This is a genomic window from Cognatilysobacter bugurensis (genome assembly GCF_014652095.1).
In the GTDB taxonomy this organism is placed as follows: Bacteria; Pseudomonadota; Gammaproteobacteria; order Xanthomonadales; family Xanthomonadaceae; genus Cognatilysobacter; species Cognatilysobacter bugurensis.
In genome coordinates, this window is sequence record NZ_BMYD01000006.1 from 1 (window position 1) to 57,671 (window position 57,671).

The window sequence follows — 57,671 nt, forward strand, 5'->3', positions numbered from 1 at the left end:
CCCGTTCCCGCCCGGGCCAGCGGCCCGGGCATTCGCCGGCGCACGCGGCAGCGCCGCGTCAGCGCGCCGGCCCGTTCCCGCCCGGGCCAGCGGCCCGGGCATTCGCCGGCGCACGCGGCAGCGCCGCGTCAGCGCGCCGGCTCATCCTCGTGGATCGCGGTGCCGCGACTGCCGTCCGGGCGAACCCAGCCACGGAACATGCTGCCGCTGTTGAACGGCATCGCGATGTTGCCTTCGCGGTCCAGCGCGATCGCGCCGCCGTCGCCGCCCATGGCCGGGATCACCTTGTTGATGACTTCCTCGGCCGCGGCCTGCAGCGAATCGCCGCGGTAGGCGACGCGCGCGCAGATGTCGTGCGCGGCCGCGGAGCGGATGTAGTACTCGCCCCAGCCGGTGCCCGACACGCCGCAGCGCTCATCGGCCCAGGTGCCCGCACCGATGATCGGCGCATCGCCGACGCGGCCCCACTTCTTGTTCGTCATGCCGCCCGTACTCGTCGCGGCCGCGATATGGCCCTGCTTGTCGAGCGCGACGGCACCCACCGTGCCGAAATACTTCGGGGCGTCGTCTTCGAGCGGGCGGGCGCCCGACTTGCTCGCCTCTTCACGCTGGGCTTTCTCCAGCGCGCGGCGGCGGTGATCGGTATCGAACCACATGTTCGGCACGCGCTCGAGTTTGGGCCGGGTGTCCGCGAAAGCTTCCGCGCCATCCCCGGCGAGCATCACGTGCGGGCTGTACTCCATGACGGCGCGCGCAAGCCGGATCGGGTTGCGCACCGTCGTCACTCCCGCCACGGCGCCTGCGCGACGGGTATGTCCCTCCATGATCGATGCGTCGAGCTCGTGCCCGCCCTTGGCGTTGAACACTGCGCCCTTGCCGGCGTTGAAGCGCGGCGATTCCTCGAGCACTAGGACGGCCGCCTCCACGGCATCCAGCGCGCTGCCGCCGTCCTGCAGGATGCGGTTGCCCGCATCGAGCGCGCGGTTGAGCGTGGCATGGACGTCGCGCCGATCGGCATCGGACAGCGCGTCCTTCGGAACGAAGCCTGCGCCTCCGTGGATTACCAGCGCGGTCTTCGGTTCGGCGGCAGTGGCGGTCATCGCGGCGAGCATGCTCGCGAGAAGGACTGGAAATCGCATGGGCGGTCGGGCTCCGCAGGTGGGTCGACCGAGCATAGCGTGGCCCTCGTACCGCCTGTTATTGCCGGATCTGCGCGGAAATACGGTGCGATGCAACATAACTCGCGGCGATCGCCTTCACGGTCGTGGTTATTTTTTGACCAGTACGTAACGGCTTTCTCAGAAATGAAACACTTCTGTAACAACGCGTTATCAATTACGTGCGCCCGCGCACCACCCATTCATCTTTGTGATGATCATGACAATCGGCACTCGCGTGATTGACACGTTTTCGCCCCGCAGCGAACTCTCGACTCGCCACGCAGCGTCCCCGGATGTGGTCGGCGTGGCACGCACTGCTCCGGAATGAGCAGGCCCTAGTCGTTAATCAATCCTTTGGAGTGTTCACAATGACCAAGCGCGTCCTCGCGTTGGCCGTCACCCTGGCCCTGGGCTCTTCAGCTGCCGCTGCAGCCGATCTCGTTCGTGCGGAGCGGAACCGCATCGAAGGCCAGTACATCGTTGTGCTTGACCCTGCCCGTCTGCAGACCCCGCCCGGCCTCGCCCGCGCCCCGGGCCTGGCCGTCGCCGCCGAGAACGCCGCAGTTGACCTGGCCTCGCGCCACGGCGGCAATGTCGAGCGCGTCTACGGACATGCACTCCAAGGCTTCTCCATCAAGGCGCCGGAACACGCGATCGCCCGCATGCTGAAGGACCCGCGCGTTGCGTTCATCGAGGAAGACGCGATGTCCTACCCGTCCGCCACGCAGAGCGGCGCGACCTGGGGTCTTGATCGTTCCGACCAGCGTGCGCTCCCGCTCAACGGCAGCTACGTGTACGACTACACCGCCTCGACCGTGCGTGCGTACGTGATCGACAGCGGCATCCTGGCCAGCCATCAGGACTTCGGCGGCCGCGTTCTTGCCGGCGCTACCGCGATCAGCGACGGCCGTGGGACCAGCGACTGCAATGGCCATGGCACGCACGTGGCGGGCACGATCGGCGGCGCGACCTGGGGCGTAGCCAAGTCCGTGCGCCTGGTGCCGGTGCGCGTGTTTGGATGCACCGGTGGCAGCAGCAACTCCACCATCATCTCGGGCATCGACTGGGTCCGCGCGAACCACGTCAAGCCCGCGGTCGCGAACATGAGCCTCGGCGGTGGCGCCTCGTCCGCGATCGATACCGCAACCAACAACCTGATCAACGCCGGCGTCACCGTCGTCGTCGCGGCGGGCAATGACAACCAGAACGCCTGCAACTATTCGCCGGCCCGCGTCTCCAATGCGGTGACGGTCGGCTCGACGCAGTCGAACGACTACCGCTCGTCGTTCTCGAACTACGGCAGCTGCGTAAACATCTTCGCGCCGGGCACTTCGATCAAATCCGCGTGGTACACGAGCAATACCGCGACGAACACGATCAGCGGTACCTCGATGGCCTCTCCGCACGTGGCCGGCGCAGCAGCGCTCTACCTGTCGCGCTACCCGTCCTCGTCGCCGTCGACGGTGCGCAGCTGGCTGTACAACAACGCTACGACCGGCCGCCTGTACTCGATCAACTCGGGCTCGCCGAACCGCCTGCTGTACACGCGTTGATGCGAACACGCTGAGCGCCACGGATGACGCAGACAAAGGCGGCCCCTGGGCCGCCTTTGTCGTTACTGGTCGCGGCTATCGGCGTTGCCACGCCATCGGTCGCGGTCCCGATGCCTCGCCTGTCGGCGCGATCGCATCCCTCGGTGCGTCGCTTTCAGGTCTGCGGGGCGCTTGATCGGGAGACGATCTCTTCACGATGCGCAGTCCGGGCGCCACGTCTACGAACTCGAAGGGACGGCGGCGGACGCGGTTGGGTGATGTGTAACTCCACCGCCGCACCCCGCAGCCGCATGCCGGCGTGGGCGCACGGCCGCCATGTCATGCGATGCCGCGCGACGGGGCCACGGATGTGGACGCCGCGCCAATGGTGGCCCGCTACAACTCGTGACGCGATCGCGTCACGAGTGCGCTATCTGCACGTCACCCCTGCGCAGTGCCGCGCCGGGCTTCCTGCGTGGAGCAATCAAGTGCGGCGCTCAGGCGATCCCGACTCCCGATCAGCGAGGACAAGGCTGCGCACGCAAGCGATCAGCGAAGTCCGTGTCGAAGCCGTGAGCACAGGTATCGTCGATGCCGCACGGGCACGCATCATCGCCACCGACGCGTCGATGCAGCAGAGAGCCTATCGGCGCTCCGAGTTCAGTTGATTCCCACGCGACCGTGCGGCTGGTCCTGCGGGTAGCGAAGGAACCCTCGCGACGCATGCGCTGCACCGCGAATGGCGGACGCTACGGACCGCTTGGGTTCGGGCTCTCGCCATCCGACAGCCGCGCTGCAGGGTTCGCGCACCACCGCCGACGCGCGTCATCGCGCCGCGGAAAGACGGCTCAGACTTGCGCAGCGGCCTCGGGGAAGTGGATCGCCGCGGCCGTGCCTTCGCCGGGGGCGCTGGTCAGCGTCACCGGCCAGCCGAAGCGATCGCCGAGCCGGCGCACGATCGACAAGCCGACACCCTTCCCCTCGAGCCGATCCGGGTCGACCCGGAAGAACGGATCGAAGACCTTGCCGAGCACCTCGGACGTCATGCCGATTCCGGTGTCCCGCACCTCGATGCACTCGGGATTCATGCGCACGACGATCTGGCCACTTTCCGTGTAACGAGCCGCGTTGACGAGCAGATTGCCAAGCATCACGTGCAGCACATGCCGCGGCGCATGCAGCTCGGGGGCGCCGTCGTCCTCCAGGCGCAGTTCGACCGGCTTGTCACGCAGCAGCGGCCGCACGCGTTCGAGTTCGGACTCGACGATCTCACGCACGGCCAGCCGTTCGCGCTGGGGCTCGATTTCCGACTCGCGCGCAAGGATCAGGAACGCCTCGATGACGCCCTCCATGTCGTGCGCAGCGCGGCGGACCCGGCCCAGCGATCGACGCTGGCGCTCGCCGAGCTCCGGGTCGCCTGCAAGGAGGTCGGTCGCGACGCGGATCACCGTGAGCGGGGTGCGCAGTTCGTGGCTTGCGTCGCGCGTGAAGTCGCGTTCGCGCTGTACGAAGTCCGCGACCCGGCGCGCGAGCCCGCGCAGCGCATGCGCGAGGCGCCGCACCTCGATCGCGGAGTCCGGGGGCAGATGGTCCGGCGCGAGCGCCGCCGGATCGGGCTGGCGGGGATCCCAGCGCGAAACCACGTTCGCGAGCCAGCTCACCGGCGCTACAAGGCGCTTAGACGTCCGGTAGGTGAGCCACGCGGTCAGGTAGGTCGCCAGCAACGCGAGCACGATCGCGACCGCGGCCGTCCAGGTGACGGCGCGGTCGATCAGGAACGGGTCGTAGACGAGGTAGAGCGTGCCGCGCGGGTCGGGGTCGACGAATACGACGCGGTCGTCGCCTGCAAAGGCATGCAGGCCGGGGGAAACGTCCCGCAGTACCGCGGGCAGTCGCGCGCCGTCGCTGCGCCCGCGCACCAGATAGCCGGTCAGCGCTGCCGAATCGGGCAGCGGGTGCGCCGGGTTGCGCTGCTGCAATTCACGAAACGTCTCCGCCTCGTGGCGTAAAAGCGAATGCAGCAACGTCTGACGCACGCCGATCCCGCCCAGCAGTACGCCGAGCGAGATCACGAGCGTGGCGACCAACGCCTGACCGATGATGGCCAGCTTGATCTTGCGCGGCAGCCCCTGCGCCATGGATGCGGGTCGCGGTTGGCCCGGTGTGGTCGATCAGTCCGGCGGCTGCGAGATGTCGGCGATGCGATAGCCGGCGCTCTGCACGGTGTGCAGCAGCTGCTTGTCGAACGGCTTGTCGATCGTCTTGCGCAGGTTGTACAGATGGCTGCGGAGCGTGTCCGAGTCCGGCAGGCCGTTGCCCCAGATCTCGCGCTCGATTTCCTGACGGCTGACCACACGCGGCGACTCGCGCATGAGGATCGTCAGCAGGCGCAGGCCGATCGGCGAGAGCTGCAGTTCCACCCCGCCACGCGTGACGCGCAGGCTGGCCGGGTCGAGCACGAGGTCGGCGACCTTGAGCACTTCACCGCCCACCTGACGACGCTCGCGGCGGATCAGGGCACGCAGGCGCGCCTCGAGTTCCTGAATCGCAAACGGCTTGGTCAGGTAGTCGTCGGCGCCAGCCGAGAGACCCGTGAGCTTCTCGTCGAGCGTGTCGCGCGAAGTCAGCATGAGCACCGGCGTCGACTTGCGCGCGTCTTCACGCAGGCGCTTGCAGACCTCGATGCCGTCCAGACGCGGCAGCATGAGATCGAGTACGACCACGTCGTAGCTGTTCTCCGAAGCGAGCCGGTAGCCGTCGAGGCCATCGGCCGCATAGTCGACTTCGAAACCCCGGCCTTCGAGGTATTCGCCGACCATTTCCGAGATGTTGCGGTTGTCCTCGACGATGAGGACCAGACCGCCGTCGCGCGAGCCTTGCATGGAGATCTCCTACCCTTCAGTTTTGTGAAAGGTGCCTCGGCCGCAGTCTAGACCGCGTGAAGGCATCTCGACCGTAACTCAGCCGGCAATCCGGTTCAGCTTCGCTCCGCCGCTTTTGCCCGGTTCCAGTACCCATCCTGGGCGGCGAGCGGCAGCGCATCGAGCGACGTGCCGTCGGCCTGTGCGAGCGCCTCCATCGCACGGAAGCGTCGCTCGAACTTGAGGTTCGCGCGGCGCAGCGCGCTGCCGACGTCGACGCCGGCGTGGCGCGCAAGGTTCGTGCACACGAACAGCACGTCGCCGATTTCGTCCTCAAGCCGCTCACGTGCGGCGGGGTCCTGCGGGTCGGCAGCGAGCGCGGCGAATTCCACACGCACCTCGTCGATTTCCTCGTGCAGCTTGTCCAGCACCGGCTCCACCGCCGGCCAGTCGAAGCCTACGCGCGCGGCGCGTTTTTGCAGCTTCGTGGCGCGCTGCCACTCGGGCAGCCCACGCGCGATGCCGGCCAGCGCGGACGTGTCGCGCTCGCCCGCAGCCTCTCGCTCCTGGCGTTTGAGCGCCTCCCACGCGAGCGTCTGCGTCTGTGAGTCCTCGACCTTTCCGTCGCCGAACACATGCGGGTGGCGGCGCAGCATCTTGTCGGCGATCGCATCGACGACATCATCGAATGCGAACGCGCCCTGCTCTTCGGCCATGCGCGCATGGAACACGACCTGCAGCAGCAGGTCGCCGAGTTCGTCCATCAGTGCGGGCAGATCGCGACGGTCGATCGCGTCGGCGACCTCGTAGGCTTCCTCAATCGTGTACGGCGCGATCGTCTCGAACGTCTGCTCAATGTCCCAAGGACAACCGCCCTGCGGATCACGCAGGCGCGCCATGATGTCGAGCAGGCGACCGATGCCGGCGCGCGCCGCGGGCTCGCTCATTCGTCAAGCCACTCGCGCCACGGCAGTGACGCGTCCGCAAGCGCGATGAACCCGCCGTTGAGCACCGTTTCGCGCTGGTTGTAGCGGAACGGCCGGCCTTGCAGGTCGAGCACCGCACCGCCTGCGCCTTCGAGTACGGCCTGCCCCGCCGCGGTGTCCCACTCGCTGGTGGGACCGAAACGCGGGTACAGATCGAGCTCGCCTTCGGCCAGCGCGCAAAACTTCAGTGACGATCCGAGGCTCACCGACGCGATGTCGCCGAGGCGTGCAATGAACGCGTCGCTGCGCTCGTCGCGGTGAGAGCGGCTCGTCGCAACCTTCATCCGCGAACGCGCCGCCTGCACGCGTAGCTCATGCTCGTGCGCGCCGTCGCAGCGCCAGGCACCCAGCCCCGGACCTCCGTGCCAGAGCACCCCCGTCACCGGCGCCTGCACGACGCCGTATACCGCAACGCCGTGCTCGATGAGCGCGATGTTCACCGTGAACTCGCCGTTGCGTTTGACGAATTCGCGCGTGCCGTCGAGCGGATCGACCACCCACAGCCGCGTCCAGTCGCGGCGCTGGGCAAACGACACCTCGTGCGCGGATTCCTCCGACAGCACCGGGATGTCCGGCGTGAGCCGCGCGAGCCCGCTGACGATGCTGCGGTGCGCCGCCAGGTCGGCGGCGGTAAGCGGCGAATCATCGTTCTTGTGTTCGACGGCGAACTCGCTGTCGTACACACCGAGGATCGCGGCCGCCGCGTCGCGTGCGATGGAAATCACGCCTGCGCGCAGTTCGGGGTTAATCACGATTGCGTCCTCAACCATTCGCGCGCGATGAACAGGGCCGCGATCGTGCGACCTTCGGAAAAGTCTTCGCGCAGGATCAGCTCGTGCAGCGCATCGAGCCGCCACGGCACCACGTCGAGCGGCTCGGGCTCATCGCCCTGCAGGCTCTGCGGGTACAGGTCGCGCGCAATCACGAGCTGGGTCTGGTGGCTCATGTACGTCGGCGCCAGCGTCAGCGCTCGCAGTTGCTCGAGCGAGCGCGCCGCGTAGCCGGCCTCTTCCTGCAGTTCGCGGTTCGCGGCTTCCAGCGCGGTTTCGCCTTCGTCGATACGGCCTTTCACGAGCCCGAGCTCGTACCGGTGCACGCCGGCCGCGTATTCGCGCACGAGCAGCACGGTCTCGGCATCGATCATCGGCACGACGACGACCGCACCGTGCCCGCGCCCGTGCAGGCGCTGGTAGCGGCGGCGCTCGCCGTTCGAGAACTCCAGGTCGATCTGTTCGAAGCGGTACGGGCCGGCGTCGTGTTCGGTCACGCCGTGGATCACGGGCAGCCGACGACTCATCCGCAGGCTCCGCGGGGGCGAACAGGCGCGATAATGGGCGTATGGATGAACTTGTTCACGATGCGGCGATGCTAGCAGAGCACGGTGATGCCGCCGCCGACGCCTGGCGCCGCCGCGATCTCGACGTGCTGTGGCACCCGTGCACGCAGATGCGCGAGCACCCCGACACCATGCCGCTGCTGCCGATCGAGCGCGGCGACGGTGCCTGGCTCATCGGGCGCGACGGACGACGCTACCTCGATGCGATCAGCAGCTGGTGGACGAACCTGTTCGGCCACGCGAACCCGCGCATTGCGGACGCGATCGCCGCGCAGGCGCGCACGCTCGAGCATGTGATCCTCGCGGGCTGCTCGCACGCGCCCGCGGTCGAGCTCGCCGAGCGTCTGCTTGCGCTTGCGCCGCGCGAGACAGGACGCGCGCCGCTCGCCAAGGTGTTCTACGCCGACAACGGCTCGGCCGGCGTCGAAGTCGCGCTCAAGATGGCGTTCCACTGGTTCCGCAACCGGGGCGAGACGCGACGCACGAAGTTCATCGCGCTCGAGAACGGCTACCACGGCGAGACCCTCGGCGCGCTCGCGGTCGGCGACATTCCGCTCTACCGCCGCGTCTACGCTCCGTTGCTCGCCGAAGCCCTGTTCGCACCCTCGCCCGACGCATACGCATGCGCCCCCGACGAAACACCAGCCGACCGCGCACGCCGCGCGGCGGACGGGCTGCGCGAGGTGCTCGAGCGCCACGCGGGCGAAGTCTGCGCGCTGATCCTCGAGCCGCTTGTGCAATGCGCGGGCGGCATGCGCATGCACGATCCGCTGTACCTGCGCCTTGCACGCGACCTGTGCGACGCGCACGGCGTGTTCCTTATCGCCGACGAGATCGCTGTCGGCTTCGGGCGCACCGGCACGTTGTTCGCGTGCGAACAGGCGCCCGGGCGCGACGGCGGCGCACCCGGCGTCCAGCCCGACCTGATGTGCCTGTCGAAGGGGCTCACCGGGGGTGCGATGCCGCTCGCGGCTGTGCTCGCGACGCAGGCGATTTATGACGGCTTCCTCGACGAATCGCGGGAGCGCGCGTTCCTGCACTCGCACAGCTACACCGGCAATCCGCTCGCATGCGCAGCGGCGCTCGCCACGCTCGACATCTTCCAAAACGACGACGTCATTGCACGCAACCGGCCCACGGCAGCGCGGATGCGCGAACTCGCGCGCGAAGTCGGCGTGCTCCCCCCCGTCGCCGAGGTGCGGCAGACCGGGATGATCGTTGCATTTGAACTCGCCCGCGACGGACGCACCGATACCCCGTTCGACCCGGCCGAACGCATCGGGCTGCGCGCGTACCGGGCGGCGTTGTCACGCGGGGTGCTCCTGCGCCCGCTCGGCGACGTCCTGTACTGGATACCGCCGTACTGCATCGATAGCGAGGCGCTCCAGCACCTCGCGGACGTGACGCGCGGAGCGATCCTCGAGGCCACATCGTGAGCGGCCCCAACCACGTTTCGAGGTGCTGCCCATGCGCATGACGCGCGCGTATGTCGACCTGCCGCTGCACGTCGGCGCGGACGTCGTATTGCCTGAAGCGCCCGCCGCCCATCTGACGCGCGTGCTGAGGTTGCAGGCCGGCGATGCCTGCGTGCTGTTCAACGGCGACGGCCGCGATTACACAGCGCGCCTGGTCGCGGTCGGCAAGCGCGAGGTGCGCGCCGCGATCGACGGCGCAGCCGCGGTCGAACGCGAATCGCCGCTGCGCACCGGATTGCTGCAGGGCGTGGCGCGCGGCGAGAAGATGGACCTGATCCTGCAGAAGGCCACCGAACTCGGCGTGTCCGAGGTGCGGCCACTGTGGTCGCAGCGCAGCGAGGTCAAGCTCGATGAGGCGCGCGCGGTGAAGCGTCACGCCCACTGGCGCGGCGTGGTGATCGCTGCCTGCGAGCAGAGCGGTCGCGCGCGTGTTCCCGATGTCGCAGCGCCCGTCTCGCTTGCGGCGGCGCTCGCTGCGCTGCCGACGGGGGGCACGCGCGTGCTGCTCGACCCCGAGGGCGACACCGCGATCCGCACACTCGATCCCGTCCCCGGCACCCTGTGGCTTGCCGTCGGGCCGGAGGGAGGCTGGTCGCCGGCCGACCGCGACCAGCTCATCGCTGCGGGCTTCATCGGCGTGCGGCTCGGGCCGCGCATCCTGCGCACCGAGACGGCCGGGCTTGCGGCACTCGCAGCACTCCAGGCGACGCACGGCGATCTCGGCTAGTCGCGCGCAGGTTTAAGCGACGGCCCGCTCCCAAAACGAAACGACCCCGGCATCGCGATGCGATGACGGGGTCGGAAGACCGCGAACCGATTGCGGCGGGTCAATCAGGCCGCTTGCGCGACCGCGTCCGCGACGATCGCTTCGATCGCCTCGAGATCCGGGAGCAGTGCCGGGTCCTCGTTGAGCCGGACGCGCGCCTGGACGCCGCGCGGCATCATGCTAGCATCGTCGTCCTCGACCGACAGCGTTTGGCGCGACACGGTCACCAGGCGCGGGAAGCCCTGCGTCAGCATCGCGAAGTACGGCGTGCGCGACGTGCCCGCGAGCGCCTTGAGCACCACGACCTTGCTGCCCAGCACGGCGCGCTCCTGCGCGACGCCCGCGAGCGTGCCGAATGCGATCAGCGGCACCTGCCAGCCGCGCCAGCGCAGGCGGCCGAGCAGCCATTCCGGCGCATCCTCGCCGACGGGCTCCGGGTCCGCGTACGAGAGCACTTCGGCGATCGTCGCGTTCGGCATGAGCAAGCGCGCACCGGCGACCTGGATTAGCACGCCGCGGATGTCGCCTTGAGACGCCATCGGCGCGGGCGTCGGCACCGTGAACGGCTGCGGCGTCGGGGCCTCGGCCTTGGCGACCGGCTGGGGCGAAGCCTCGGGCGCATCGAGCGCCTCGGCGTCGGCATGCGCCCCGACCGCGAGGAAGTCTTCTTGCGGCGCGGCGTCATCGCCCCCAGCGCTGGCAACCGTCTCGGCCGACTCGTGCTGGGTCGCAGTGGGCGAGCCGACAGCGTGGTCGGTGACGCCAGCGGCTGCCGAAGTCTCGGCCGCCGCTTCAACGTCCGACGAGGCCTGTTCGTTGTCCGCAGACGCGGCAGATGCGTGATGCGGAGCGGCCGCGGCGGGCGCCGGCGCGGAGACCGACGGTCGCTGCGCGGCACGAGATTTCTGGCGGTTCTTTTTCGACATGATGGAATCCTCGGATCGTGCGCCGGTCAGGCGCTCCAGCGCTCGACGAGCTGCCGGGCGAGTTCGGCCGGAGTCGCGGTCGGACGACCGCGCTCGGCTAGAGCGTTCGAAGCAGTGGCGTCGTAGCAGCCCTCGGCGGACTGCCCGGCGACGAACGCCGACGACCAGCGGCGGTCTGCGAGACGCGTTGCGAGTGCGGCGTCGGCGCCGCTGAGCAGCAGCACCGCGCTGTCCGCTGGCGGCAGTGCATCCAGCGGGTCGGCGGCGACGAAGCGAAGCCCGTCGGGACCGGCCTGGAGGCCGATGCCGTCGGGCAGCACATAGACCACACCCGGGCGCGCGCCGGCATCCATGTCCGCGAGATCCACGGGCAGCGCGGTCGCACGTTGCAGCTGGGTCACGAGGCGGTCGTAGCGCCCGCCGTCGAGCCGCTGCTGCACGAGCACCGGCCGCGGAAACCCCTCGGGCAGCGCGCCCAGCACCTGGCGCACGGCGTCGGGCCCGCCGAGTCCGGCGACGAGCAGCACGGCGCCCGGCCCACTGAGCTCAGCGTCGGGCGACATGGAGAGCTGCGTCGGCGGCACATCGTCCACGAGCGACAGCGACGCGATGCGCTGCTCGAGATCCGCAAGATTGACCGCAGCCGATTGCGGCGCAGCTGCAACCGCGGGCGCGTCGTCGGTCACGAGCGCGAGTACGTGGCCATCCGACAGCCCGGCGAACGGCGAACCCGTCACCGCACCGGGGTCGACCGGCTCGGCGGACAGCACGTCGAACGTCGGCTCCGGCAACTCCACCGAAGGCAACGTGGGCTCGGTGCGCAGGTCGTCGAGCGAAAACTCGTGGAACTGCGACACCTCGGCCGATGCAGCCGGCGCTTCGACACCGGGCAGCATCAAGTCGCTCTCGAATGCGAGGTCGAAACCGGACGAGACCGGCGCGGCGAACGGCTCGGACTGGCCGAAATCCTCACGCAGGCTCGAATCGAACGTGATCACCTGATCCGCGTTGAACTCGTACTCGGTCATCTCGGCGCTCACCGGGTCGAAGCCGGCGAACTCGCCCGGCTCGACGCCGGGCGAAAACTCGTCTGACAGCGGGTGCGGCGGTGCCGTATCGAGCAGCGGCGCGAAGCCCCCGAACTGCGACATGTCCACGCTGACGGAGCCACCGCCCTCGCCCGAGGGCAGTTCGATGGACTCGAGCGACAGCGCGTGCTCGCCAGCCCCAGCCGATGTGGCCTCGGCAGACGGAGCCGGGTCAAAATCGCCCGGGGGTGCACTTGCAGCCGCCGCCGGCACCGCCGGTTTCGCAGCGGCAACCGCAGGGAGACTCGGGCCTGCGTCGGGCTGCGAATGGCCGGGCGGCAGCACGTTGCCATGCCCGTGCAACTTCGCCGCAAGATGCCGCGTCCAGCGCGCCGCATCCCAACCGCTGCGGCTCGCCGCGAGGTCGGCCTCTTCGTACATCACGTCGATCGCGGGATCGAGCAGCACCGCGTCAAAGCGTTCGAGCGCGGCTTCGGTGGCACTGTCCAGCACGACCATGACGACCTGCGCGCGTGCGGACGCGACTTCGTCGACGTCCGCCTGCGTGGGGTCGGCTTCGAGCGCGAGCTCGGCGCCGGCCTCGGACAGCGCCGCGCGCACGCGGTCGCGCGCCGTGCCCGGCCGCGCGAGCAGCACCACGCGGCAGCCGGACTCAGGCATCGACGGTCGCCAGGCCAAGCAGCTCGTTGACGTTGCGCATCAGCTCCAGCTCCTGATACGGCTTGCCGAGGTAGCGATTCACACCGATATCGAGCGCGCGCTGGCGGTGTTTGTCGCCGGTGCGCGAGGTGATCATCATGATCGGCACGCCGCGCAGACGCTGTTCGGTCTTCATCGCGGTGGCAAGCTCGTAGCCGTCCATGCGCGGCATTTCGACATCGAGCAGCACGAGGTCGGGCACGGTCTCGGCCATGCGCTCGAGCGCGTCGATGCCGTCCTTCGCCGTGACCACTTCGAAGCCGTTCCGCTCGAGCACGCGGCCGGTGACCTTGCGCATCGTGACCGAGTCGTCGACGACCATGACAAGCGGGACGTGGCGCGTCTCGACCACCGGCACCGCAAGTGACGCGAAGTGATCGCGCGGCAGTGCGGCCTGGCGGCGCACGAGCGGTGCGACGTCGAGGATCACGACGACGCGGCCGTCGCCCATGACCGTCGCCCCGAAGATGCCCGGGATCGACGCGACCTGCGGGCCCACCGGCTTGACCACGATTTCGCGGTTGCCCATGACCTGGTCGACGCTGACCGCCGCGCGCAGTTCACCAGCGCGGATCAGCACCAGCGGCATCTGCAGGTGGCCTTCGGCCTTCGACGCAGCTTGGCCGATGAGCAGGCCGAGGTCGTGGACGGTGTAGTCCTCGTCGCCGTAGCGGTAGACCGCGTCGCGTCCCTCGCTGCTGGCCTTGGCCAGCTCGTCGCGCGAGATGCGGCCCACACCGCGCACCGAGGCAATCGGCACCGCGAACGTCGTCTCGCCGGCCTTGACGAACACGGCCTGCGTGACCGCCAGCGTCTGCGGCAGGCGCAGAGTGAAGCGCACGCCCCTGCCGGGCGACGACTGGATGTCGAGCGTGCCGCCGAGCTGGCGGACTTCGCTCGCCACCACGTCCATGCCGACGCCACGGCCCGCGAGGCGGCTGACCTCGTCGGCCGTCGAGAAGCCCGGCTCGAGGATCAGTGCATCGAGGTCGCTGTCGGCGAGCACGGCGTCCTGCCGCAGCAGCCCGCGTTCGAGGGCACGACGGCGGATCGCCTCGCGGTCGAGACCCGCGCCGTCGTCGCCGACTTCGAGCACGACTTCCGAGCCTTCGCGCCGGATCGCGATCGAGATCGCACCTTCGGCCGTCTTGCCGGCCTTCTCGCGCTTGGCGGGCAGTTCGATGCCGTGCGCGACCGAGTTGCGGAGCATGTGCTCCAGCGGCGCGGTCATGCGCTCGAGCACGTTGCGATCGAGTTCGCCCTGCGCGCCGTCGAGCTTGAGCTGCACGTTCTTGCCGAGCTCGGCCGATGCCTGGCGCACGACACGGCGCAGGCGCGGCAACAGACCGTCGAACGGCACCATGCGCGTGCGCATGAGGCCTTCCTGCAGGTCTGACGAAACGCGCGACTGCTGGAGCAGCAGCGTTTCGTACTGGCGCGTGAGGTCGTCGAGCGTGCCCTGCAGCGACACCTGGTCGGCGGCGGACTCGGCGAGTGCGCGGGTCAGCTGCTGTAGGTTCGAGAAGCGGTCGAGTTCGAGCGGATCGAACGCGGCGTCCGCGCGGTCGCCCTCACGCTGGTAGCGCGAGAGGATCTGCGCTTCAGTTTCGATCTCGAGACGGCGAAGCTGGTCGCGAATACGCGTGTTCGTCGCTTCCATCTCGCCAATCGCGCCGCGGAACGCGCCGAGCTGCTGCTCGAGGCGTGCGCGGTAAATCGCGACCTCACCGGCGTAGGTGACGAGCCGGTCGAGCAGGTCGGCGCGAATACGCACCTGTTCCTGCGGAGCACGCACGCCGATCTCGTCGTCGTCGTCGAGCGGGGTGTCCGACAGCGGCGCCGACAGCGGCTTGAGTTCGACAGCCGGCGTCGCAGGCGTGGTCGCGGTGGTCGGCGTGCTTGCCGTGGCTGCGCGCGACAGCGTCACGCCGCGCGAGCGGGCGTCGAAGTCGGCGATGAGCTCGTCGGGCATCGCGACCGCACGGCGCTCACCGACGCGGGTGACCATCGCGTGCAGGCGATCGAAGCCGCGCTCGAGCAGCGGGATGCCGTCGCGGCCGAGCTCGACGCGGTTTGCGACGACGGCCTCGAGCAGCGACTCCATGACGTGGCCGAGTTCGCCCACGGCCATGATGCCGGCCATGCGCGCGCCGCCCTTGAGCGTGTGCAGATCGCGCTGCAGGCCCACCAACGGCTCGCGCTCGCTCGGTGCAACGCGCAACTGCGCGAGCAAACCGTCGGAGTGGTCGAGCAGGTCGCCGCCCTCCTCGACGAAGATGTCGACGAGTTCGGGGTCAAGCCCGGTGAGATCCAGCGCTTCGTCCGGATCGACGATCGCGGCGTGCGCGACCGCGGATTCGAAGCCCGCGTGCGTGTCCGTCGCGGTTTCCCGTGCGGCAAGCGCGGCGGCAATCGCCGCAGCCTGCTGTTCGGCGGCGAACCGCTCGGCGGCAACGCGCTCGGCCTCCAGACGCTCCGCTTCTGCCCGTTCGGTCGCAAGGCGTTCGGCTTCCGCACGCTCGGCTTCGATGCGCTCGGCTTCCGCCTGCTCCGCCGCGACGCGCGCGGCTTCGAGACGTTCGGCTTCCGCTTGTTCTGCTGCGATGCGCTCGGCTTCTAGACGCTCGGCTTCCGCCTGCTCCGCCGCGACGCGCTCGGCCTCGAGACGCTCGGCCTCTGCCTGCTCCGCCGCGACGCGCTCGGCCTCGAGACGCTCGGCCTCTGCCTGCGCCGCCGCGGTGCGCTCGGCTTCGAGACGCTCGGCTTCCGCCTGCTCCGCCGCGACGCGCTCGGCCTCGAGGCGCTCGGCTTCCGCTTGTTCTGCTGCGATGCGCTCGGCTTCGAGGCGCTCCGCTTCGGCCTGCTCGGCGGCAATGCGCTCGGCTTCCGCACGCTCTGCTGCAAGACGCTGGGCCTCGGCCTGCTCCGCGGCGACGCGCTCGGCTTCGAGGCGCTCGGCCTCTGCCCGTTCGGCCGCGACGCGCTGGGCCTCGAGTCGTTCGGCATCGGTCTGTGCAGCAGCAATGCGCTCCGCCTCGATGCGCACGGCTTCGGCGCGCTCGGCTGCGAGACGTTCGAGTTCGGCGGCTTCCGCCGCAGCGCGCTCCGCCTCAATCCGCTCAGCCTCAGCCCGTTCGGCCGCAAGACGTTCGGCCTCTGCCTGCTCGGCGGCCAGACGGTCGGCTTCGAGACGCTCGACTTCCAGGCGTGCCGCCTCGGCCTCTTCCGCAGCGATGCGCTCAGCTTCGAGGCGCTCCGCTTCGATGCGTGCAGCCTCGGCCTGCTCCGCGGCAACCCGCTCGGCCTCGACACGCGCGGCTTCTGCTTCTTCGGCGGCGACGCGCTCGGCTTCGAGACGCTCGGCTTCAAGCCGTGCAGCCTCGGCCTGCTCGGCCGCAATACGTTCGGCTTCGAGTCGCGCTGCTTCCGCTTCTTCAGCGGCAATGCGCTCGCCCTCGAGACGTTCGGCCTCAATTCGTGCCGCCTCGGCTTGCTCCGCGGCAACCCGCTCAGCTTCGAGACGTGCGGCTTCCGCGGCGATACGCTCGGCCTCGACGCACTCTGCCTCGACTCGCGCCGCCTCGGCCTGCTCCGCCGCAATCCGCTCGGCCTCGATACGCGCAGCCTCTGCCTTCTCAGCAGCAAGCCGCTCGGCTTCAAGACGCTCGGCTTCGATCCGTGCGGCCTCGGCCCGCTCGGCTGCGATGCGCTCGGCCTCGAGACGCTCCGCACTGCGGGAATCGAACGCAGGCGCGATCGGCTGGTCGTCGACCGGCATCGGCATGCGTGCGTCGGGCAGGCTGTCGCGAAGTGCGAGCACGCGAGCGGCGAGTCCGGTGAACAGCGGTACGTGCGGGCGCGGGGATTCGAGCGCGGCAAGCGTGCGGCGGATCGCGTCGGCGACGGCCGTCAGCGTTGCGCGGCCCTCGGGATCGGCGACGCCGCCCGCTGCGAGCAGCCGCTTCACATAAGCCTCCGACGGCCCGGTGACTTCCGTGATCACCGGCACTTCGGTCATCGCGAACGCGCCGTTGAGCGTGTGGATCGCGCGCTGCAGGCGGTCGTCGGCCGGCTGGCCCGAGGCGAGCCAGCCGTCGATCGTCGCCAGATGGCCGTTGACTTCGACAGTGAGGATTTCCAGCAGCACGGGGTCGACACCGGCGGGGACGCCCGGCTCCGCGTCGACCTCCGCCGCCTGCACGGGCGCCAGGGCGACGGGCTCCACTGCGGGCGCGGCAGTGCTCGCAGCCGCCACGGGCGTCGCGGAGGCGGCAGCGTCGAAGAAGACCTCTTCGCCCTCGCCAACGCGGTCCGCAACGGCTTCAAGCGCGCGCAGATCGACGGTCAGTCCGCCGGTTCCCGCAAGCGCGGCGTGGAACTGGGGCAGGATCGCGTGCGCCTGCTCGATGACCCCCACGACCGCAGGCGATGCCGGACGCGTGCCATCGAGCACGCGGTTGAGCATGTTCTCGATCTTCCAGCTGAACTCGCCGAGCGTCTTGGCACCGACGAGGCGGCCGCTGCCCTTGAGCGTGTGGAAGACACGACGCACGGGGCGCAGCAGCTCTGCATCGTCGGGCTTGGCGCGCCATGCCGGCAGCATGCCAGCGAGGTTCGCCATTTCTTCGTCGAGTTCCTCGATGAAGACTTCGCGGATGTCGTCGTCAATGTCGGCGCTGGCTTCGAAGCCGGCATCGATCGTGCTGACGTGTGCCGCCGGGGCCTCGACTGCCGGCACCGGCGTGTCGATCGCGCTTGATTCGGCAGCGACCGGCGTGGAGGCGACAGCGCTGGGTTCGGCGGGCGCGGCTTCGGCAGCCGGGGCCGTGAGGTCGGCATCGATGGGCGACGGCGGCGCATCGACAGCGGCGCCTTCGAGCGCGGCGTCCGGCATCGGCCAGTAACGCAGCGCTTCGAGGCTTTGGCGCGCGATCTCGAGGATATCGTCGCGGTTCGGGCGGTGATCGCGCAGGGCTTCGAGGTAGTACTCAATGCTCGCAAGCGCGTCGGCGAGCGTGTCGAGCTGCTGGCTGCCCGGCACGCGCTGGCGCGCGATCAGTTCGGATTCGGTGTAACGGCAGATTGCGGTGAGGTACGCGGCGGCCGTCGCCATCTCGAGGATGCGGAGCGCGCCACTGACTTCGGCGAGCAGGCGCGGGACTTCCGCGAGCTGGGCGTGGTCCCAGCCGGTTTCCACGAATGCGACAAACGCCTGGCGCGCATCGCCGAAGTTCGCGATCGCCTCGCGCACGACGAGGTCGAGCACCTTGCGCGACTCGCCCGTGAAGCGCTGCTCTCCTGCCTCTTCGGGCAGGCCCAGGCGTGCCACTTGATCATCGAGCGAGGCGTCGACGTAGAGCAGCGCGCCGGCGATGTCGAGCAGCGCACCTTCGTCCGCGGCGCGCTGGCCGGTGACGATCTGCCGCATCGAATCGCGCTGCTGCATCACGACGGTGCGCGCAGTGTCGACGCCCATCATGCCGAGCGTCTCGCCGACGCGGGTCAGCGCATCGACCTGTGGCACAAGCTCGGAGACGTCGGTCTGGCCGGTGCGCAAATGAAGATCGAGCGCGTCCTTGACGCGCATGAGGTCTTCCTTGATGGCTGCCGACACCGTGTCGAGCAGCGCGCGGTTGCGGCCGGTCAGGCTGCCGCGTGCGTGTGCGAGCTCCGACTCGGTCGGCGCCTGCGCGCTGAGTTCGAAGACGCTGCGCAGCTGATCGAGCGCCGGGTGGGGCGCATCGCTCTGAGCCACGTGGAACAGCAACTGACGAGTGGCTTCGGCGCCGGCGTCGCCGCGCGCGGCCGCATCGCCCAAACGCGAGAGGTCGGCTTCGACCCGCTCGAACGCCGTGCGCAGCGCGGCGGTCGGCGTGAGCGCACCATCGCGCAGTGCGCTGGCGACGGATAGTGCGACCCAAACCGCCCGCCGCATCGACTCGGATGCGGCGTGTGCGAACAGCGCTTCGAGCGCGCCGGCAAGCGCGGCCGCGTCGACCGAATCGCTCCAGCCCGCGAGCACGCGCGCAACGGTCGCGCGCGCGGCCGCCACGTCGGTGCCCGACGCGTCGCCCGCTGTGGGAACGAGCCGGTCGATGTCGGTGACGAACAACGCCGACTCGTGCAAGGCGCGCTCACCGCGCGCGGCGCGCAGCTCGTTGAGCAGCGGCAGCAGCACGATCGGGATCTCGCGATGACCGCCCTGGAGGCGCTCGAGATAGTCCGGCAACTGGACGACGCCGCGCATCAACACGCCGCAGGCTTCATCGCGCTCGTCGACACGGCCGTGCTGCAGCGCGACCGCAAGCTGCTCCATCTCGTCGGCGACCATCGCCGGCGCACGCAGCTCGATCATGCGCAACGTGCCACCCACCTGGTGCAGGTGAGCGGCGCAGCTGCGCATCGCCGACACGTCGGCGGGGTTCTCGGCGAACGCTTCGATGTCCTGGCGCGCGTGGCGCAGGGTTTCGTCGAGTTCCGGCTTGATCCAGCCGAGCGTGGTGGTATCGATCGCTTCGCGCATCATGTTCATCACGCACTCCATTGGTCGGCGGAGCCGCGGCCGCCCCTGCCGCATGCGCAAGCGCAGCGGTTGATGCAGGGGCAGTCGGGAGCGAGCCTGGTCATGCGTCTAGGTCGAGTTCGGACGGATCGGAGGGCGCTGGGCGGCGCCGGCGTTACGCCGGCAGCTTGAAGTCGGCGACCGAGCGGCGCAGGTCGGCAGCGAGCTGCGCCAGGTTGCCGATCGACTCGGCCGTCTGGTTCGCGCCCTGCGTGGTCTGCGAGGTGATCTGCTGAATCGTGTTCATCGTCTGGGTGATGTTCGCGGCGGCGCCGGACTGCTGCTGCGCGGCCGTCGAGATGCCCTGAATGAGGCCCGAGAGGTCGGACGACACCTTTTCGATCTCGCCCAGTGCAGTACCCGCGTCCTCGGCCAGGCGTGCACCCGCGACCACTTCGGAGGTCGTCTGCTCCATCGAGCTGACGGCTTCGTTGGTGTCGGACTGAATCGTCTGGACCAGCGTTTCGATTCGCTTCGTCGCGTTGGACGCGCGCTCTGCAAGTCGCTGCACTTCGTCGGCCACGACCGCGAACCCGCGGCCCGCTTCACCGGCCGAGGCCGCCTGAATTGCGGCGTTCAGCGCGAGGATGTTCGTCTGTTCCGAGATGTCGTTGATCAGTTCAACGATCGAGCCGATTTCCTGCGACGACTCACCGAGGCGCTTGATTCGCTTCGAGGTTTCCTGAATCTGGTCACGAATGTTGTCCATGCCCTGAATCGTCTGGCGCACGACGCCGGCACCCTTCGTCGCGATCTGCACGGAGCGCTGCGCCACGTCCGCGGACTCGGCGGAGTTCTTCGACACCTGGTCGATGCTGGCCGCGATTTCGCTGATTCGGCTCGAGGCCGAGGAGATTTCCTGCGCCTGGTGTTCCGCGGCTTCGGCGAGGTGCATGGCGGTGGCCTGCGTTTCCTGTGCGCTCGCGGCGACCTGCACCGAGGTGTCGGTAATCGTCTGCACGAGGCTGCGCAGCTGCTCGACGGCGAAGTTGATGGAGTCCGCGATCGCGCCGGTCATGTCTTCCGTGACCGTCGCCTTCACCGTGAGGTCGCCTTCTGCGAGCGAACCCATTTCGTCCAGCAGGCGCATGATGGCCTCCTGGTTACGGTCGTTGAGTTCCTTCGTGGTCTGGTAACGCGCCTGCTGCTGGCGGTTCAGCGACCAGAGCAGGCCGGCGAACGAGAGCAGCGCGATCAGGCCCGAGATGATCGAGATCCAGATGTTGCCGAGGATGCTCGTGTCCTGCAGCGAGCCCGGTGCGTTGACTGCGTTGAAGAGCGACTCGGACGTGTTGAGCAGTTCATCGGAGCCGGCGGTGATCGAGTTTGCTGCCGCCTGGGCGCGGAACAGGTTCTGCGAGCTGCCGAGGATCGCGTCGAGGTCGGTCTTCATTTCGCCCCAGACCGACTCGGCCTGGCCCAGTGCCGCGATCGCGCTGGAGTTGCCAAGCGCGGTCACGTCGGGGCTGCCCTTGCGCAGGCCTTCGAGCACGTTGCCGAACACCGCGGCGTCGCGCGCAAGCGCATCACCGGCGTTCACGGCGCCGGGACCACCGGCGCGGATTTCCGCGATGCGGCGGGCCATCGTTCCCGACAGCACGACCTGGCGCAGCGCGAGGTAGACCTGCGACGACGGCGAGCCACTCGCCGACATCGCACGCACGAGCTCGTCGAGGCGCGCCTGCAGCTGCGGCAGGCGGTTCGAGAAGCTCTCGGCGTTGCCGGCGAGCGCGAGCACTGCCTTTTCGCTTTCGAGCACCTGATCGGCGTTGGTGCCGAGCGGCTGCCACGTGGTGGCGACCGTTTCGATCGGGCCGGACACGCCAACCGTGCTGCCGTAGTTGGCGTTGAGCTCCTTCACGTCTTCTTCGATCGCCGTCTTCGTCGCGCGGAGCGACTCGAACGCGCGGGCGTCGCCGCCGACCGCTTCCTGGCTCTGCACCGCCAGCTGCTGCGAGAGCACCTGCAGGTCCGACGCGGCCTCGCTGGCGCCGCTGGCCTTGCCGGCCTTCCACGACGCGTAACCGAAGTTAGCCGCCAGCACCACCAGTGAGGTGGCCAGCACGGTCAGCCAGGTGTTGACGCCCAGGCTGCGGGCCTTGCCGGCGACGGAATTGATGTCAGTGCTCATGGTGGAACCTCAGAATTAAACGCTGCAGTCGTGGTCGGTGACGACGTGGATGAAAGGACTCAGGCCGCGGCCTGGCGGAACTCGGGCGTGCGGGTCAGCCGGTCGAGACTGAAAACCCCCCACGGCTGGTCGCCCAGGCGGTAGGCCCGGTCGACGAAATGGGCATAGCGGCCATCGGCGAGGTGCTCGGCCGCGATCTGCTCCTCGGGCAGCTCCTGCTGCTCGTTGAAGCTGCGCTGGCCGTAGAGCTCGTCGATCAGCACGGCAACGTCGCCGCCGGGCTGGCGCACTAGCAGCACGCGCAACTTCTCGTGCACGACGGTGCGCTCGCCTTCGAGGAACTGCTTGAGATCAACGATCGGCAGCAAGCTGCCGCGCACGTTCGCGACGCCAAGCATCCACGGCTGCGAACCGGGAACCGGCGTGACCGGCGGCATGGACAGGATCTCTCGCACGTCGCCGAACTCCGACGCGAGCCGGCGCTGGCCGATCCGGTAGCCGACGCCGCGCCACAGGCCGGGGGCATCGAGCTGCTCGGGCAAGCCGGCCACGTGCGCCAGCGAGCGGCGCTCGTAATCGGCCAGGACCTCGAACGGGGACATCTTCATGGCGGCGACAGGGCTCATTCGGACGGACGAGGCCGGGGCGTCAAGCCCCGGCACGGAATCAGGCGGCGGTCAGCAATTCGTTGATGCGCGCAATGAGTTCGTCCTCGCGCGGCGGCTTCACGATGTAGTCCTTCGCCCCCTGGCGAAGTCCCCATGCCTTGTCGGTTTCCATCGCCTTGGTGCTGACGATGAGGACCGGGATCGACTTGGTGTCGTTGTCACGCGACAGCGCGCGCGTGGCCTGGAAGCCGTTCATGCCCGGAAGCACCACGTCCATGAGGACGAGGTCGGGACGCTCGCGGCGTGCGGTCTCGATGCCATCTTCAGCGCTGGCCGAGGTAAAGACCTGATGGCCATTACGCTCGAGCAACTGCGTCATCACCGCCGTTTCGGTCGGCGAATCTTCGATCAACAAAATACGTGCCATGAGCCCTTTCCCCCCGGTCAGGCGTGTCGTGCGTTGGGTACGTGCGTGCGGATCGCGTCGAGGAGTTCCTCGCGCGTGAATGGCTTGGTGAGGTACTGCTCGGAGCCCACGATGCGGCCGCGCGCCTTGTCGAACAGGCCGTCTTTCGAAGACAGCATGATCACCGGCGTGTGCTTGAACATCTGGTTGTTCTTGATGAGCGCGCAGGTCTGATAGCCGTCGAGCCGCGGCATCATGATGTCGACGAAGATGATCTGCGGCTGCTGGTCGGCGATCTTCGCAAGCGCTTCGAAGCCGTCCGTCGCAGTCACGACGTCACAGCCCTCGCGCTTGAGCAAAGTCTCCGCAGTGCGGCGGATCGTCTTCGAATCGTCGATCACCATCACCCGCAAACTGTCGAGGTTGTCGTTGCGACCCTCGTCCATCTCGAATCCTCCGATGCGTACGCCCGAATCCCCCGGCGCAACGCGTCATCTCTTTATTCCAAGGCCACTGCAGGCTGTCAAGCCGGCGTAAATTGTCACTTTGACGCCTTACGACTGCACATTTGCGTCAGTAGGCCGACGCCCGCCTGTTACGATCCCGCTTCCCCACCTGACACTCGACCATGCCGCTCGACATCGTCGTCGTGATGGATCCGATCGGATCGATCAAACCCGCCAAGGACTCCACGTTCGCGATGCTGCTGGAAGCGCAGCGGCGCAGCCATCGGCTGCTTTACGTGCAGCCCGGAGGCCTGTCTGTACGAGATGGTGCCGCACGCGCGCAGGTCTCGGCGCTGCGCGTACGCGACGATGCCTCCGGATGGTTCGAAACAGAACCCGCGTCACACATCACTCTCGGCCGCGGTCACGTCGTGCTGATGCGCAAGGATCCGCCCGTCGACGCGGAGTACATCCACGACACGCAGATCCTCGGCATTGCGCAGCAAGCCGGTGCGCTGGTGGTCAATGACCCGCAAGGGCTGCGCGATTACAACGAAAAGCTGGCCGCGCTCCTGTTCCCGCAGTGCTGCCCGCCGACGCTCGTCAGCCGCGATCCGGTCGAGCTCAAGGCGTTCGTCGCCGAGCATGGCGCCGCTGTGCTCAAGCCGCTCGACGGCATGGGCGGACGCTCGATCTTCCGCGCCTCGCACGGCGACGCGAACCTCAACGTCATCCTCGAGACGCTCACGCTCGGCGGCCTGCACCTGGCGATGGCGCAGCGCTACCTGCCGGAGATCACGGGCGGCGACAAGCGCATCCTGCTCGTGGACGGCGAGCCGATCGACTACTGCCTAGCCCGCATTCCGCAGGGCGACGAGTTCCGCGGCAACCTCGCCGTCGGCGGCCGCGGCGAAGGCCGTCCGCTCACCGAGCGCGACCGCTGGATCGCGGCGCAGGTCGGCCCGGAGATGAAGCGGCGCGGCATGGTATTCGTCGGGCTGGACGTCATCGGCGACAGCCTTACCGAGGTCAACGTGACGAGCCCGACCTGCATTCGCGAACTCGACGCACAGTTCGGCCTGAACATCGCGGGCACACTGTTCGATGCGATCGAGGCGCGCGTCGGCTGACCCGCGCCGTCGCCCGGGCCGCGTATCACAGGCCCCCGTCGACCCAGATGCCATGACCGCGACCGCGCCCGCCGCCCCCAGCGGCGCCCTCGCCGAAGACCAGCGACTCGGTGCGACGCTCGCGCTGTCGTTGCTCGTGCACGCGCTCGTGCTGCTCGGCATCGGGTTCACGCTCGAGGACGCCGCGCCGCTGCGGCCGACGCTCGACGTGATCCTGACCGAGACGACCACGCCGCTCACGCCGAAGCAGGCCGACTTCCTCGCGCAGGCCGCGAACCAGGGCGGCGGCGAACACGAGCGCAGCCTGCGTCCACGCGACACCCAGACCGGGCCGATCGAGCGTGAGGCACCGGGCGTCGCACCGCGAACGATGCAGGCGCAGTCGCCCCGAGCCGAAGCGGTGCCGCAGACACGCGTGGTAACCGCGATTCGCAGTGAGACGGCTGTTGCGGAGGATAAGCGCCTGCCGGCTCCGGCCGATGTGCCCAAGCCCGCGGGTCCCGAGCGCATCGAGCACGACATGGAGATGGCGAGGCTCGCGGCCGAGATCCATCTGCGCTCGGAGCGCTACGCGAAGCGGCCGAAGCGCAAGTTCGTGTCGGCGAGCACCCAGGAATACGCCTGGGCGAGCTACCTGCGGGAGTGGGTCGACCGCGTGGAGCGCGTCGGCAACCTCAACTATCCCGACGCGGCGCGCCGGCGCCGGCTCGAAGGCCAAGTCGTGATCAGCGTGGCGATCCGCCGCGACGGCTCGGTGGAGCGCGCGGACGTCGTGCAGTCCAGCGGCGTGCCGCTCCTCGATGCCTCGGCACTCCGGATCGCAAAGCTGGCCGAGCCGTACGCGCCGCTGCCCAAGACCCCGGATGATCCCGACGTGCTGCACGTGACCCGCACCTGGCAGTTTCTGCCCGGTGGCGAACTGGTCGACCGCTGATCGCGACGCGCCGGCTCAGCGCCGCGCGCGGGCTGCCGTTTGCTCCGCCAGCGTAAGCGCGACCCGGTTGCGCAGGTACGCGGGCTCGGCCGCTTCGGGCGCGACGGCATGGCCCTGCAGGTACGCAGGCGCGGCGAGCCGGGCGATATCGGCGGCATGCGGCAATGCGGCGGCGTCCATCGCATCGAAGCGCGGCGCAAGTGCCGCCTCGAGGACACCGCCCAGTGCTGCGAACCCGGTGCCCGCACCGCGCCACCGGCCAGCATGCTCCGGCAGCGCGAACGCACCAGGCGCACCGAGCCATTCCTCGCCCAGCGCACGCACGCCCTCGCCTTCCCGCATGAATGCGCCCACGTACACCTCGTCCATGCGCGCATCGATCGCCGCGAGCAGCGGCGTGCCCGCGGTTGCATCGCGACCTGCCTGCAGCGCGAGCGCGGCGAGCGTCGACACCGGCACGATCGGCCGGTCGAGTGCGAGCGCGATGCCCTGCGCGATCGCAATCGCCAGCCGCACGCCGGTGAACGCGCCGGGCCCACGGCCGACCGCAATCGCGTCGATCTGCGCGCGCGCAACGCCGCTGTCGGCGAGCAGTTCGTCGGCCCACGGCAGCGCGAGTTCCGCGTGGCGACGGGGTGCAAGCTCGAAGCGCTCGCGCACCTCACCGTCGCGCCACAGGGCGACCGAGCAGGCCTCGGTCGAGGTTTCGAAAGCGAGCAGCGTCGTCGGCATCGGGACTCTCTGGAGCGTGGATCTCAGAACAGGGTTTCGACCGTCATCTCGACGGGCACGGCCGGGAAGAACCGGCGCACGTCGTCGATCGTGCGCGTGCGCGGCATCGGCGGCAGCGAGTTGAGGAACGTCGCGCCGTAGCTCTTCGTGATCAGGCGCGAATCGCAGAGCACGAGCACGCCGCGGTCACTCTCGGAACGAATCAGCCGGCCCACGCCCTGCTTGAGCGCGATGACCGCCTGCGGGAGTTGTTCGTCGCGGAACGGATTGCCACCGCGCCGGCGCACGGCCTCGAGCCGCGCCTCGAAGACAGGATCGTCGGGCGCCGCGAACGGCAGCTTGTCGATGACGACGACACTGAGCGCCTCGCCGGCGACGTCGACGCCTTCGCGGAAACTCGCTGCGCCGAGCAGCACCCCGTTGCCGGACGCGCGGAAGCGCTCGAGCAGCACGGGCCGCGGCGCCTCGCCCTGGACAAACAATGGCCACGGCCCGCCGCGCAACCGCTCGGCCGCCTCGCGCAGCGCACGGTGCGAGGCGAACAGCACGAACGCGCGACCCTGCGACGCCTCGAGCACCGGCCAGATCGCATCGACCATGCGCGCGGTGAAATCCGGCGACGTCGGCTCCGGCAGCCCGCGCGGCTGGTAGCACAGCGCCTGCTGCGGCCAGTCGAACGGGCTCGGCGCGAGCAGTGTGGCCGGCGGGTTATCGCCCTTGAGCGAGAGGCCGAGTTTGATCGCGAAGTGTTCGAACCGACCGCCGATTGCGAGCGTTGCCGAGGTGAACACCCACGCGGCCTGCGAGCGCGCGCGGTGGCGCGCGAGCGGCCCGGCGACGTCGATCGGCGTGCGACTCAGCCGGAAGCCGCGCGCGGTGAGTTCGTACCAGCGCACGCTGTCGTCCGGCGTGTCGTCTTCGGGCTTGGCTTCGTCGGGCGCTACGTCGCGCGTGGCGAACAGCATGGCCTCGCACGGCGCGGCGTTCATGATGTCGAGCAGGGCGTCGGGCGTGGTACCGGGCGGCGCGGCCTCTGTGTCGCACTCCGGCGCGTCGATGGAATCCGCGTCGTCGGGGCCGTCGAGGCCCTCGAGAAGCGGCGCGCCTTCATCTAGCGGCCCGCGCCAACGCCGCAGTCGCAACTCGAACTCCTTCGCGCGCGCCGTACAACTGTCGAACCCGGGCGCCACGCTCCGCAGCGGGAGCAATGCGGCGTGCAGGCTGCGCAGCGCGTGCTGGAGCGCGTCGAATGCGTGTTCGACCGCTTCGACCTCCAACGCACGCGACCGCGTGCCCCGCACCGGCAGGTTGTCCATCGCCCGGCGCACTTCGCGAACCATGTATTCGAGTTCGCGGGCCGGCTCCTGCAGCACGGCGAGCGCACCGGGCTTGTCCTTGCACTCGGCGGTTGCATCGCGTGCGAGTTCGACGAGCGGCCGCGCGCTCAGTGCCTCACCGAAGAACTGCGCGGCGAGATCCGGCAGCTGGTGCGCCTCGTCGACGACGAACGCCTGCGCGCCCGGCAGGATCTCGCCGAAGCCTTCCTGCTTGAGCGCGAGGTCGGCGAGCAGCAAGTGGTGATTGACGACGACGATGTCCGCGGCCTGCGCGCGCTGGCGCGCCGCGACGACGAAGCATTCGGAGAAAAACGGGCACTCGCTGCCGAGGCAGTTTTCAGCGGTGCTCGTGACCACGGGCAGCAGCGGCGAGTCCTCGGGCAGCGCGTCGAGCTCGGCGAGATCGCCCATGCGCGTGCGGCCCGACCACGCGACGATGCGCTGGAACTGCGACGCAAGCTCACGCGAGGCGAAACGCGGCTCGCCCGCGGCCTGGTCCATGCGGTAGCGGCACAGGTAGTTCGCGCGCCCCTTGAGCAGCGCCGAGCTCAGGCCGACGCCGAGCGCATCGCGCACGCGCGGCAGGTCGCGGTGGTAGAGCTGGTCCTGCAGCGCGCGCGTGCCGGTCGAGATGATCGTCTTCTTGCCCGACAGCAACGCGGGCACGAGGTAGGCGAACGTCTTGCCGGTGCCGGTGCCGGCCTCCGCGAGCAGCGTGCCCTGCGTGTCGAACGCATCTCCGATCGCGCCGGCGAGGTCCTGCTGTGACGGACGCGGCGCGAATGCGGCGATGTTGCGCGCCAGATCGCCGCCTTCGACGAGCGCATCGCGGCTGGCCTGCGCGAGGCGTCCGCTCACGTCAGTAGCGCGCGGGCGGCGCGACGGTGCAGGCTTCGCGCGCCTGGCGCGCGGTGTCGGCCTCGGCCTGGAACGCGGCCTGTTCGGTGGCGAGCGCAGCAGCGGCGCGCGCGAGCGCGACCTGTTCGATCAATGACCAGTGGCGCCGGCACAGCGGGCCCACTTGGGCCCCGGCGTCGATCGCTTCGCGCGTGAAGCGCTGCGCAGCGTCGAAGTCACCGATGTACACGGCGGCCTCCGCGCGCTCCTGCAGCACGGCCGGGTCGTCGCCGTGGCGCGCGATCGCCTCATCGAGCACGGCGGCGGCCTGTTCGTGCTGCCCCTGTGCCTGCAATGCGGCCGCGCGTTCGCGCAGATCCTCCACTGCGCCCTCGCGCAGCGGTTGCACGTCGAGCTCATCCGCGGTGGCCACGCCGGCCGCGCGGATCGTCTCGACCATCTCCGCGCGCGTGTTCGTGTCCACCGCGGTGGCCGCCGCCGGCTCGGTCGGCCGCGTCGCGCAGGCGGCAAGCACCAGCAATGAGACGGCCGCAGTGATGCGAAGTGCGCTCATTCGACGTTCTCCTGTTGGGGCTGGGGCGCGGGCTCGCGGTCGAAACCGAACCACTCGCGCCAGCCGCCGCCCTCGTCCTCTTCGACCGGGGCGGGCGCCGGGCACGGCGCGTAGGGGGGCGCGAAGCCGGCGACGAACGGCAAGCGGCGAGCGCCTGCGCAGCCCGGATCAGTGGTGTTGGACGCAAGCGTCCACTGCCAGTCCAGCCCGTCGTCGCCCACTTCGAGAGGTGCGGTCGGCAGGCGGGAGAACAGCGACGACCACACCCGCATGCCGCCCGTCGCGCCGTACAGGCCCGTCGTTTCGTTCTGGTCGTTGCCGACCCAGACCACAGCGAGGTGACCGCCGGTCCAACCCGCGAACCAGCTGTCGCGACCGTCGTTGCTCGTGCCGGTCTTGCCGGCCGGCGCAAGGCGGCCGAGGCCGTCGCCCACGAGCTGTCGCCCGGTGCCGTTGGTGACGGCCTGCTGCAGCCCGATCGTGATCAGGCGCGCGGCGATCGCATCGCCCTCCTGCGCCGGGGCCGGCGGCTTGTCGTAGCGGTTGAGCGCGCGGCCGTCCGAATCGAGCACGCCGCGCACCGCGTGCAGCGGCTGGATTTCGCCGCCGGACGCGAGGAACTGATACAGCTGCGCCATCACATAGGGGCTCTGGTCGGTGCCGCCGAGGATCAGCGACGGATGCGGCCTTGCCTCGATGCCGGCCAGCGTGCGCAGCAATTCGGCGATGCGCGCCGGCCCGACCTCCATCCCCACGCGCACCATCGACTGGTTGTACGACTGCGACAGCGCATCGACGAGCCGGACGCTGCCGTGGCTGCGCCCGTCCGAGTTGCGCGGCGACCAGGTCTTTCCGTCGCCCAGCTTGACCTGCACGGGCGAGTCATCGAGCCAGGTGGCCAGCGAGTGCTTCTCGGGCTCGGCGAGCGCGAGCAGGTACACGAACGGCTTGAGCAGCGAACCGACCGGACGCTGCGCTTCGATCGCGCGATTGAACCCATGCGTATCGAAGTCCTTGCCGCCGACCACCGCGCGCACGCCACCATCGTCGACGTCCGTGACCACGACCGCGGCCTGCAACGGGGCTTTGCGCTTGCCCAGCCCCTTCAGCGTGCGGGTGACCGCGCCTTCGGCATAGGCCTGCGCGGACGGCGCCATGCTGCTCATCACGCGCAGCCCCGCGCCCGCGATCTCCTCGGCCGAGTAATCGCGCGCGAGCTGGCGGCGCACGAGGTCGACGAACGCCGGGAAGCGGTTCGCCGCGAGGTTGCCGGGCGATTTCGTCACGCCGAGCGGCGCCGCGAGCGCGCGCTTGTATTCGGCGTCGTCGATCAGGCCGGTTTCGTGCATCTCGCCGAGCACAAAGTCCCGACGCTCGCGTGCGCGCTCGGGTTCGCGTCGCGGGTCATAGGCGGACGGACCCTTGACGAGACCGACGAGAATCGCGATCTGCTCGGTCGACAGGTCCTTGAGGTCGCGGCCGAACCAGAACTCCGCGCCAGCCGCGACGCCGTGGATCGCCTGCGCGCCGCGCTGGCCCAGATAGACCTGATTGAGGTACGCCTCGAGGATCGTGCGCTTATCGAAACGTGCCTCCATCAGCAGCGCGTAGAGAATCTCGTTGCCCTTGCGCGCGAACGTCTGCTCGCGCCCGATGCCGAGCAGGCCGCTGCGAGCGAGCTGCTGGGTGAGCGTGCTCGCGCCCTGCTTCTTTTCACCCGACCGCAGATTGACGAACGCGGCGCGGAGCATGCCGCCGAAGTCGACGCCGATGTGGCTGCTGAAGTCGCGATCCTCGACCGCCTGCAGGCCGGTTACGAGCAGCTCGGGCACTTCGTCGATGCGCACGAGGCGTCGTTCTTCCTGCTTCTGCCCGTACAGGGTCGCGATGCGTGCCGGATCAAGCCGCGCGGCCTTGAGCGCACTGCGCTTGGCGGCGTCGCGCACCGACGCCACGCGACCGTCGGACAGCACGACTTCGATGCGACGCGGCGCGACGGCTCCATCGACATCGTGGAAACCGCGGCTCGAGATACGCCAGCGGGCGCCGTTGCGGTCGTACGTGCCCTCACGCTTGCCGTCGCCCTCCCGGTATCCGGCTGCCTCGAGCTCGGCCTTGAGGGTCGTTGCGTCCATCGGCTCGCCGGGCGCGAGCATCAGCGGCCGGGCGTACACCCGCGTCGGCACCTGCCAGCGCAGCTGGCCGAACCGCTCGGTGACCTCGTGATTGAGGTAGAGCGTGTACGGGATCAGGAATCCCAGGCCGAGGCCGATCGCGGCCAGCAGCCAGATCGCTATGCGCCGTGCCCATCGGGCCGCAGGGCCGGCCTCGGCGGACGCATCGGCGTCTTCGTCGTAATCGATTCGAGCCACGGACTCAGAAAACGAGCAGGACCGGCCTGCGGAACAAGCAGTCTAGCTTGCCGCCGCCGGCACGGTCGCGGCGCGCGCCGCATGACCCGCTGGACTCATCGCGCGTTCACAGAATGCGGGTGCAAGGGCCGCTTCGGCCCCGCAGGCCGTCCAACAGCCCGCTGACCATCGCCCGAAAGTTGCGACGACGCGGCTGCACGAACAGCGACAGCCTCGCCAGCTTCAGCGCGAGACGCGGCAGATCCTGCGCGATCCACACGCGCGGCGTCTGCGGGCGTCCGTACAGCAGCACGCGGTTGCGCATCATGTAGTAGAGGCGCACGGGCGCGTGCACGACGACGTCGCCAAGCCCCAACGGCAACCGGCGCACGGTGTGCCCGATGCGGTGAGTCATGCGCGCGTCCCCCACCCCGAACAGCCGGTACCCGGACGCACGCGCCCGGAACGACCACTCGAGATCGACGTTATCGATGAACAAGGCTTCGTCCATGCCGCCGACCGCGTCCAGCACATCGAGTTCGATCAGCGAGCCCGAACTGATGAGGAAATCGCACTCGACGCAGCCGCGCTCCGGTGCGGGAATCTTGCGGTTGAGCGGGAAGCCGATGCGCACGAACGGCGCGGGGTGGCCGGTGTGCGCATCGATGAACGCCGCGCCGACCGCGCCCACGCGGGCGTCTGCTTTCAGCTGGGCATGTGCGTCCACGAGGCGCGCCACGAGATCGGGCGCGACCACGCTGTCCTGGTCCATCAGCAACACGAACCGGCAGCCCGCTTGGCGTGCAAGCTGCGCCCCGCGGTTGTACGCCCGGCCGAGTCCATCGTTCGTCGCGCTGCGGATCACATCGACGCCATCTGGCAGCGGCGCGGGCAACGCCTGCTGCAAGTGAGCTGGCGGCGACGCGTTGTCGATGATGAAGACACGGTGCGCCTGCGGCGCGATGCGCGCGATCACCTCGGGCAGCTCGGCGGGGTCAGGGTGATAGGTGACGATGACCGCGCAGGTAGCGCGCTTCGGATCGGCTTCGACAAACGCCCCCATCAGCCTAGACCCGCAAGGTCGGCGACGGCCGATCGCAGACCAAACGAGTGCCGGCCATACCCCCCACGCGCCCACTCCTTTGCGACTCGACCGATGCGTGCGAATGTCCTAACGGGGAGATGGGCACGCACCCGTGCATGGCACAACCGATCGCGCAGCGCGTCCCTCTGTGCGTCGCTCGCAATGAACTGGCCGACGTCGAGACGTTCAAGCAGGACTTCCAGCCGCGCCTCGATCCGCTGCATCAGTGCACGACGTGAAGCGCCGCTCGCGAAACGCTCGCGACCGCTGCGCTTCGCGGCCCCCAGCTGGTTCCCGCCGTGTTGCCTGTAGTCGATCCACGCCTCTTCGAGGCAATCGATCCGCCCGCTCAGCGCGCAGGTGATTGCGAGCCATTCGTCGTGCACCCAATGGGCGGGGAAAGGCGCGGCGCGCCGCGCCGCGTCCCGTCGAACCGCCGCAGTTGCGCCGGTTACGACGCTGTGGCGCAACACCACGTCGAAGCCGCGACCGGCATGCAGCGCCGCGCGGTCAGACTCGGACAGTTCGAGCGCCGAGAACAGTCCGTACCCCAACGGCTCCCCGGCTGCGTCGACCAGGCGCGCATCGGTGTGCAAGAGGTCCAGGTCGGGCCGACAGGCGAACTCGCGGACCATGCGCTCGACCTTCCCTGCGTGCCAGATATCGTCCTGGTCGCATAGGAACAGAATGTCTTCATCGGCCAGGCTGAGTGCGTGATCGAAGTTCGCGACATAGCCGAGGTTGCGCGCGTTGCATTCGAGCGTCAGGCGCATCCCCGGCGGGCGCTGGGTGCACAGCTGTTCGACGAGCGCGTACGTGTCGTCGGTCGATGCGTCGTCGACGATGACGAGATGGTCCGGCTGCCGCGTCTGCGCGAACAGGCTCTCAAGCTGCTCGGCGACGAACTGCGCTCCGTTGTAGGTGCACATCACGACGGCCACCGACAGCCCGCTCTCGTTCGATGCGCCGCTCATGGCGTGTCCAACCCCCATGCGGAGGCAGTCGGTCGGAACGGACGCGGGTGCACGTCGAGCCGCTGCCGCAGTTCGGTGTTGTCGGCGACAAGATCGGCCGTGAGGCGCGACACGGGGCCGCGTAACGCGCCGTGCAGCTGCGAAAGCGGCTTCAACGGCGCCACCGGCAACGGGATCGGCAGCGCAGCCACCGGCAAGCTCGCCCGAACCCGTCGGAACATCTCGCCCGCCGTGATGCGTTCGCCCCCGCCGAGTGGGAAGGTGACGCCGACGGCAGCGTCGCGCTCGAGCGCGCGCAGCGCAGCCTGGGCGACGTCCTGCGCGTGGACGGGCTGGCGGAGCCCGGGCGCATCCGGGTAGGCGAACAGGCGCGTGCGCATCGCGCGGCGTGCGATGGGCGTGAGGCTGCGGTCGAGGCCGACGCCGTAGATCAACGTGGGCCGCAGGATCGTCCACGCGATTCCACGGCGATTGCAGACGTCGATGAGGCGTTGTTCGCCGTCGCGCAGCCGCTGCGAAATCGCGCGCTCGGACGCCACGATCGACTCGCGTTTGCTCTCGGCGCTCATCGAGCTCGTAGCCACCACCCGCGGCGACGGCCCGAGCGGAGCGGTGTCCAGCCACGCGGCGAATGCATCGATCGGGCCGAAACTGACTGCCGCCCGCAGCGGCGACTCAATCGCAGGGGCCGCGGGCAGCGCGCCCTGCAGCCAGCACACATGCCCGCGCGCGACGCCGGGCCGTCGGCGGCTGAGTGCCAGGACGGGCGTGCGCTCGCCGTTGCGCGGGTCATTCGCCAACGTGTGCCCATCGAGCATCGGCAGCAGGAAATGGCCGATCTGACTCGTCGCGCCGGTCACCAAGAAAGTCATGCACGCACAGCGCAGGAAAGCCGGCGCGGATTATAGGCGCGGCCAGACACCGCCCGACTTAGCGGGTGGCCTCGAGTGCGCCGAGTCGCGCCTGCAACTCCTGCGCTCCGTCCGGCTGGGGGTCCAATTCGCGCGCCGCATGCAGCGCGCGCTCTGCGCGTTGCGGCTCCCCGGCGCCGAGGCGCTCGTGGCCGTATGCGACCCATCGCGCCGCGAGCCGCCTTTGCGCGCTGTCGACACTCGCGCTGTCGCCTTCGAGCGCCCGCCAAGCGTCGAGGCACTGCCGCGCGCGCGCGAGTCGGTTCTCGCGCAGCTCGTTTTCGAAACAGGTTCGCGCCGACGGCACCAACCGCGCGGTCGCGTCGTGCACGCGTGGATCATTGGGTGCGATTTCGCGCGCGGCGCGCAGGCGGTCGTAAGCGCTGTCGCCAGGCGGGCTGATCAAATCGCCCGCGGCCTCGGCCTGCGCCGCCGCCCGCAACAGCGCGCCGACGCGCTCGCGCTCCTGCGGGCCGGGCGCGCGCTCACGCAATCGCTTGCGACTTTCGCGAGCGCCTTGCAGACGCGCAGTCGCCGCGGCCACCGCGTCCGCGTCGGGTGCGATCTCCGCCGCACGCTGCAGTGCGGCCTCGGCAGGCTTGAACTGGAAGTCGGCCGCGAGCCGCTCGCTGCGCCGGGCGTACGCGGTTGCGACCTCCGTGCGGCCCGCAAGCGCAGCTGGATCGTGAGGCCGCACGGCGAGCACGGCGTCGAACTCACGCAGCGCGCGCTCGAGACGTTGTCGCCCGAGCGCAGTCCGCGCGCGTGCCCGATGGCGATCAAGCCGGCCTTCGAGATCGGCAATCGCCGGAGGCAGATCCGCATGGCCGTCATCGACACCGCGCACCCGCTCGATCAGCCGCGCGGCGTCGCCGAGCCGCTGCTCGTCGAGCGCCATACGAGCGTGCTGCATGAGGTCGGCAAGCGTGTCCTCCCGCCCCTCGAGCGCGATGGTGTTCCCAGGCTCGAGCCCGAGCACGCGTCGATACAGCTCGAGCGCGCTGTCGTCGCCGCCGTCGAGGCGGCCGTCGGCACGCGCTTGGGCAGCCTCGCGCAGCATCTCGTCGATACCAGCGACCGCAGCCTCGCGCACGCGCAGCTCGTCGGCCACCTGCTGAACCCTGGCACGCGGAACACCAAGCTCACGCGCGAGCGCCAGCGATCGATGCGCATCGGCGAACCGGTGCGCCTCCAATGCGCGGCGCGCTTGCATGAGTGCCGCGTCGCCCACGCGGGCGAGGTCGCGGCGTAGCTCCACGCGGTCCGGGTCGAGGGCGAGTGCGGCTTCGTAAAGCTCACGCGCGCCGCGTCCGTCGGTCGCGGTCAGCCGACCCTTGGCGAGCGCGGCCCGCCCTGCGTCACGCAGCTGCTGGATGCGGGTGTCAGGCCACAACCACTCGGCGATCGGCTCGCGGAACGCCAGCAGCGCAGCAATGAATGTCGCAACCAAGATAATGAGCGCGCCCCGCGCGGCCGGCCCAAGCGTCCGCAGGCGCTCCCAAGGCCGCACTCGGGCACCCGCGCGCCCGCCTTCATCAGGCGCGCGCGCTAGATCCTCCTGCGGTTCAGGCGTGTGCTGCATCACGGCTGCAGGATACCCCTCGCGTCGGCGCCGCGGCCTCAACTGCGCTGAACACGCTCCACACCGGCCAGCGCGCCGAGCTTGCCTAGTGCAGTTGAGAGCTGGCCAAAGTCACGCACGCGGAGGCGGATCATCAGCTTTACCCGTGCGCCGTGGCGCTCGTGCGCGGTCTGCAGGCTCGACACATGCGCGTCGCATTGCGCGATCGCATTCGTCACGTCCTTGAGCAGCCACTTCCGGTCGATCGCCAGGAGTTCGACATCAACCTCGTGCTCACGCCCCCGCCGGCCCCACTCGACCGGCAGGATGCGCTGCGGCTGGGCGCTCGCCAGCCTCGAGAGCGCCCCGCAGTCGGGCCGGTGCACGGTTACACCTCGGCCACGCGTGAGGTAACCAACGATCGGTTCGCCGGGCAGCGGTTGGCAGCAACGCGCAAGCTGCACTAGAAGATTGCCGACGCCTTCGACCGTGAAGTCTTCAGCGCGCGCAGGCATCCGCGCCGGAAGAGGCGTTGGCGCCTCGTCGACCACATCCTGTCCCGCACGCTCGTGCTCGAGCAACACTCGCGCGATCTGGTGCGGCCCGAGATCGCCCAGCGCGACGTGGACGTGCAGCTCCGCGTCGCTCGCGAGATGGAACCGCTCGCGCGCCGGCGCGAGATCCGCGCCGAGCAGACCCAGCCGACGCAGTTCCTTGTCGAGCATCTCGCGTCCGGCCCGCTCGTTGCGGGCGCGGTCGAGTTTGTGGAAGTACGTGCGCACCTTCTCGCGCGAGCGACTGCTCGCGAGGAAACCGTTCGCCGCGACGAGCCAGTCGCGGCGCGGCGTGCCGGTCTTCGCGGTCATGATCTCGACGCGGTCGCCGCTGCGCAGCTTGTGGTCGAGCGGCACGATCCGCCCGTCCACTTTCGCGCCGCGGCAGCGATGTCCCACTTCGGTGTGCACGTGGTACGCGAAATCGAGCGGCGTCGCACCGCGTGGCAGGTCGACGACCTCGCCCTTCGGTGTCAGCACGTACACCCGGTCCTCGGCGAGCTCGGTATCGAACTCGCCCGCGAGCGCACCGTCGCCGTCGCGCTCGCCTTGGGCTTCGAGCAGGCGGCGCATCCACGCGATCTTGCGATCGAACGCGGCGTCGGCCGCGTGGCTGCCGCCTTCCTTGTATTTCCAGTGCGCGGCGACGCCGAGTTCGGCCTGCCGATGCATCTCCTTCGTGCGGATCTGCACCTCGAGCGTCTTGCCCTCCGGGCCGATCACCGCCGTGTGCAGCGAGCGATAGTCGTTGCGCTTGGGGCGCGCGATGTAGTCGTCGAACTCGCTCGGGATCGGCGTCCAGGTCGCGTGCACGACGCCGAGCGCCGCGTAACAGGCGCCGAGATCATCGACCAGCACGCGCACGGCGCGAAGGTCGTAGAGCTCGCTGATCGGCGCGCCCTTGCGCTGCATCTTCTTCCAGATGCTGTAGATGTGCTTGGGCCGACCGACCACATCGGCCTCGATCTCCTGCCCGCGCAGTGCCTCGCGCAACGTGGCCGTGACCTGCTCGATGTACCGCTCGCGCGCGACACGCTTCTCGTCGAGCAGCCGTGCGATCTGCTGGTACGTCGCCGGCTCGGTGAACCGGAACGCGAGGTCCTCGAGTTCCCACTTGAGCTGCCAGATGCCGAGCCGGTTCGCGAGCGGCGCGTGGATGTCGCGCGTGAGGGCGGCCAGCGCGCGGCGGTCCCCGTCGGGCAGCGAAGCCGCCCGGCGCAATCGCGCGAGCTGCTCCGCGAGCAGGATCGGCACGACGCGCAGGTCGCGCACGATCGCAAGCAACAGCCGTCGCAAGCCTTCACCCCGCGAGGCGCCGCCCTGCTCGCGATGCAGCGACCACACCTGAGACGCCGCGCTCAAACCGTCCATGAGCGTGGCGACGCCCGGCGCCTCCTGATCGAACCCGGGCCCGATGCCCTCATGCAGCCCCGGCCAGGCGTGCAGGATCGCCGCCATGATCGAATCAGTGTCGGCATCGAGCCGACCCAGCGCATCGAGCGTGTCGCCGAGGCGCTCCGGAGTCGACGCGTCGTCCATGCGCGCCTGGGCCGCCACTTGGGCAAGCCGCTCGCGCATTGCCGGCGGCAGGGCAGCCGCGGCCGGCTCGGCAAGCAGCGCCGTGACCGCAGCCTCGGGCGTTCGGGACTCGGGACGGGCGGCGAAAGGAGCGTTCATGGCGTCGCGGAACGCGTTGGCGGGGTGTTTACACTAGCCGTCCCGTGATTCAGGAGATACCGCCGATGCGCCGACCGACCCACCTGCGCCTGCTCGCCGCCTGCGCGGCCGTCGCATTCGCCTGCTCTGCATTTGCTCAGCAGCCGCCGATCGAGCGTCAGATGTCGCCGGAGCAGTTCAAGGCGGCTGGGCTCGACAAGCTCACGCCCGGGGAACTCGTCCAACTCAATGCATGGCTGAACCGTACGGTCGAGGAAGAAACGGCGAAGGCGGCCAGCGAAGCAAAGCGCAAAGTGGTCAACGAGAACCGAGGCTTCATCACGTTCGGTTCGAACGAACCGATCGTTGGACGGATCGCGGGTGAGTTCCGAGGCTTCGGAAAAGGACGCAGCTACACGCTCGAGAACGGCCAAGTGTGGGAGCAGGTGGACGAGGCGAGGCTCGCCGGGGTGCGCAAGAGCAACCCTGCGGTGCGCATTACGCCGAGTGTGATGGGCAATGTCTGGTATCTCGCAGTAGAGGGATCCAACACGCATGCGAAGGTGCGGCGCACCAAGTGACGGTGCCGCGTGGCGGCCGTTTTCACCCGCCCCGCAACTGCGCCAACCGCGTCCCAAGCTTCTTCGGCGATACGCCGCCCTTCGCGCCGAGCTCCTGTGCGAACAGCGACACGCGCAGTTCTTCGAGGTCCCAGCGCAGGGCCTGCCACTCGGAATCGTTCGCAGCCTCGCCGGCCGCGGCGAGCGCGTCGGCGAACGGCTTGATTTCGAGCATGCGGGCCTGGTCGCGAACGGGGTCGCGCAGCGCGCGTTCGCCGCGCAGTGCGAGCGCCCTCAGGTACCGCGGGTACTCGCGTAACGCACCCGCGGGCGTGTCGCGCAGGAAGCCCGGCGGCGTAAGGGCGGCGAGCTGCGTTCGCATGTCGTCGAGATTGCCGCTGGCCCAGCCCATGAGCGGCGACTCGAGCTTTGCGCGCACGTCCGCGACGGCCGCGAGAATGGCCTCGGCCTGTCGGTAGCGCTCCATGGCCTCGGGGAACAATCCCTTCGCGATCGTCGCCTGGCGCTGCGCGAACGCGTCCGGGTCGCGGATCTCGACGAGCCCTTCGCTTGCGAGTGCATCGAACGCGCCGTCGACGAGGTCGAGCCGCAGTCGGTCCCCCTCCTTGAGCCCGGCGTGGCGCGGCGAGGCCGATTCGATCGCGGCGTACAGCAGGCCCGTCTTCGGGGACACGGGCAATTGCTTGCGCGCCTGCCGCATGCGGTCGGCGAGCGCGAGCGCGAGCAGGCGTCGCACGCCGCGCGGATGCTCACGCGTCGCCTCGTCGCGATCGGCGTGCACGCGAAGCGACACGCTCTCGCCGTCGTCGTGCAGCGCCGGGTATGCGGGCACGCCGCCAGCGCCGGGCACGGAGGCTGGGATGGGCAATGTCGGGAACGCAGTCAGTCCCGTCTGCGCCAGGCCGTCGGCGGCCTTCGCCGCGAACGCATCGGCGGCACGCTGGCCGAATCGCTCTCGCAATTCATCGAGGTCGCGCGATTCGGCGAGCACGGTCTTGCCGTTGCGGTCGAACAACCGAAGGTTCATGCGCAGGTGCGGCTCGAGCGCAGCCTCGTCGAAATCGCTGCCGAGCACCGACACGCCCGTGAGCCGCTGCAGAAAGCGCGCGAGCGTGCCGGCGAACGCATCGGGCTCATCGTTGCCGTGCGCTTCGGCGAATGCATTCGCAAAATCGGGCGCCGGCACGAAATTGCGGCGCTGCGTCTTGGGCAGCGATTTGATCATCGCCGCGGCCTTGTCGACGACGAAGCCCGGCGCCAGCCACGAGAGCCGCGGCGCATCGAGCGCGTTGAGCAGGTGCAGCGGCACGCCGAGCGTCATCCCGTCGTCGGGTGCACCCGGCTCGAAGCGGTAGGTGACCGACAGGCGCGCATCGCCGAGCGCGAACACGGGCGGAAAGCGTGCGGACTCCGTGCGATCGCTCACGAGCAAATCGTCGAGCGTCCACTCGAGCGCGGCCTTTGTCTTCGCGTCGAGCTTCGCGTACCACGCATGGAGCGCCTGCACGTTGTGCACGTGCGCCGGCAGTCGATCGAAGTACCAGCGCGCCTGCCAGTCCTCGTCGACGACGAGGCCCGCGCGGCGCTGCTTCGCTTCTTCCTGCTTCGCTTTCTCGAGCGTCGCGAGGTTGCGCGCGAGGAACGCGCTGCGCGTGTTGATCTCGCCGGTGACGAGTGCATCGCGCACGAAGATCTCGCGGCTTTCCTCGGGAAACAGCGCGCCGTAGTGGATCGGCCGCTTCGCTGCGAGCACGAGGCCGAACAGGCCGATCTGCTCGCTGCCGAGCACGCGCCCCTGCGAGCGCGACCAACGCGGGTCGAACTGGCGACGCGTGAGCAGGTGCGGCAGCTCGTCGATCGCCCACTGCGGCTCGATCGACGCGTTGATCAGCGCCCACACGCGCTCGGTGTCGAGCAGTGTTGCCGACAGCACCCACGGCGGCGCCTTGCGCGCCAGCGAAGAGCCCGGAAACAGATGAAACTTGCGGCCGCGCGGGCCGTCGTATTGGGCCGCGCCGGGTCGCTCGCGCTTGTCGGGCTTGCCGTCGCCACGCTGCTGGCGCTGGCCGATCTGCGCCGGCAGGCCCGCAATCAGTGCGCGATGCAGCAGCGCGTAACGCGCGACGTCCTCGGCCGATTGTTCGGTCGATGTGGACTCGGGCGGGCGCGCGGACGTCGCATCGGCCTGCTTTGATTTTTTCGGCGTGGATGCTGCCGGCCGCGCATTGGGCTTCGAATCGCGGGCAGACGCCTCCGCTCCCTCACCCGCCCAACCCAGCTCGGCCGTCATGAGCTTGAGCTGACGATGCAGCTCGCGCCATTCGCGCATGCGCATGAAGCCGAGGAAGTGGCGATCGCACCAGTCGCGCAGCTTGGACTGCGTGAGGTCCTGGTGGGCGGTCTGATAGGCGTCCCAGAGCTTGAGGATGCCGAAGAACTCCGAGCGCGGGTCGGCGAACTGCGCATGTGCCGCATCGGCCGCACCGCGCTGGTCGGCGGGACGCTCGCGCGGGTCCTGGATGCCGAGGAACGACGCGATCGCGATCATCTCGCGCAGGCAGCCGTGTGCATTCGCTGCGACAAGCATGCGAGCGAGCTTCACGTCGACTGGCAGCCTCGCCATCGTGCGACCGGTCGGCGTGAGCGCGCGGTGCGCGTCGATCGCGCCAAGCTCGGCAAGCTGCTGCCAGCCATCGGCGACCGCGCGTGAATCCGGCGGCTCGAGGAACGGGAAGTCCTCGATGCGGCCGAGGCCGAGCGAGAGCATGCGCAGGATCACGCCGGCGAGCGCGGCGCGGCGGATCTCGGGATCCGTGTACGGCGATCGTGACTCGAAATCGGCCTGCGAATACAGCCGGAAGCACGTGCCTTCCGACACCCGGCCGCAGCGGCCCTTGCGCTGGTCCGCGCTCGCCTGGCTGATCGGCTCGATGTGCAGGCGGTCGAGCTTGCCGCGCGGGCTGTAACGCTTGACGCGTGCGAGGCCGGGATCGACGACGTAGCGGATGCGCGGCACCGTTAGCGAGGTCTCGGCCACGTTCGTCGCGAGCACGATGCGGCGCTTCGGACCGGGGTTGAACACGCGGTCCTGGTCGCGCACCGACAGCCGCGCATACAGCGGCAGCACCTCGGTCTCGCGGTACTTGCGCCGCTCGAGCGCTTGGTGCGCATCGCGAATCTCGCGCTCACCCGGCAGGAAGATCAGCACGTCGCCGCGCGGGTCTTCGCGCGTGATCTCGTCGCAGGCGGCCACGATGCCGTCGTTGACCGTGCGCTCGCCCTCGGCCTCACCCTCGCCTTCGATCGGCCGGTAGCGCACCTCGACCGGGTAGCCCCGGCCTTCGACGTTGACGATCGGCGCATCGTTGAAATGCGCGGCAAAGCGCGCGGTGTCGATCGTCGCCGACGTCACGATGAGCTTGAGGTCGCTGCGCTTGGCGAGCAACTGCTTGAGGTAGCCGAGCAGGAAGTCGATGTTGAGGCTGCGCTCGTGCGCCTCGTCGATCACGATCGTGTCGTAGCGCGACAGCCAGCGGTCTGACTGGATCTCCGCGAGCAGGATGCCGTCGGTCATGAACTTGACGGCAGTCTGTTCGCCAACGTTCTCGTTAAAGCGCACCTGATAGCCCACCGCGCTGCCCAGCTGCGTTCCCAACTCATCGGCGACGCGCTTGGCAACCGCACGCGCGGCAATGCGCCGCGGCTGCGTGCAGCCGATCATGCCGCCCGCGCCGCGGCCCGCCGCAAGGCAGAGCTTGGGAAGCTGCGTGGTCTTGCCCGAGCCCGTCTCACCCGCGATCACCACGACCGGGTGTTCACGGATCAACGCGACAATGCGCTCGGCTTCGGTGGCGATCGGCAGCGATGTGTCGACGGGCGCCGAAGGCAGCGCGGCCGCACGACGGTCGCGCTCGTCGATCGATGCCTGCAGTGCCGTCTCGAGCCGCTCACGAACGGATGCATCCGCCGGCGAACGCTGCCAGCGCGACCATAGTCCGAGCAGCCGCCCGCGGTCGCGCGTCAGCGCATCGTCGATGCGACGACGTGCATGGTTGAGCGCCTTGCGGTGTTCGCCCGACGACGGGTCCGGACGCGCGGCGATGTCGGCCTTGATTGAGGTCATCGATGCAATTGAAACGAACTGTTGATGTTCACCATGCGCTGGCCGGTCTACGCTGGTCAGGTCCATGAACGAAGGAGAATTTGACCATGTCGACCTCGCCGTCTGCTGACCGCCCCACTATGACGCCCTCGCCGGGCCCGACCGACCGCATGCCGCAGGTCGATATCGGGATCGATACGGAAGATCGCAAGAACATTGCACAGGGCCTGTCGGAATTCCTCTCCGATGCGTTCACGCTCTACCTGAAGACGCACAACTTCCACTGGAACGTCACCGGGCAGATGTTCAACGCGCTGCACAACATGTTCGAGGCGCAGTACACCGAGCAGTGGAATGCGCTCGACGACATTGCCGAACGGATCCGTGCGCTCGGTTACAACGCGCCGGGCTCGTACGCGGAGTTCATCAAGCTCTCGTCGATTCCCGAGGAGGCCGGCCTCGAGCAGGCCGCCGACTGGCGCGAAATGGTGCGCCAGCTCGTCGTGGGCAACGAGGCCGTGTGCCGCACGGCGCGCCGCGTGCTGGCAATCGGCGATGAGGCCGGTGACGATCCGACCGTCGACATGCTGACCCAGCGCCTGCAGACGCACGAGAAGTATGCGTGGATGCTGCGCTCGCTGCTGCAGTGATGGCTGATGCCTTGGAGGCGGCGCAAGCGCCCGCCTCTTGACCGACGACCGGGCCCGCAATCGCGGGCCCGGTGCGTTTTGGGCGCAGGTACGGAAGCCGAATCGCCGCTGACCGCGGAATCGTCCTACGCGCCGACGCGGGGCCGGCCCGGGGCGGGCGTCGCGGCCCGCTTGGTACCCTAGGCGCATGCCTGACACTGCGCTCGACCTGCTCCACCGCATTTTTGGCCACACCGCATTCCGGGACGAGCAGCAGCACATCGTCGAGCACGTCGCGGGCGGTGGCGATGCGCTCGTGCTCATGCCCACCGGCGGCGGCAAGTCGCTGTGCTACCAGCTGCCGGCGCTGCTGCGCGACGGCTGCGGCATCGTGGTATCGCCGCTGATTGCACTGATGCAGAACCAGGTCGAGGCGTTGCTGCAGCTCGGCGTCCGCGCCGCCTGCCTGAACTCGACGCTCGACGCGGACACGGCCATGTCCGTCGAACGCGCCCTGGTCGCGGGCGAGCTCGACCTGCTCTATGTCTCGCCCGAGCGTCTGCTGACCCAGCGCTGCCTGAACCTGCTCGATCGCACGAAGCTTTCGCTGTTCGCGATCGACGAAGCGCACTGCGTGTCCCAATGGGGTCACGACTTCCGCCCCGAGTACCGACAACTCACCGTGCTCCACGAGCGCTGGCCCGACGTGCCGCGCATCGCGCTGACTGCGACGGCGGACAAGCCGACGCGCAACGAGATCGTCGAACGCCTCGGCCTGGAAGATGCGCGGCAATTCGTCAGCTCGTTCGACCGGCCGAACATCCGCTATCGCATCGTCCACAAGGACGGCGGCGGCACGCGCCAGCTGCTCGACTTCATCCGCGATCACCGCGGCGCGAGCGGGATCGTCTACGCGTTCTCGCGCAAACGCGTGGATACCGTCGCCGATCAGCTCCAGACCGCCGGCATCAAGGCCCTGCCCTACCACGCGGGCATGGACTCCGATCTGCGCGCGCAGAACCAGCGCCGCTTCCTGCAGGAAGACGGCGTCGTCATGGTCGCGACGATCGCGTTCGGCATGGGCATCGACAAGCCCGACGTGCGCTTCGTCGCGCACGTCGACCTGCCGAAATCGATCGAAGGTTATTACCAGGAGACCGGCCGCGCCGGGCGCGACGGCGGACCGGCCGAAGCGTGGCTGAGCTACGGTCTCGGCGACGTCGTGAGCATGCGCCAGCTGATCCAGCAGGGCGAAGCCGGTGATGACCGCAAGCAGCTCGAGCTGCGCAAGCTCGATGCGCTGCTCGGCTATTGCGAGACCGTGCAGTGCCGACGTCAGGCGCTGCTTGCGTGGTTCGGCGAGCCGCATGCCGGCGCGTGCGGCAATTGTGACAACTGCCTCGAGCCACCGAGCAGCTGGGACGGCACGCAGGCCGCGCGCAAGGCGCTGTCGTGCGTGTATCGCACGGGCCAGCGCTTCGGGGCCGCGCATGTGATCGACGTGCTGCGCGGCGAGTTGACCGACAAGGTGAAGCAGCATCGGCACGACGAGATCAGCACCTGGGGCATCGGCGCGGATCTCGACGACCGCGCGTGGCGCGGCGTGTTCCGGCAGATCGTTGCGGCCGGCCTGCTGGAGGCCGACGTGGAGCGCCACGGCGCACTGCGGCTGACGTCGGCCAGCGGCCCGGTGTTGCGCGGAGAGCGTGAGCTGCGGCTGCGCAGCGAGTCGCCGAAGCCCGTCCGCCGCCGTCGCGATCGCGGCGGGGTCGACAGTGCAGGCCTTGAACTGTCGCCTGATGCACTCGTGCGGTTCACCGCCCTGCGCGAGTGGCGCTCGGAGACCGCCCGCGAGCAGAACGTACCGGCCTACGTGATCTTCCACGACGCCACGTTGCGTGCGATCGCGGAGGCGGCACCCGACGATCTCGACGAGCTCGCCCGCGTCCCCGGCATCGGCTCGAGCAAGCTCGACCGCTATGGCGAGGCCGTGCTCGAGCGGCTCGCCGACGTGGCCTGACGCGCGTATTGGGTTAGGGTGGTCCTCAAGGGAACGCGAAGCGCGTTTCCTCGCAGCAGACCAGCGCCGCGTGCAGTCGAACCTGGCGCAAGCGTAAGAGGCCAATGTGGCGAATGCGGTCGCGCGTCACAGTTCAGCATTGGCTTGCGTGGCCATTAAGCGATAAAACTGAACAGCAATACGCTGCAACGTGCTGATTCAACACACTAGAATCTCGGTACACACGATCTATTGGGGACGCTGGCAATGACCGATCTCGGGCATGGCACTCGCGGTACTTCGCGCCGCACCGCAGCGCGCTTCGCCACGCTCGCGTTCCTGATGACGCTCACGCTTGGCAGCGGCGCGCAAACGTCGGAGCTGCCAGGCCAGGCAGGCGTCGCAGCGGGCGCAGCAGCCGCGACTGCGGTCGCGCCGCGCACGCCGGCGGGTCCGCCGCTGCCCGCGGACTTTGACGTCGCCCGTTTCGAATCGATGGCGCAGCAGCTCGTCGCCGACCAGACGGTGCCGGGCCTCGCGCTTGCGATCGTCCACAACGGCCGCGTGCTGAGTGCGCGCGGCTACGGCATCACCGACGTGCGCGCGGCCGAGCCGGTCGATGCGCACACCGTGTTCCGCCTCGCCTCGCTGTCGAAGGGCTTCGCAGGCACGATGGCAGGCCTGCTCGTGCACGACGGCGCGCTGCGCTGGGACAGCCGCGTCAGCCAGTACCTGCCCGACTTCACTTTGCGTGATCCAGCGGCCGCGCAGCAGCTCACCGTGGCCGACGTGCTGAGCCACCGTGTAGGCCTGAGCCGAAACGCCTACGACCGCGACCTTGAGTCGTACGTCGACTACCGCACGCTCACGCGCAAGCTTGCGAATGCGCCGCTGCAGTGCCAGCCGGGCACCTGCTACTCGTACCAGAACGTCGCGTTCAGCCTGATCGGCGACATCGTGTTCGGTGCAACGGGCACGTTCTACGCTGACGCCGTGCAGCGCCGCCTGCTCAAGCCGCTCGGCATGAACGACGCGAGCCTCGGGCTTGCCGGTATCCAGTCGAGCGCACGCTGGGCGAAGCCGCACGTGCGCGGTCGTGGCGGTTGGGTATCGACGACGCCGAAGCCGACGTATTACGAAGTCGCACCCGCCGCCGGCGTCAATGCGAGCGCGAGCGACATGGCGCAGTGGCTGCTTGCGCAGACGGGGCACCGCCCCGACGTGCTGCCGGCGCCGCTGCTCGCCACCTTGCACCGACCGCTCGTGGACACGCCCAGCGAGACCCACGCCTCGGCCTGGCGCCGCGCGCGGCTGTCTTCCGCCGGCTACGGCTTGGGCTGGCGCGTGTACGACTATGCGGGCCACGAGGTGGTTTTCCACGGCGGCGCCGTGCAGGGTTACCGCGGCGTCATCGCAATGATCCCCGGCCGCAACCTCGGCATCGCGATGATGTGGAACGGCGAAAGCTCCCTGCCCTCCGGGATGCTTCCGACGATGCTCGACCGCGCACTCGGCCTGCCCGATCAGCGTTGGATGAAGTTCGAGTTCGACGAACCGACGCTCTACGCCGACAGCGATGCCGGCGCGCAGCCCGGCACCGTCGGAGGCGGCGGCAGCAAGGCCGCGGCGGCTCCGCACTGAGCGATCTGCCCGGCTTGAATCGAAAACGGCCCGCATCTGCGGGCCGTTTCTGTTTGGCGCCACTGACCAATGAACGCCGAGCGCCGACGGCGCCAAGCCGCACCGCCCCCGCGACCCGCACCGCGCCCGGCGACGCCCCCGCACACATAAAAAAACTCCTCCCCGCCTGGGCCGCGGGAAGGAGTTCCGTGATGCGTGCTATCGCGAGCTCGGATTCGCGATCAGATCATCGGCGCCGGGGTGGCCGGCATCGCGGTCGGAGCCGCCGCCGAATCCTTGCGCGAGGTGCGACGCGTGGTCTTCTTCGTCGCCGTCGACTTCCGGGCAGCGGTCTTCGTACCGCGCACACCCGCCGACTTTTTGGTAGCCGACTTCTTGGCGACCTTTTTGCCCGCGGTCTTCTTCGTGGCCTTCTTCGCGGCGGTCTTCTTCGTGGCCGACTTCTTGGTGGCCGACTTCTTGGCGACCTTCTTGCCGACAGACTTCTTCGTGGCCTTCTTGCCGACGGACTTCTTCGTCGCCTTCTTACCGACAGACTTCTTCGTGGCCTTCTTGGTGGCCGTCTTCTTCGTGGCCTTCTTACCTACGGACTTCTTCGTCGCCTTCTTGGCGGCGGTCTTCTTCGCGACCTTCTTACCCGCGACCTTCTTACCCGCGGTCTTCTTGGTGGCGGTCTTCTTGGTCGCGGCCTTCTTGCCCGCGGTCTTCTTCGTCGCCTTTTTGGCGGCGGTTTTCTTAGCAGCTTTCTTCGTGGCCATGGTCTGGCTCCTGGTCAGTGGTCAATCGGGGTACGGCCCAGTACAAACAGTGCCGCGGGGAGTCCCCGCGACCCACCGCCGACGCCAACACGGCGTCGAAACGGATCCGGCAATGCTTCCGTTCGCAGGAAGCGGCGGCAACGCGCCAACAGGTCGTCGCTTGTGGGCAGGTCGCCCGCGCTTGCGACTGACCGCATCCGGACCGGTGCGTTCTGCGATCCGCTCAAGGCGCTATACGGAGCGAAATGCGGTACGCGATATCGGGAGGGACGCGAACCCGTCGCCGCGGTTCGAAGCCATGCGGACGAGGTGAGTTGGTTGCAGCGCGTTCTCGCGTTGATTCGTCTCACTCAAAATGCGCAATTAATGCTGCTGCGCGAAACCTAATCACGCTTTTTTTTGAAGTCAACAAGTCTTCGAACACTTTTTCGTGCAGACGATGCGCAACGACACCGATCGCGTGTCCAGCGCTGCATTGGGTAAGCGCATCGAACTCCTCGACGCATGTTCGAACGTGTTCGAACGACGCGACTGAAAGCCTTGTCCTATAAGGGTTTTCGTGCAGTTCGCATCCACGACGCACGACGCATGCGCGATCGACGCAATCGTGCGCGTGCGACTTCGCATGGCGCTCACTTGCATGGATCAAACCCATACGGGCACTCGATGCACGCAGGCCGTTTCGCATCGCAACACACGCAACTGCGCGAACTTTGCGCGAGCAACGCGCCGCACGTATGCGATGCACGTCATGCTGTGTGGTCATTTTTTAGCCACACGCTTCACGAGACCACCACGCATCGATGCACCGCTCGACGCGTTGGTCGACGAGGATGCGATGCGTTGCCGATGATCCCTCGACAACCTCAACAACCCCGACGCGCTCGCACGTGTCGCCATGCGCGATCGATGGAAGCGTGCAATGCGCTTCGCGCGCCGGTCGGCTCGCGAGGCATGACGATCGATCGATGGCGTCGGGGTGTGCACAGGCGAGTCGGCGAAGAGGCAGGCTCGCGCATCGACTCCGCCGGCGGACACGTGATCGCCCGACACGCGCGATCCATCGATCGCTTCGCTGCGGTCGAACCAAGCAGCGCCGACCCGCCGCCTAACACGCTGCGCGGCGACACTCGACTCAGACCCACGTCAATGCAGCCCGACCGACACCGAGTGCCGCAGCGCGGACGGGACGGTCGCTGCGCATCGCCCAAAAGAAAAACCGCCGGGGTTCTCACCCCGGCGGTCGTCGTTCCGAACCGATGACGCGCGGCGCGTCAGTGGTTGTCGTTCTCGAGCAGCTCGGCGTAATCGTCGGGCCCGAGCAGTTCGTTGAGCTGCTCGGCGTCCTCGATCTCGACGGTGAAGATCCAGCCGTCGCCGTAGGCGTCTTCGTTGATCGTCTCGGGCTTGTCGCTCAGCGCGGCGTTGACCGCGGTGACGGTGCCGGTCACCGGCGCATACACGTCGGAGGCGGCCTTGACCGACTCGACGACCGCGCAGCCGTTGCCCGCTTCGACGCGGTCGCCGACGTTCGGCAGCTCGACATAGACGAGGTCGCCGAGCAGACCCTGCGCATGGTCCGAAATGCCCACCGTTACCTTGCCGTCGCCTTCGAGGCGCGCCCATTCGTGGGACTTGAGGAACTTCAGGTCGCCAGGGATCTCGCTCATGGGGGAACGCTCCGATGCTGCTGATGTGGGAAGGGCGATAGTGTAACCACGCGACCGCGCAACGCGATGCGTCAGGCGAGCACGCCGTCCTGCGCCTTGCCTTCGCGCACGAACGGGAACTTCACGACTCGCACCGGCACTTCGCGGCCGCGGATGTCGACACGCACGCTGCCGGGCGCCAACTCACCCGCCGGCACGCGGGCAAACGCAATCGCCTTGCCGAGCGACGGCGAGAACGTGCCCGACAGGATCTCGCCTTCGCCGTTCGCGGTGAGCACCTTCTGCCCGTGGCGCAGCACGCCCTTCTCATCCATGACGAGGCCGATCATCTGCCGGGCGACGCCGTCTCGCTTCTGCGCTTCAAGCACAGAGCGGCCGATGAAGTCGCGGCCTTCGTCGAGCGCGACGGTCCAGCCGAGCGCGGCCTCGTAAGGCGAGACGCTCTCGTCCATGTCCTGCCCGTAGAGGTTCATGCCAGCTTCGAGGCGGAGGGTGTCGCGCGCACCGAGGCCGCACGGCTTGACGCCGGCTTCGATCAACGCGTGCCACAAGGCGACGGCCTGCGGCTCCGGCACCACGATCTCGAAGCCGTCCTCGCCGGTGTAGCCGGTGCGTGCAACGAACAGCGGCACGCCGTCGATTGTCTGCGCCTCACCTGCTGCAAACCGCCCGAGCTTGCGCACGCGCTCGCGATCTTCCTCGCGCAGCAGGCCGATGACCTTCTCGCGCGCGGTCGGGCCCTGCACCGCGATCATTCCGGACTCGGGTCGCTCGGAGACCGACACGTCGAATGCCTTTGCCTGCTGCGTGATCCACGCGAGGTCCTTTTCGCGCGTCGCGGCGTTGACCACGAGGCGGAAGAAGTCGTCGGCGAGGAAGTACACGATGAGGTCATCGATGACGCCGCCGTTCTCGTCGAGCATCGCGGTGTACAGCGCCTTGCCCGGTTGCTTGAGCTTGTCGACCGAGTTCGCCACGAGCCGACGCAGGAATTCGCGCGTGCGCTCACCGCGCAGGTCGACGACGGTCATGTGGCTGACGTCAAACATGCCTGCGTCGCGACGCACCTGATGGTGCTCCTCGATCTGCGAGCCGTAGCTGATCGGCATGTCCCAGCCGCCGAAGTCGACCATCTTCGCGCCGAGCGCGCGGTGGGCATCGTTGAGGATCGTCTTCTGGGTCATGTCGGCGGCCTGGCGATAGAGGCGCGCATTATTCCAGATGCGCGAGAGCGGCCGGAATCGCCGGGGGAGGCGGCAGCGTGGGCCGGCGGCGTGCCGCGCCCGCGCTACATATATATGTGTCGTTGGAAATCGCGTGCGGCGTTCGGCGCCCGGCTGCCCGCATCGACGAGGAGTGGCGGCTCCAGCGTGCGGGACGGTCTTGCGATTCGGGGGTCAGGCATCGGCGGCGTGCTCGCAACCGTCGACCTTGCCGGCCGTGCTGCGCTCGATGATCGCGTCCTCAGTCGGTGCGCCTGTCGTCTGCGCGCCACCATGCGCACTCGCAGCCGATGCACTGCGACGGTTCTGTCGCTGCGTGCATCCCTATGGGTGATGACGACGATGACTGCGACCGAGCTGACTGCTGACGATGCGCCCCGGACGGGGCGACGGACACGTCCGTGTCGGGCGCGGTCCGCAGTGCGTTCGCGATCGACGTGCCGGATGCCTTGCTCGAGCGGGTACGACGCGGCGAGCGCGGGGCATTCGAACAGGTGTACCGCCGCTTCGAGCGGCCGGTCTACACCTCGGCGGTGCGAATGCTTTCCGACGTGCGAAGCGACGGCCAGGACGACGCCGCCGACGTGCTGCAGGACACGATGATCAAGGTATTCCGCCGCGTCGACGAATTTCGCAACCACGGCGCGCCGTTCTGGAGCTGGCTCCGACAGATCGCGGTCAATGAGGCGCTGATGCGGCTGCGCAGCCGGCGCCGGCTCGACAGTGAGGTCGCACTCCGACGACACGTTCGAGGATCCGGCATCGCCGCTAGCGGCGACGGCCGACACGGCGCAGTTGCTTCGCGCGCTCTCGCAGCTGCCGGCCGCGACGCGCAGCGTGCTGTGGCTGTACCACGCCGAGGGGTACACGCACGACGAAATCGGTGCACTGATGCAGCGCACTGCGCGAACGACTCGATCCCGATCCGGCCGCATCGAGCCGGGAGGTATCAAAGGTCCGTTGATCAACCGACGCATCGCCGCGACTGGGATAGCGCCTTCGCGGCATTGCCGCTCGAGGCCCCGCCGCCGGACGGCTGGGCGCGGCTGGCTTCAACGCTGGATGCGGGGACGTCGCGCCCGACGCGCATGCGCCGCTTCCGCCGTCCGTTCGCGGTTGCGGCGGCGCTCGCCGTGCTCGCACCGGTGCTTGCGTTGCGGCTGCTCGAGCCGGGAGCGGGACGCGACGCATGGCGTTGCCTCGATGTCATCGGGTCCGCCGGCTGCAGAAGCTCACAGCCCAATCGAAGAGCGCGATCGGTTGACCGCAGAGGCGGAACAGGCCGCCGGCCCGGACGTCAATGCACAGATCGCCGGCTCTGCCGACACTGCGCATCGCACGTCACCAACCGTGATTGCGCACCACCCGGCAGAGCGCGACGTTGATCGAGCGCCGATGAATCGGGACGCACGTGCCTCGCGGCCAGCGCAGACGAAACTCGTTACGTCCGATGTCGGCGTGGCACCAAACACGCTGCGCGCTGCGTCGACCCAACCCGGCGCGGGGCCTGACGTGCAGGCCGAACAGATCGATGTGCTGCCGCGCTCGCGTCGACGGCCAGCGCCGATGCAGCCAACGGTGATACCGCCGCACTATCCGGCGACACGCCGTCGTCGCCGGCCGATCCGCTGCGCCCGCTCTACGCCGAGGCTGCGCAACTCGAAGCGCTGTTGGCGCTCACGCGCGACGACCGCGTGGCCAGCGCCGCGGGTGCGGCGATCGGCAACGCGCTGGTCGCTCGCGTTGCAGCGATCGATGCCGAGCTCGCGCGCCCCGGCCTGTCCGAAGCGCAACGCACCGCGCTGTGGCATGGACGCGTTGCCGCGCTGCGCCAGCTGGTCGGCGTGGAACCAACCGAGCGCTGGCTCGCAGTGCACGGCCGCGCGTACGGCGATGCGTCCGTGCACGTCGACTGATTGCGCCTGCAGGTTCTAACCCACTTTTTGAGTACACCGCCATGAAAGTCCAACTCCGCACCGCCGCGCTTGCTGCGGGCATGCCCTTTCCCTCCCGTTCGGCGCGGTCGCGCAGACCACAGGCAGCGATGCGAAAGCGCTCGAGGCGGCGCAGGCTGAGCTCGAACGCGCCGCCGCGCGCGTTGCCGAGCTCTCTCGCAAGCTGGGCCGCCCTGCAGGCGATCCGCACACGCAGAGCAGCAGCAAAGGCCGGGCGCTGCTCGGCGTGGTTCTCGGGCCGGACGACGCGCGCGGTGTGCGCATCGCCGGCGTCACGCCGGACAGCGGCGCCGCCAGCGCCGGCCTGCGCAGCGGCGACCTGATCGTCGCGGTCGGCGGGCGGCCGGTAGCGGGCGCGGACGGCGGTGCACGTCCTGACCACGCCCGCCGACATCTCGCACAGCTCCGGCCCGACACGCCGGTTGCGATCGACTACGAGCGCGAAGGCAAACGCGCGAGCGTTCGCGTCACGCCGCAATTTGGCGACGGCGCGTTCGTCTTTCGAGACGATGGCTTGCTCCACCTCGACGACCCGATGCGCGCGGTCGCGAGGCGCACTGATCCGCTCACGGTGATCCGCGATGCACACACGACGCGAATTGACGGCGACGCGCCACAGGCCCGCCGCGTCATCCGCCGCGAGATTCGCGGGACCGACGAAGGGGATGTCGAGGAAATCGAACTGGCACCTGCGCCAGGCGTCGCGCAGAGTGTCCACCGCGAGATCGTGCGGCTGCGTTCCGACGGCGACTGCGGCGGCGCGCCGTGCCGGCTGCCTCTGATCGCTGACGCGCTTCGCTGGAACGGGCTGAACTTCGCGTCGATCGACGCGCAGCTGGGTCGCTATTTCGGCACCGACCGTGGCGTGCTCGTGCTCAGCAGCGCCCCGGCGTTCGGCGGTTTGCAGGCCGGCGACGTGATTCAGCGCGTTGGGGGCGAGCCCGTGGCGTCGCCGCGGGAGGCGATGGCCGCGCTGCGCAACCGCGCTCCGGGCCGGGAGGTCGACGTTGCCTATCTGCGTGATCGCAAGACCGCGACCACGCGGGTGCGCGTGCCCGAGGCGCCGACGCTGCGGATGCCGATCGCGCCGGCGGCGCCTCCGGCACCCCCGGCTCCGCCTGCCCCCGATGCACCGCCAGTGCCGGCAGCGCCACCTGCGCCCGCCGCGCCGCCTGCCGTCTCCGCTCCGACCGCGCCACGGGCGCCCGCCGCCCCGGAAGCACCCGAGGCGCCTCCAGCCCCACCCGCGCCTCCGAGGGGATCGCCGGGGGCGGTGCGGGCCTGAGCCGCCGCAGGGCAGCGGCTTACTTCGTAAGAATCAGCTTGTCGTTGCGCGTGTGGCGCAGGCGGTACGTCTCGCCGGCGTGCTCAATGAGGATCTCGCGATTTCCGCGCAGCAATGTGCGGCTGTCGAACCGGGTTGGACGCACATCGGGCGCCGTCGTTTCGACGCGGGCGTCGATGGAGCGCGGCTTGAGGTGCAGGACGGCAGACGGCATGGACATGGCGATGCTCCCTAATTGGCTCACGGATGATAACCATTCGCATTTGAGGCACAAGCACAACCGTCTCGCTCGACGCGCGTGACATGACGACCGGGCGACGTTCGCGGGACTGTCTGCAGCGAACGCCGCCTGCCGTCCTCCGCCACCCCTCGCCTCGCGCCATCAAACGATGGAGCGAGGCGGCGCACTGCCAAGCTCCGACCCACGTCGCGAACCGCAGCAAGTCCCGCAGGCTACGATGCCGGCCTGATGAGCGCCGCCCCTGACCTGCCCCCCGCCGCCGACGCCGCGCGTCCGCATCGCCTGTCACGGAGCGGGGCGTGACGCGCGTGTCGGGCGACCCGGCCGATCGCAGCGACGAGCGCCGGGTGCGACGCGGGCCGTTCGACGAGCCGCGTCATTCGGCAAAGGTGCCGGTGTCCGACGCGATCGCCTCGCTGCTCGCGCGGCCGGACGAGATCATGCTCGAGGTGGGCGCAGGCGGAGAGCTGCTGGTCGCGCGGCTGCGCGCGGTCATCGCCGGTTTGCTCCTGCTGTTGCCGCTGGCGAACATGCTCGGCGGCGGCACCCTGCGCGGCACGCTGATCGGCCTCGCGGGCGCAGTGCTCGTCAACGTCTGCGCACAGATCTGGCTGCCGCTCGCGCGCCGCTCGCGTCGATACCGCTGGTTGCCGTTCGCGACGTCCGCATTCGACGTGACCGCCGCCAGCGCGGTGCTCGTGGTCATCGCGGCGCACGACGTGCCCGCGGCGCTCAACAACCCCGTCGTCTGGTGCGGCTACCTGCTCGCCATCCTGCTGACTGCGCTGCGCGGCGACGGCCGCACGACCCTGCTCGCAGGGGCGCTCGTGCTGCTCCAGTACGGCGCACTGGCCGCATTCGCGCTCGTGTCGACGCCCGCCGAGGCGCTGGCATCGAGCGAGCACGGCATCGTCACCTGGGCCACGCAGCTGCAGCGGCTCGTGCTGCTCGCCGCGGGAACGCTGATCACGGCGATGGTCGTCTACCGCATGCAGCGGCTCGTCGAAATGTCCGGCACCGACGGCCTGACCCGCCTGCCAAATCGGACCTGGCTGCTGCATCGCATCCCGCGCCTGCTTCGCACTGCTCGCGAGGAAGGCGGCAGCCTGACGCTCGCGCTCATCAACCTCGATCACTTCAAGCGCGTCAACGACGAAGCCGGCCACAACGTTGGCGACCGGGTGCTGCGCCATGTCGTGAGCGTGCTGCGTGATGGCGCCGAACCTGGCGAATGGCTGGTGCGGCTCGGCGGCGAGGAATTCGTGCTCGTGATGCGCAAGCCGATCGGGACGTCGTGGGAGCGGGTCGATGCCCTTCGGCGCCTGGTCGCCGGCCGCCCGTTCGAGCTCGATCGCGGCGCCGACTTCATGCGCGTGACGTTCAGCGCAGGCCTGGCCGGCTACCCGCACGAGGGCACTGACCTCTCCAGCCTGCTGAGCCGCGCTGACCAGCGCCTGCAGCAGGCCAAGCGCGAGGGCCGCAACCGCGTCGTCGCACGCGATTGCTGAGCACGCGCACGCCTTGGCGCGACCGCGGCGCGGTATTCTGCGCCGGTTTGATTGACGCACGGCCGCGCGCCGCAGGGGACATTCCGTGGAAGCTTTGAGTCGGGTCGGTTTCGGCCTGTTCGGTCTTGCCGTGCTGATCGGCATCGCCTGGCTGTTTTCCAGCCACAAGAAATCGGTCGACTGGCGCCTCGTGGGCACCGGCATCGCGCTGCAGATCGCGTTCGCAGCGCTCGTGCTGCTCGTGCCGGGCGGCCGCGACGTGTTCGACGCGCTGGGCCACGGGTTCGTGAAGATCCTCAGCTTCGTCTCCGCCGGCAGCACGTTCATCTTCGGCGGGCTGATGGACATCCCGCGCTACGGCTTCATCTTTGCGTTCCAGGTGCTGCCGACGATCATCTTCTTCGCGGCGCTGATGAGCGTGCTGTACCACCTCGGGGTGATGCAGGCGATCGTGCGCGCGATGGCCTGGGCGATCACCAAGGTCATGCGGGTGTCCGGCGCGGAAACCACGAGCGTGTGTGCGAGCGTGTTCATCGGCCAGACCGAGGCGCCGCTCACGGTGCGTCCGTACATCGGCCGCATGACCGAATCTGAGCTCATCACGATGATGATCGGCGGCATGGCCCACATCGCGGGCGGTGTGCTCGCGGCGTACGTCGGCATGCTCGGCGGCGGCGACCCGGTGGCGCAGGCGTTCTACGCCAAGCACCTGCTCGCAGCCTCGATCATGGCCGCGCCGGCCACGATGGTGGTCGCAAAGCTGCTGATCCCCGAGACCGGCACGCCGCTCACGCGCGGCACGGTCAAGATGGAAGTCGAGAAGACCACGAGCAATGTCATCGACGCCGCCGCCGCGGGCGCTGCCGACGGCCTGCGCCTGGCGCTCAACATCGCCGCGATGCTGCTGGCGTTCATTGCGCTCATCGCACTGCTGAACTGGCCGCTGACCGCGATCGGCGAAGCGACCGGCCTCGCCGCCGCGATCGGCAAGCCGACCGACATGGCGACGATCTTCGGCTACGTGCTCGCACCGGTGGCTTGGCTCATCGGCGTGCCGTGGCAGGACGCGACGATCGTCGGCGGCCTGATCGGCCAGAAGATCGTGCTCAACGAATTCGTGGCGTACCTGCAGCTGGCGGACATCGTCAACGGCAAGACGCCGGGCGTCGTGCTCAGCGAGCAGGCCCGCCTCATCGCGACGTACGCGCTGTGCGGCTTCGCGAACTTCAGCTCGATCGCGATCCAGATCGGCGGCATTGGCGGCCTGGCGCCCGAGCGGCGTCAGGACCTTGCCCGCTTCGGGCTGCGCGCCGTGCTCGGCGGTACCTTGGCCACGCTCATGACGGCGACGATCGCCGGCGTGCTCACGAACTTCGGCTGAGCCATGACCGGGCGCGTCGCCGTCGTCGGCTCGTTCAACGTCGACCACGTCTGGGTCGCGGCGTCGCTGCCGCGGCCGGGTGAGACGCTCGCGGGGGACTACCGCAGCGGCCCCGGCGGCAAGGGGTTCAACCAGGCGATCGCCGCCGCTCGCGCGGGCGCGCCGACCGACTTCATCTGCGCGCTCGGTGACGACGCGGGCGGTGCACTCGCTCGCGCACTCGCGCACGACGACGGCATTGCCCTGCACGACATGCGCAGCGACGCGCCGACCGGCACCGCCGGCATCTTCGTCGGCGAAGCCGGCGGCAACAGCATCGTGATCGGCCCCGGTGCGAACGCGGCGCTGACGCCGGCGTTCGTCGATGCGCAGCGTGCCGTGATCGCACGGGCGGCCGTGGTCGTCGTGCAGCTCGAATCCCCGCTCGACGCGATCACGCAGGCGCTGCGCATCGCGCGCGGGGCCGGCGCGGTGAGGGTGCTCAATCCGGCGCCGGCGAACGTCGCGGTGCCCGCCGAACTGCTCGCGCTCGCCGACGTCATCACGCCGAACGAAACGGAATTCGCAGCGCTGCTCGATGCCCATGCAGGGGAGCGCATCGACGCGACGGCCATCGCCGCGCTCGGCGACGACACGCTCCACGCACTGTGCCGCCGTCTGCTGCCACACGGGACGGTGGTGGTGACCCTGGGCGCAGCAGGTTGCTTCGTGTCTCACGGCGCACGACGCGTCAGCGAGGCTGAGCATGCCCGTGTGCCCGGCGAGCGCGCGGACGCGATCGACACCACCGGCGCCGGCGATGCGTTCAACGGCGCGCTCGCCGCGTCGATCGCACTCGGCCCGGGGTGTTCGTTGAACGAGCAGCTGCGCTTTGCGAACCGCTACGCGGCGCTGTCGACGGAACGTGCCGGCGCGGCTGTAGCAATGCCGACGGCCGCGCAGGTTCAGGCCCGCTTCGGCGACTGAGCGACGCCTGTCGTGCACAACGGCCAACCCGACCATTACATTTGCGAATGGTTCGCATTACCATGACGGCCCGCTCACTGCTGGCCCCTCGATGTCACGCTCCCTGCTCTGCTGCGCCGTTCTGCTCGCCCTGTCCGCATCGCCCGCGCGCGCC

41 protein-coding genes and 4 pseudogenes (1 of these 45 running past the window's edge) are annotated in these 57,671 nt (G+C 69.1%); 17 read left to right on the top strand and 28 right to left on the bottom strand.

From position 1 onward, the window contains the following. Positions 1-128: 128 nt before the first annotated feature. Entirely contained in the window at positions 129-1,139 is a 1,011-nt protein-coding gene (locus IE075_RS14125; RefSeq protein ID WP_189457751.1) for an isoaspartyl peptidase/L-asparaginase family protein, read from the bottom strand. A gap of 389 nt (positions 1,140-1,528) precedes the next feature. Here IE075_RS14125 and IE075_RS14130 point away from each other — a divergent pair, with 389 nt between their 5' ends. Next, positions 1,529-2,713, top strand: coding sequence for a S8 family peptidase (locus IE075_RS14130; RefSeq protein WP_189457752.1), 1,185 nt, complete (start codon positions 1,529-1,531; stop codon positions 2,711-2,713). 404 nt (positions 2,714-3,117) lie between these two features. Continuing rightward, positions 3,118-3,360, top strand: coding sequence for a hypothetical protein (locus IE075_RS14135; RefSeq protein ID WP_189457753.1), 243 nt, complete (start codon positions 3,118-3,120; stop codon positions 3,358-3,360). A 180-nt stretch (positions 3,361-3,540) separates the two neighbouring features. On the opposite strand, the gene IE075_RS14140 is transcribed toward IE075_RS14135, so the two are convergent. From IE075_RS14140 to nudE, 5 genes are all read right to left on the bottom strand, one after another. Then, positions 3,541-4,830 (bottom strand): sensor histidine kinase, encoded by a 1,290-nt coding sequence (locus tag IE075_RS14140; RefSeq protein ID WP_189457754.1) that lies wholly within the window; start codon positions 4,828-4,830, stop codon positions 3,541-3,543. A 33-nt stretch (positions 4,831-4,863) separates the two neighbouring features. Further along, complete coding sequence (locus tag IE075_RS14145) at positions 4,864-5,574, bottom strand: response regulator transcription factor (protein WP_189457755.1); 711 nt, start codon at positions 5,572-5,574, stop codon at positions 4,864-4,866. A 95-nt stretch (positions 5,575-5,669) separates the two neighbouring features. Then, positions 5,670-6,500: a nucleoside triphosphate pyrophosphohydrolase gene (gene mazG, locus IE075_RS14150; RefSeq protein WP_189457756.1), complete on the bottom strand. Its 831-nt coding sequence runs from the start codon at positions 6,498-6,500 to the stop codon at positions 5,670-5,672. Next, a complete protein-coding gene (gene cysQ / locus IE075_RS14155) occupies positions 6,497-7,309 on the bottom strand; it encodes a 3'(2'),5'-bisphosphate nucleotidase CysQ (protein ID WP_189457757.1) in 813 nt (270 codons plus the stop codon). Before cysQ ends, mazG begins: the two co-directional genes overlap by 4 nt. Further along, positions 7,288-7,836, bottom strand: coding sequence for an ADP compounds hydrolase NudE (gene nudE / locus IE075_RS14160; protein WP_189457758.1), 549 nt, complete (start codon positions 7,834-7,836; stop codon positions 7,288-7,290). Before nudE ends, cysQ begins: the two co-directional genes overlap by 22 nt. A gap of 41 nt (positions 7,837-7,877) precedes the next feature. Here nudE and bioA point away from each other — a divergent pair, with 41 nt between their 5' ends. After that, a complete protein-coding gene (gene bioA, locus IE075_RS14165) occupies positions 7,878-9,311 on the top strand; it encodes an adenosylmethionine--8-amino-7-oxononanoate transaminase (RefSeq protein WP_189457759.1) in 1,434 nt (477 codons plus the stop codon). A 31-nt stretch (positions 9,312-9,342) separates the two neighbouring features. Then, on the top strand, positions 9,343-10,077 hold the full coding sequence (locus tag IE075_RS14170) for a 16S rRNA (uracil(1498)-N(3))-methyltransferase (protein ID WP_189457760.1): 735 nt from the start codon (positions 9,343-9,345) through the stop codon (positions 10,075-10,077). 104 nt (positions 10,078-10,181) lie between these two features. On the opposite strand, the gene IE075_RS16035 is transcribed toward IE075_RS14170, so the two are convergent. The 8 genes and pseudogenes from IE075_RS16035 to IE075_RS14205 all read right to left on the bottom strand — a co-directional run bounded on the left by IE075_RS16035 (position 10,182) and on the right by IE075_RS14205 (position 22,943). Next, a complete protein-coding gene (locus IE075_RS16035; RefSeq protein ID WP_425489385.1) occupies positions 10,182-11,042 on the bottom strand; it encodes a chemotaxis protein CheW in 861 nt (286 codons plus the stop codon). A 26-nt stretch (positions 11,043-11,068) separates the two neighbouring features. Next, a complete protein-coding gene (locus tag IE075_RS14180; RefSeq protein WP_189457761.1) occupies positions 11,069-12,751 on the bottom strand; it encodes a chemotaxis protein CheB in 1,683 nt (560 codons plus the stop codon). After that, positions 12,744-18,482: pseudogene (locus IE075_RS14185) on the bottom strand (Hpt domain-containing protein); the annotation flags it as partial. The pseudogene IE075_RS14185 and the gene IE075_RS14180, both read right to left, overlap by 8 nt. A gap of 522 nt (positions 18,483-19,004) precedes the next feature. Beyond that, positions 19,005-19,367: pseudogene (locus IE075_RS16040) on the bottom strand (Hpt domain-containing protein); the annotation flags it as partial. 100 nt (positions 19,368-19,467) lie between these two features. Then, on the bottom strand, positions 19,468-21,483 hold the full coding sequence (locus IE075_RS14190) for a methyl-accepting chemotaxis protein (protein ID WP_189457763.1): 2,016 nt from the start codon (positions 21,481-21,483) through the stop codon (positions 19,468-19,470). 59 nt (positions 21,484-21,542) lie between these two features. Next, entirely contained in the window at positions 21,543-22,091 is a 549-nt protein-coding gene (locus IE075_RS14195; RefSeq protein ID WP_189457764.1) for a chemotaxis protein CheW, read from the bottom strand. A 58-nt stretch (positions 22,092-22,149) separates the two neighbouring features. After that, positions 22,150-22,518, bottom strand: coding sequence for a response regulator (locus tag IE075_RS14200; RefSeq protein WP_189457765.1), 369 nt, complete (start codon positions 22,516-22,518; stop codon positions 22,150-22,152). Positions 22,519-22,535: 17 nt separating this feature from the next. Further along, positions 22,536-22,943, bottom strand: a complete 408-nt coding sequence (locus tag IE075_RS14205) for a response regulator (RefSeq protein WP_189457766.1) — start codon at positions 22,941-22,943, stop codon at positions 22,536-22,538. A 182-nt stretch (positions 22,944-23,125) separates the two neighbouring features. Between IE075_RS14205 and gshB the strand changes: the two genes are divergently transcribed. Then, complete coding sequence (gshB, locus tag IE075_RS14210; protein ID WP_189457767.1) at positions 23,126-24,073, top strand: glutathione synthase; 948 nt, start codon at positions 23,126-23,128, stop codon at positions 24,071-24,073. 52 nt (positions 24,074-24,125) lie between these two features. Then, positions 24,126-25,007: an energy transducer TonB gene (locus IE075_RS14215; RefSeq protein WP_189457768.1), complete on the top strand. Its 882-nt coding sequence runs from the start codon at positions 24,126-24,128 to the stop codon at positions 25,005-25,007. 15 nt (positions 25,008-25,022) lie between these two features. On the opposite strand, the gene tsaB is transcribed toward IE075_RS14215, so the two are convergent. The 9 genes from tsaB to IE075_RS14260 all read right to left on the bottom strand — a co-directional run bounded on the left by tsaB (position 25,023) and on the right by IE075_RS14260 (position 37,599). Next, positions 25,023-25,739 (bottom strand): tRNA (adenosine(37)-N6)-threonylcarbamoyltransferase complex dimerization subunit type 1 TsaB, encoded by a 717-nt coding sequence (gene tsaB, locus IE075_RS14220; RefSeq protein WP_189457769.1) that lies wholly within the window; start codon positions 25,737-25,739, stop codon positions 25,023-25,025. Between the two features lie 23 nt (positions 25,740-25,762). Continuing rightward, complete coding sequence (locus IE075_RS14225) at positions 25,763-27,934, bottom strand: ATP-dependent DNA helicase (protein ID WP_229792546.1); 2,172 nt, start codon at positions 27,932-27,934, stop codon at positions 25,763-25,765. 1 nt (position 27,935) lies between these two features. Then, positions 27,936-28,487 carry a tetratricopeptide repeat protein gene (locus IE075_RS14230; RefSeq protein WP_189457770.1) on the bottom strand — a complete coding sequence of 184 codons (552 nt, stop codon included), beginning with the start codon at positions 28,485-28,487 and terminating at the stop codon, positions 27,936-27,938. Next, positions 28,484-30,859, bottom strand: coding sequence for a penicillin-binding protein 1B (gene mrcB / locus IE075_RS14235; protein WP_189457771.1), 2,376 nt, complete (start codon positions 30,857-30,859; stop codon positions 28,484-28,486). Before mrcB ends, IE075_RS14230 begins: the two co-directional genes overlap by 4 nt. Positions 30,860-30,965: 106 nt before the next feature. Beyond that, positions 30,966-31,901: a glycosyltransferase family 2 protein gene (locus IE075_RS14240; protein WP_189457772.1), complete on the bottom strand. Its 936-nt coding sequence runs from the start codon at positions 31,899-31,901 to the stop codon at positions 30,966-30,968. After that, positions 31,901-32,896: a glycosyltransferase family 2 protein gene (locus IE075_RS14245; protein ID WP_229792547.1), complete on the bottom strand. Its 996-nt coding sequence runs from the start codon at positions 32,894-32,896 to the stop codon at positions 31,901-31,903. The genes IE075_RS14240 and IE075_RS14245 overlap by 1 nt, the downstream gene beginning before the upstream one ends. Beyond that, positions 32,893-33,768 carry an NAD-dependent epimerase/dehydratase family protein gene (locus IE075_RS14250; protein ID WP_189457773.1) on the bottom strand — a complete coding sequence of 292 codons (876 nt, stop codon included), beginning with the start codon at positions 33,766-33,768 and terminating at the stop codon, positions 32,893-32,895. The genes IE075_RS14245 and IE075_RS14250 overlap by 4 nt, the downstream gene beginning before the upstream one ends. A 58-nt stretch (positions 33,769-33,826) precedes the next feature. Beyond that, the gene (locus IE075_RS14255; RefSeq protein WP_189457774.1) at positions 33,827-35,257 is read right to left on the bottom strand and encodes a hypothetical protein; all 1,431 of its coding nucleotides are present in this window, start codon (positions 35,255-35,257) and stop codon (positions 33,827-33,829) included. A 170-nt stretch (positions 35,258-35,427) separates the two neighbouring features. Beyond that, positions 35,428-37,599: a RelA/SpoT family protein gene (locus tag IE075_RS14260; RefSeq protein ID WP_189457775.1), complete on the bottom strand. Its 2,172-nt coding sequence runs from the start codon at positions 37,597-37,599 to the stop codon at positions 35,428-35,430. Positions 37,600-37,664: 65 nt separating this feature from the next. On the opposite strand from IE075_RS14260, the gene IE075_RS14265 reads away from it, so the two are divergent. Then, positions 37,665-38,159: a hypothetical protein gene (locus tag IE075_RS14265; RefSeq protein WP_189457776.1), complete on the top strand. Its 495-nt coding sequence runs from the start codon at positions 37,665-37,667 to the stop codon at positions 38,157-38,159. A 22-nt stretch (positions 38,160-38,181) separates the two neighbouring features. Here the strand turns inward: IE075_RS14265 and hrpA are convergent, their stop codons facing one another. Continuing rightward, positions 38,182-42,282: an ATP-dependent RNA helicase HrpA gene (hrpA, locus tag IE075_RS14270; RefSeq protein WP_189457777.1), complete on the bottom strand. Its 4,101-nt coding sequence runs from the start codon at positions 42,280-42,282 to the stop codon at positions 38,182-38,184. 152 nt (positions 42,283-42,434) lie between these two features. On the opposite strand from hrpA, the pseudogene IE075_RS14275 reads away from it, so the two are divergent. The 3 genes and pseudogenes from IE075_RS14275 to IE075_RS14285 all read left to right on the top strand — a co-directional run. Beyond that, a pseudogene (locus IE075_RS14275) lies at positions 42,435-42,911 on the top strand (Dps family protein); the annotation flags it as partial. Positions 42,912-43,098: 187 nt separating this feature from the next. Beyond that, positions 43,099-44,910 (top strand): DNA helicase RecQ, encoded by a 1,812-nt coding sequence (recQ, locus tag IE075_RS14280; RefSeq protein WP_189457779.1) that lies wholly within the window; start codon positions 43,099-43,101, stop codon positions 44,908-44,910. Between the two features lie 246 nt (positions 44,911-45,156). Continuing rightward, positions 45,157-46,530 carry a serine hydrolase domain-containing protein gene (locus IE075_RS14285; protein WP_189457780.1) on the top strand — a complete coding sequence of 458 codons (1,374 nt, stop codon included), beginning with the start codon at positions 45,157-45,159 and terminating at the stop codon, positions 46,528-46,530. Positions 46,531-46,751: 221 nt separating this feature from the next. Here the strand turns inward: IE075_RS14285 and IE075_RS14290 are convergent, their stop codons facing one another. The 3 genes from IE075_RS14290 to gcvT form a co-directional block, all read right to left on the bottom strand. Continuing rightward, the gene (locus IE075_RS14290; RefSeq protein ID WP_189457781.1) at positions 46,752-47,288 is read right to left on the bottom strand and encodes a histidine biosynthesis protein HisIE; all 537 of its coding nucleotides are present in this window, start codon (positions 47,286-47,288) and stop codon (positions 46,752-46,754) included. 1,274 nt (positions 47,289-48,562) lie between these two features. Next, the gene (gene gcvH, locus IE075_RS14295; protein WP_189457782.1) at positions 48,563-48,958 is read right to left on the bottom strand and encodes a glycine cleavage system protein GcvH; all 396 of its coding nucleotides are present in this window, start codon (positions 48,956-48,958) and stop codon (positions 48,563-48,565) included. 71 nt (positions 48,959-49,029) lie between these two features. Continuing rightward, on the bottom strand, positions 49,030-50,142 hold the full coding sequence (gene gcvT, locus IE075_RS14300) for a glycine cleavage system aminomethyltransferase GcvT (protein ID WP_189457783.1): 1,113 nt from the start codon (positions 50,140-50,142) through the stop codon (positions 49,030-49,032). A 578-nt stretch (positions 50,143-50,720) separates the two neighbouring features. Here gcvT and IE075_RS15730 point away from each other — a divergent pair. The 3 genes and pseudogenes from IE075_RS15730 to IE075_RS15745 form a co-directional block, all read left to right on the top strand. Next, positions 50,721-50,837 (top strand): annotated as a pseudogene (locus IE075_RS15730) (sigma factor); the annotation flags it as partial. A 1,014-nt stretch (positions 50,838-51,851) separates the two neighbouring features. Next, positions 51,852-52,097 (top strand): hypothetical protein, encoded by a 246-nt coding sequence (locus IE075_RS15740; protein WP_229792548.1) that lies wholly within the window; start codon positions 51,852-51,854, stop codon positions 52,095-52,097. 256 nt (positions 52,098-52,353) lie between these two features. Beyond that, the gene (locus IE075_RS15745; RefSeq protein ID WP_268244945.1) at positions 52,354-53,421 is read left to right on the top strand and encodes a PDZ domain-containing protein; all 1,068 of its coding nucleotides are present in this window, start codon (positions 52,354-52,356) and stop codon (positions 53,419-53,421) included. Between the two features lie 19 nt (positions 53,422-53,440). Here the strand turns inward: IE075_RS15745 and hemP are convergent, their stop codons facing one another. Continuing rightward, positions 53,441-53,641: a hemin uptake protein HemP gene (gene hemP, locus IE075_RS14315; RefSeq protein ID WP_189457784.1), complete on the bottom strand. Its 201-nt coding sequence runs from the start codon at positions 53,639-53,641 to the stop codon at positions 53,441-53,443. 320 nt (positions 53,642-53,961) lie between these two features. On the opposite strand from hemP, the gene IE075_RS14320 reads away from it, so the two are divergent. From IE075_RS14320 to IE075_RS14335, 4 genes are all read left to right on the top strand, one after another. Next, positions 53,962-55,170 (top strand): GGDEF domain-containing protein, encoded by a 1,209-nt coding sequence (locus tag IE075_RS14320; RefSeq protein ID WP_189457785.1) that lies wholly within the window; start codon positions 53,962-53,964, stop codon positions 55,168-55,170. A gap of 85 nt (positions 55,171-55,255) precedes the next feature. Then, on the top strand, positions 55,256-56,551 hold the full coding sequence (locus IE075_RS14325; protein WP_189457786.1) for a NupC/NupG family nucleoside CNT transporter: 1,296 nt from the start codon (positions 55,256-55,258) through the stop codon (positions 56,549-56,551). Positions 56,552-56,554: 3 nt separating this feature from the next. After that, on the top strand, positions 56,555-57,517 hold the full coding sequence (locus IE075_RS14330) for a ribokinase (protein WP_189457787.1): 963 nt from the start codon (positions 56,555-56,557) through the stop codon (positions 57,515-57,517). Positions 57,518-57,608: 91 nt separating this feature from the next. After that, positions 57,609-57,671, top strand: the 5' portion of a protein-coding gene (locus tag IE075_RS14335) for a TonB-dependent receptor (RefSeq protein ID WP_189457788.1). It continues 2,058 nt past the right edge of the window; only the first 63 of its 2,121 coding nucleotides appear in the window; its start codon is at positions 57,609-57,611; the stop codon falls past the right edge of the window.

Excerpts from the sequence above, each read along its gene's own strand:
- nudE (WP_189457758.1), bottom strand. The coding sequence starts at position 7,836 with ATGAGTCGTCGGCTGCCCGTGATCCACGGCGTGACCGAACACGACGCC.
- gcvH (WP_189457782.1), bottom strand. The coding sequence starts at position 48,958 with ATGAGCGAGATCCCTGGCGACCTGAAGTTCCTCAAGTCCCACGAATGG.
- IE075_RS14290 (WP_189457781.1), bottom strand. The coding sequence starts at position 47,288 with ATGGCCACGAAGAAAGCTGCTAAGAAAACCGCCGCCAAAAAGGCGACG.
- IE075_RS14195 (WP_189457764.1), bottom strand. The coding sequence starts at position 22,091 with ATGAAGATGTCCCCGTTCGAGGTCCTGGCCGATTACGAGCGCCGCTCG.
- bioA (WP_189457759.1), top strand. The coding sequence starts at position 7,878 with ATGGATGAACTTGTTCACGATGCGGCGATGCTAGCAGAGCACGGTGAT.
- hrpA (WP_189457777.1), bottom strand. The coding sequence starts at position 42,282 with ATGACCTCAATCAAGGCCGACATCGCCGCGCGTCCGGACCCGTCGTCG.
- IE075_RS14245 (WP_229792547.1), bottom strand. The coding sequence starts at position 32,896 with ATGAGCGGCGCATCGAACGAGAGCGGGCTGTCGGTGGCCGTCGTGATG.
- gshB (WP_189457767.1), top strand. The coding sequence starts at position 23,126 with ATGCCGCTCGACATCGTCGTCGTGATGGATCCGATCGGATCGATCAAA.
- IE075_RS14170 (WP_189457760.1), top strand. The coding sequence starts at position 9,343 with ATGCGCATGACGCGCGCGTATGTCGACCTGCCGCTGCACGTCGGCGCG.
- IE075_RS14215 (WP_189457768.1), top strand. The coding sequence starts at position 24,126 with ATGACCGCGACCGCGCCCGCCGCCCCCAGCGGCGCCCTCGCCGAAGAC.
- IE075_RS14140 (WP_189457754.1), bottom strand. The coding sequence starts at position 4,830 with ATGGCGCAGGGGCTGCCGCGCAAGATCAAGCTGGCCATCATCGGTCAG.
- mazG (WP_189457756.1), bottom strand. The coding sequence starts at position 6,500 with ATGAGCGAGCCCGCGGCGCGCGCCGGCATCGGTCGCCTGCTCGACATC.
- cysQ (WP_189457757.1), bottom strand. The coding sequence starts at position 7,309 with ATGGTTGAGGACGCAATCGTGATTAACCCCGAACTGCGCGCAGGCGTG.
- IE075_RS14250 (WP_189457773.1), bottom strand. The coding sequence starts at position 33,768 with ATGACTTTCTTGGTGACCGGCGCGACGAGTCAGATCGGCCATTTCCTG.
- IE075_RS14205 (WP_189457766.1), bottom strand. The coding sequence starts at position 22,943 with ATGGACGAGGGTCGCAACGACAACCTCGACAGTTTGCGGGTGATGGTG.
- IE075_RS14285 (WP_189457780.1), top strand. The coding sequence starts at position 45,157 with ATGACCGATCTCGGGCATGGCACTCGCGGTACTTCGCGCCGCACCGCA.
- IE075_RS14180 (WP_189457761.1), bottom strand. The coding sequence starts at position 12,751 with ATGCCTGAGTCCGGCTGCCGCGTGGTGCTGCTCGCGCGGCCGGGCACG.
- IE075_RS14145 (WP_189457755.1), bottom strand. The coding sequence starts at position 5,574 with ATGCAAGGCTCGCGCGACGGCGGTCTGGTCCTCATCGTCGAGGACAAC.
- IE075_RS14130 (WP_189457752.1), top strand. The coding sequence starts at position 1,529 with ATGACCAAGCGCGTCCTCGCGTTGGCCGTCACCCTGGCCCTGGGCTCT.
- IE075_RS14240 (WP_189457772.1), bottom strand. The coding sequence starts at position 31,901 with ATGGGGGCGTTTGTCGAAGCCGATCCGAAGCGCGCTACCTGCGCGGTC.
- tsaB (WP_189457769.1), bottom strand. The coding sequence starts at position 25,739 with ATGCCGACGACGCTGCTCGCTTTCGAAACCTCGACCGAGGCCTGCTCG.
- IE075_RS14200 (WP_189457765.1), bottom strand. The coding sequence starts at position 22,518 with ATGGCACGTATTTTGTTGATCGAAGATTCGCCGACCGAAACGGCGGTG.
- IE075_RS14125 (WP_189457751.1), bottom strand. The coding sequence starts at position 1,139 with ATGCGATTTCCAGTCCTTCTCGCGAGCATGCTCGCCGCGATGACCGCC.
- IE075_RS14230 (WP_189457770.1), bottom strand. The coding sequence starts at position 28,487 with ATGAGCGCACTTCGCATCACTGCGGCCGTCTCATTGCTGGTGCTTGCC.
- IE075_RS14330 (WP_189457787.1), top strand. The coding sequence starts at position 56,555 with ATGACCGGGCGCGTCGCCGTCGTCGGCTCGTTCAACGTCGACCACGTC.
- IE075_RS16035 (WP_425489385.1), bottom strand. The coding sequence starts at position 11,042 with ATGTCGAAAAAGAACCGCCAGAAATCTCGTGCCGCGCAGCGACCGTCG.
- hemP (WP_189457784.1), bottom strand. The coding sequence starts at position 53,641 with ATGTCCATGCCGTCTGCCGTCCTGCACCTCAAGCCGCGCTCCATCGAC.
- IE075_RS14190 (WP_189457763.1), bottom strand. The coding sequence starts at position 21,483 with ATGAGCACTGACATCAATTCCGTCGCCGGCAAGGCCCGCAGCCTGGGC.
- recQ (WP_189457779.1), top strand. The coding sequence starts at position 43,099 with ATGCCTGACACTGCGCTCGACCTGCTCCACCGCATTTTTGGCCACACC.
- IE075_RS14260 (WP_189457775.1), bottom strand. The coding sequence starts at position 37,599 with ATGAACGCTCCTTTCGCCGCCCGTCCCGAGTCCCGAACGCCCGAGGCT.
- IE075_RS14265 (WP_189457776.1), top strand. The coding sequence starts at position 37,665 with ATGCGCCGACCGACCCACCTGCGCCTGCTCGCCGCCTGCGCGGCCGTC.
- gcvT (WP_189457783.1), bottom strand. The coding sequence starts at position 50,142 with ATGACCCAGAAGACGATCCTCAACGATGCCCACCGCGCGCTCGGCGCG.